General features: G+C 49.4%; 44 protein-coding genes (1 of these 44 running past the window's edge). 7 read left to right on the plus strand and 37 right to left on the minus strand.

Annotation, left to right across the window (positions count from 1 at the left end):
• Nucleotides 1–1572: glucokinase (locus E2I14_RS16625; RefSeq protein ID WP_133330599.1), on the minus strand; the 1572-nt coding region annotated here is incomplete at its 3' end.
• A gap of 18 nt (nt 1573–1590) precedes the next feature.
• Between E2I14_RS16625 and E2I14_RS19840 the strand changes: the two genes are divergently transcribed.
• Nucleotides 1591–1722: a hypothetical protein gene (locus tag E2I14_RS19840; protein ID WP_264757063.1), complete on the plus strand. Its 132-nt coding sequence runs from the start codon at nt 1591–1593 to the stop codon at nt 1720–1722.
• Nucleotides 1723–1732: 10 nt separating this feature from the next.
• Here E2I14_RS19840 and E2I14_RS16630 read toward each other — a convergent pair whose 3' ends face one another.
• The 9 genes from E2I14_RS16630 to E2I14_RS16670 form a co-directional block, all read right to left on the minus strand.
• Nucleotides 1733–2671 (minus strand): alpha/beta hydrolase, encoded by a 939-nt coding sequence (locus E2I14_RS16630; RefSeq protein ID WP_133330601.1) that lies wholly within the window; start codon nt 2669–2671, stop codon nt 1733–1735.
• Between the two features lie 46 nt (nt 2672–2717).
• Complete coding sequence (locus E2I14_RS16635; RefSeq protein WP_227544776.1) at nt 2718–5453, minus strand: alpha-1,6-glucosidase domain-containing protein; 2736 nt, start codon at nt 5451–5453, stop codon at nt 2718–2720.
• An 85-nt stretch (nt 5454–5538) separates the two neighbouring features.
• Nucleotides 5539–7221 carry an alpha-glucosidase gene (locus tag E2I14_RS16640; RefSeq protein ID WP_133330603.1) on the minus strand — a complete coding sequence of 561 codons (1683 nt, stop codon included), beginning with the start codon at nt 7219–7221 and terminating at the stop codon, nt 5539–5541.
• 91 nt (nt 7222–7312) lie between these two features.
• The gene (locus E2I14_RS16645; protein WP_133330744.1) at nt 7313–8323 is read right to left on the minus strand and encodes a substrate-binding domain-containing protein; all 1011 of its coding nucleotides are present in this window, start codon (nt 8321–8323) and stop codon (nt 7313–7315) included.
• An 18-nt stretch (nt 8324–8341) separates the two neighbouring features.
• Complete coding sequence (locus E2I14_RS16650; RefSeq protein ID WP_133330605.1) at nt 8342–10753, minus strand: glycoside hydrolase family 31 protein; 2412 nt, start codon at nt 10751–10753, stop codon at nt 8342–8344.
• 51 nt (nt 10754–10804) lie between these two features.
• Nucleotides 10805–12514, minus strand: a complete 1710-nt coding sequence (locus E2I14_RS16655) for an alpha-amylase family glycosyl hydrolase (RefSeq protein WP_133330607.1) — start codon at nt 12512–12514, stop codon at nt 10805–10807.
• Nucleotides 12515–12541: 27 nt separating this feature from the next.
• On the minus strand, nt 12542–13912 hold the full coding sequence (locus E2I14_RS16660) for an MFS transporter (protein WP_133330609.1): 1371 nt from the start codon (nt 13910–13912) through the stop codon (nt 12542–12544).
• A 178-nt stretch (nt 13913–14090) separates the two neighbouring features.
• Entirely contained in the window at nt 14091–16850 is a 2760-nt protein-coding gene (locus tag E2I14_RS16665; protein ID WP_227544772.1) for a TonB-dependent receptor, read from the minus strand.
• A gap of 426 nt (nt 16851–17276) precedes the next feature.
• On the minus strand, nt 17277–18209 hold the full coding sequence (locus tag E2I14_RS16670; RefSeq protein WP_133330611.1) for a LysR substrate-binding domain-containing protein: 933 nt from the start codon (nt 18207–18209) through the stop codon (nt 17277–17279).
• A 102-nt stretch (nt 18210–18311) separates the two neighbouring features.
• Between E2I14_RS16670 and yedA the strand changes: the two genes are divergently transcribed.
• Nucleotides 18312–19193 (plus strand): drug/metabolite exporter YedA, encoded by an 882-nt coding sequence (gene yedA, locus E2I14_RS16675; RefSeq protein ID WP_133330613.1) that lies wholly within the window; start codon nt 18312–18314, stop codon nt 19191–19193.
• Nucleotides 19194–19316: 123 nt separating this feature from the next.
• Nucleotides 19317–20930, plus strand: coding sequence for an amidase (locus E2I14_RS16680; RefSeq protein ID WP_133330615.1), 1614 nt, complete (start codon nt 19317–19319; stop codon nt 20928–20930).
• Nucleotides 20931–21009: 79 nt separating this feature from the next.
• On the opposite strand, the gene E2I14_RS16685 is transcribed toward E2I14_RS16680, so the two are convergent.
• The 20 genes from E2I14_RS16685 to E2I14_RS16780 all read right to left on the minus strand — a co-directional run bounded on the left by E2I14_RS16685 (nt 21010) and on the right by E2I14_RS16780 (nt 42536).
• Complete coding sequence (locus tag E2I14_RS16685) at nt 21010–21981, minus strand: DMT family transporter (protein WP_133330617.1); 972 nt, start codon at nt 21979–21981, stop codon at nt 21010–21012.
• A 15-nt stretch (nt 21982–21996) separates the two neighbouring features.
• On the minus strand, nt 21997–22593 hold the full coding sequence (locus E2I14_RS16690; RefSeq protein ID WP_133330619.1) for a DUF922 domain-containing Zn-dependent protease: 597 nt from the start codon (nt 22591–22593) through the stop codon (nt 21997–21999).
• Nucleotides 22594–22628: 35 nt separating this feature from the next.
• A complete protein-coding gene (locus tag E2I14_RS16695) occupies nt 22629–23558 on the minus strand; it encodes a hydroxymethylglutaryl-CoA lyase (RefSeq protein ID WP_133330621.1) in 930 nt (309 codons plus the stop codon).
• Between the two features lies 1 nt (nt 23559).
• Entirely contained in the window at nt 23560–24489 is a 930-nt protein-coding gene (locus E2I14_RS16700; protein WP_133330623.1) for a 2-hydroxyacid dehydrogenase, read from the minus strand.
• A 21-nt stretch (nt 24490–24510) separates the two neighbouring features.
• Nucleotides 24511–26511 (minus strand): acetyl/propionyl/methylcrotonyl-CoA carboxylase subunit alpha, encoded by a 2001-nt coding sequence (locus tag E2I14_RS16705; RefSeq protein WP_133330625.1) that lies wholly within the window; start codon nt 26509–26511, stop codon nt 24511–24513.
• A gap of 431 nt (nt 26512–26942) precedes the next feature.
• Nucleotides 26943–27989 carry a biotin synthase BioB gene (gene bioB, locus E2I14_RS16710; protein WP_133330627.1) on the minus strand — a complete coding sequence of 349 codons (1047 nt, stop codon included), beginning with the start codon at nt 27987–27989 and terminating at the stop codon, nt 26943–26945.
• A gap of 59 nt (nt 27990–28048) precedes the next feature.
• Nucleotides 28049–28750 carry a dethiobiotin synthase gene (bioD, locus tag E2I14_RS16715; protein WP_133330629.1) on the minus strand — a complete coding sequence of 234 codons (702 nt, stop codon included), beginning with the start codon at nt 28748–28750 and terminating at the stop codon, nt 28049–28051.
• A gap of 1 nt (nt 28751) precedes the next feature.
• Complete coding sequence (gene bioF / locus E2I14_RS16720) at nt 28752–29954, minus strand: 8-amino-7-oxononanoate synthase (protein WP_133330631.1); 1203 nt, start codon at nt 29952–29954, stop codon at nt 28752–28754.
• Nucleotides 29951–31270, minus strand: coding sequence for an adenosylmethionine--8-amino-7-oxononanoate transaminase (gene bioA, locus E2I14_RS16725; RefSeq protein WP_133330633.1), 1320 nt, complete (start codon nt 31268–31270; stop codon nt 29951–29953). The genes bioF and bioA overlap by 4 nt, the downstream gene beginning before the upstream one ends.
• 22 nt (nt 31271–31292) lie before the next feature.
• Complete coding sequence (locus E2I14_RS16730) at nt 31293–32087, minus strand: enoyl-CoA hydratase/isomerase family protein (RefSeq protein ID WP_133330635.1); 795 nt, start codon at nt 32085–32087, stop codon at nt 31293–31295.
• A gap of 36 nt (nt 32088–32123) precedes the next feature.
• Entirely contained in the window at nt 32124–33728 is a 1605-nt protein-coding gene (locus E2I14_RS16735; RefSeq protein WP_133330637.1) for a carboxyl transferase domain-containing protein, read from the minus strand.
• A gap of 37 nt (nt 33729–33765) precedes the next feature.
• Complete coding sequence (locus E2I14_RS16740; protein ID WP_133330639.1) at nt 33766–34161, minus strand: YchJ family protein; 396 nt, start codon at nt 34159–34161, stop codon at nt 33766–33768.
• Nucleotides 34148–34753, minus strand: coding sequence for a 2-hydroxychromene-2-carboxylate isomerase (locus E2I14_RS16745; RefSeq protein WP_133330641.1), 606 nt, complete (start codon nt 34751–34753; stop codon nt 34148–34150). Before E2I14_RS16745 ends, E2I14_RS16740 begins: the two co-directional genes overlap by 14 nt.
• A gap of 39 nt (nt 34754–34792) precedes the next feature.
• Nucleotides 34793–35926, minus strand: coding sequence for an acyl-CoA dehydrogenase family protein (locus E2I14_RS16750; protein WP_133330643.1), 1134 nt, complete (start codon nt 35924–35926; stop codon nt 34793–34795).
• Between the two features lie 441 nt (nt 35927–36367).
• Entirely contained in the window at nt 36368–37036 is a 669-nt protein-coding gene (locus tag E2I14_RS16755; protein ID WP_133330645.1) for an SDR family oxidoreductase, read from the minus strand.
• Nucleotides 37037–37045: 9 nt separating this feature from the next.
• Entirely contained in the window at nt 37046–37429 is a 384-nt protein-coding gene (locus E2I14_RS16760) for a RidA family protein (protein WP_133330647.1), read from the minus strand.
• A gap of 88 nt (nt 37430–37517) precedes the next feature.
• Complete coding sequence (locus E2I14_RS16765) at nt 37518–38711, minus strand: acetyl-CoA C-acetyltransferase (RefSeq protein WP_133330649.1); 1194 nt, start codon at nt 38709–38711, stop codon at nt 37518–37520.
• A gap of 22 nt (nt 38712–38733) precedes the next feature.
• On the minus strand, nt 38734–40563 hold the full coding sequence (gene aceK / locus E2I14_RS16770; protein WP_133330651.1) for a bifunctional isocitrate dehydrogenase kinase/phosphatase: 1830 nt from the start codon (nt 40561–40563) through the stop codon (nt 38734–38736).
• Between the two features lie 182 nt (nt 40564–40745).
• Nucleotides 40746–41930 carry an isovaleryl-CoA dehydrogenase gene (locus tag E2I14_RS16775; RefSeq protein WP_133330653.1) on the minus strand — a complete coding sequence of 395 codons (1185 nt, stop codon included), beginning with the start codon at nt 41928–41930 and terminating at the stop codon, nt 40746–40748.
• A gap of 165 nt (nt 41931–42095) precedes the next feature.
• Nucleotides 42096–42536, minus strand: coding sequence for a MerR family transcriptional regulator (locus E2I14_RS16780; RefSeq protein WP_133330655.1), 441 nt, complete (start codon nt 42534–42536; stop codon nt 42096–42098).
• 159 nt (nt 42537–42695) lie between these two features.
• Between E2I14_RS16780 and E2I14_RS16785 the strand changes: the two genes are divergently transcribed.
• Together E2I14_RS16785 and E2I14_RS16790 are read left to right on the plus strand one after the other, a co-directional pair.
• Nucleotides 42696–43739 (plus strand): MBL fold metallo-hydrolase, encoded by a 1044-nt coding sequence (locus E2I14_RS16785; protein WP_133330657.1) that lies wholly within the window; start codon nt 42696–42698, stop codon nt 43737–43739.
• Nucleotides 43740–43949: 210 nt separating this feature from the next.
• Entirely contained in the window at nt 43950–44216 is a 267-nt protein-coding gene (locus E2I14_RS16790; RefSeq protein ID WP_206105666.1) for a type 1 fimbrial protein, read from the plus strand.
• Here the strand turns inward: E2I14_RS16790 and E2I14_RS16795 are convergent.
• The 6 genes from E2I14_RS16795 to hemE form a co-directional block, all read right to left on the minus strand.
• On the minus strand, nt 44213–45283 hold the full coding sequence (locus E2I14_RS16795) for a fimbrial protein (protein ID WP_133330661.1): 1071 nt from the start codon (nt 45281–45283) through the stop codon (nt 44213–44215). The genes E2I14_RS16790 and E2I14_RS16795 overlap by 4 nt on opposite strands.
• The gene (locus E2I14_RS16800; protein ID WP_133330663.1) at nt 45280–48105 is read right to left on the minus strand and encodes a fimbria/pilus outer membrane usher protein; all 2826 of its coding nucleotides are present in this window, start codon (nt 48103–48105) and stop codon (nt 45280–45282) included. Before E2I14_RS16800 ends, E2I14_RS16795 begins: the two co-directional genes overlap by 4 nt.
• 30 nt (nt 48106–48135) lie before the next feature.
• Nucleotides 48136–48879: a fimbrial biogenesis chaperone gene (locus tag E2I14_RS16805; RefSeq protein WP_133330665.1), complete on the minus strand. Its 744-nt coding sequence runs from the start codon at nt 48877–48879 to the stop codon at nt 48136–48138.
• A gap of 105 nt (nt 48880–48984) precedes the next feature.
• The gene (locus E2I14_RS16810) at nt 48985–49527 is read right to left on the minus strand and encodes a fimbrial protein (RefSeq protein ID WP_133330667.1); all 543 of its coding nucleotides are present in this window, start codon (nt 49525–49527) and stop codon (nt 48985–48987) included.
• A 261-nt stretch (nt 49528–49788) separates the two neighbouring features.
• Nucleotides 49789–51813, minus strand: a complete 2025-nt coding sequence (locus tag E2I14_RS16815) for a primosomal protein N' (protein WP_406675718.1) — start codon at nt 51811–51813, stop codon at nt 49789–49791.
• A gap of 422 nt (nt 51814–52235) precedes the next feature.
• On the minus strand, nt 52236–53321 hold the full coding sequence (hemE, locus tag E2I14_RS16820; RefSeq protein ID WP_133330669.1) for a uroporphyrinogen decarboxylase: 1086 nt from the start codon (nt 53319–53321) through the stop codon (nt 52236–52238).
• A 1441-nt stretch (nt 53322–54762) separates the two neighbouring features.
• Here hemE and E2I14_RS16825 point away from each other — a divergent pair.
• Entirely contained in the window at nt 54763–55743 is a 981-nt protein-coding gene (locus E2I14_RS16825) for a LysR family transcriptional regulator (RefSeq protein ID WP_133330671.1), read from the plus strand.
• Nucleotides 55744–55809: 66 nt separating this feature from the next.
• On the opposite strand, the gene E2I14_RS16830 is transcribed toward E2I14_RS16825, so the two are convergent.
• A complete protein-coding gene (locus E2I14_RS16830; protein ID WP_133330673.1) occupies nt 55810–56268 on the minus strand; it encodes an Lrp/AsnC ligand binding domain-containing protein in 459 nt (152 codons plus the stop codon).
• Between the two features lie 417 nt (nt 56269–56685).
• On the opposite strand from E2I14_RS16830, the gene putA reads away from it, so the two are divergent.
• Nucleotides 56686–57671: the start of a trifunctional transcriptional regulator/proline dehydrogenase/L-glutamate gamma-semialdehyde dehydrogenase gene (putA, locus tag E2I14_RS16835; RefSeq protein WP_133330675.1), read on the plus strand. It continues 2644 nt past the right edge of the window; 986 of the gene's 3630 nt are visible here — the first part of the coding sequence; the start codon lies at nt 56686–56688; the stop codon falls past the right edge of the window.

The following is a 57671-nucleotide window of genomic DNA, read 5'->3' on the forward strand; positions in this document are numbered from 1 at the left end:
CTTTAACCGTCCATGGCTCTTGCATCCCCAGCAACGCCTGATACAAATCTTTGCTTTCCATCGCGCTCTCCGTTGGCTAAACCTGCGCGATAGCGTACTCTTAACCCACAGAAAAGTCTGAAGAACCAAAAATTTAAACTGCGCATCTTGCGCGATCACGCCGTAATGTCCCACCGCAAAAAACTCAACCCGGTCAGCATGATTGAGTAACTCAATCGCGCGATCGATGGTTTCGCGGTTGATTTGACTACGCACTTGCAGAATCGCCGACGCCGTATTACCCAACACTTTTGAACCGAGTTCTAAGGTTGAATCCTCTTGCGTTACTTGGGTATGCGTAAGCGGAACGGTGCCAGTCAAACCCGACGCCAAACGTAATTTAAAGTCGGACAAGCCTTCGCAGCCCAAGGAGCGGCAAAAGCGAATCACAGTTGGTTGGCTGACTTGCGCGGCTTTGGCGATGTCGGTGATCGGATCATTTAGCGCTGTGCGTGGATGCGCCAAAATGTATTCGGCCACGCGCAATTCAGCCGGCGACAAATCGCTACGCGCACGACGAATTTGACCAAGAATCGCTGAGCCGGGTGTCGCTTGAATGGTGCGTAATTGCGCTTCTAAGATTTCAGAAATACCGATGAAGGACGCTTGCTCCGCCGTGATGACAAACGTTGGAATCGCTTTCAGGTAACTCGTAAACCGGCCTTTTTCTTCAAAGCGGCGGCGGAACGACGACGATTCAAAATAGCTGCCCAAGCGCGGAATAATTCCACCGCCGATATAAATTCCACCCAACGCGCCCAACGTTACCGCCAAGTTAGCCGCCGCCGTTCCAAGCAGTGCGCAGAACACGTCCAACGTTTCTTCACAAATCGGATCGGTGGCATTTAAGGCGCGTTCGGTGATTTCGGGCGCGGTTAAATCTAAGCCAGGTTTGTTGGCGTAATCGGCCAAAGCGCGGTACATCAATTCCATGCCGGGGCCAGACAATAAGCGCTCGAAGGACACGTGTTCAAACGATTTCCAGGCATAACGCAACACGGCCACTTCGCGTTCATTGCGCGGCGAAAAGCTACTATGACCACCTTCGGAACCAAGCGAAATCCAACCGTCACCGGCTGGAATTAAACCGGACATTCCTAAACCGCTACCCGGGCCAATCACGCCCATCACGGTTTGCTTGCCGGTTTCGACTCCTGTCGCCTCGCCGATTTGATGTAAGTCACTCGGACTCAAGCGCGGTACCGCCATCGCTAGCGCGGTGAAATCGTTGACGATGACCAGCGTTTCCAAACCCAATTGCAAACGCATACTTTCGATCGAAAACTGCCAGTGATAATTGGTCATCACCACGCGGTCGCCCATGACTGGATTGGCCACTGCAATCGCGGCGTGCTCGACGTTTAACGGTTTGAGCTGCAGCAGATAACTATTAATAGCAGAGAAAAAGTCCGGATAATCGGCGCAGCGTAACGACGTAATTTGGGTAAATTCGCCCCGCGCGACTTCAAGTGCAAAGCGCGCATACGATGTGCCAATGTCGGCGATTAATCTTGGGCTATCGAAAGGAAGCATTATCAGAAGGTGTAATAAATGAACGGTTCTATTTTAACTGCCTGCGTCGTGGAATACGGCTATTGGGCGCACTGTTTTACTAATTTACTGGCTGCGATAGAAACTGCATCGACCCAAAATAGCAATATTGCTAATTTTTTAGCCATTTAATACGCTGAATTTACCTTTGCCCGCCGCCCAATAAAAATACCAACGGCACTTCTAACCTAGCCGACCAATCGCGCTCATTGTGATCAGCGCCGTCAATGACTATGCTTTTCATTTGGGCTTCGGTGTAGCCGCGCTCTTTAAAAATCGCGTCCACAAAACCTTGCGAGGGCGCATAAAACGCATCCAACCCGCGCGTGCCATGATCCATGTAGATGCGATGATTTTCGGGGCTAGCTAGATGCTGCTGCAAATAACTGAATGCAGCCAAAGGAAGTTCGGTATTGTTCACCGGACCGCCAATCCAGTGCGTGGAGAGTGCGGCTACGCCACCAAAGACGTCGGGATATTCACTGATAGCGTAAATCGATATCAAGCCGCCCATGCTCGACCCCATCATAAAAGTATGAGCGCGGTCAGGGTAGGTGCTGAAGTGCGTATCAATATACGGTTTTAATTCTTGTACTAGAAATTGCAAATAGCGATCCGATAACGGCGTACCAGCTAACTCAGCTTGTATGAATTGGTTGCGCTTTATCGGGGTTACAAACCCGAGATATTTTTGCGGAAAATATTCAGTGCGGCGAAATTTTCCGTTGTTCCAAACACCAACCACAATCGTGTCGCCGATGCGCCCTTGCTTGACCAATTTATCGATTGCTGTGTGCACGTTCCACGCTTGTTTATTCCACGTTGTGCTGGCGTCGAATAAGCCTTGGCCGTCGTGCATGTACAAGACATTGTAATGTTTGGCCGGGCTGTATCCGTCAGGCAGCCAGATGTCGACGTGGCGCGCATCGACAAATTTAGAGGGGAAGTTTTCTAGGCGTTGGACTTGGCCGACATTCACGGTTGGCATGATTTGAGCGTAAGAGTTAATCGGAACCCAAAGCATTAACGCTGCGCCAAACAGCTTACATCCCAATACCCGCAGGCGCTGTATGAGCGTCATTAAAGAGCAGCTAACAATGGCAGACATCATCAACATCCCAAGGTGGTTAGGGCTGAACAAATACCACAGCGCTCAATGCAGGAACCGTGAAGCTGCCCTGCGCCGCATCATAGCTCGCTTGCGCGGCTAAACGCTTGTCACCAGCCGCCGCGTTACTGAACACTGGATGCAATTGATAGGCCTGTCCAACCTCACTGGCAACGCGAATGGTCTGCGCGGTGTGGGCGACATTAATGAAAATCATCAGCGCTGAGTACTTCGCACCAGGATAATTTTTGCCATCTAAATGCGCGGCGATAACCGCACCGTTTTGACTCGGGCCAACATTATCGAAGCGCAAGCGTTGTTCGATTTCGGCGGCTGTACGAAGATGAAATAAGCTAGAACTAGCGCGAACTTTGAGCAAATCCCGAAACATATCGCGCGCTAAGGCGATCTCGGCTGCGCTTGGTTTGATGGAAGGGTTTTCCAGCAGCGGTTGCATCAAGGCGTAATTTTTTTCGTTATCTTTGGCTGGCGGCAATCCGGTCGCAAAATAATTATCGCGATAGCTCCAATCGATGCGATTAAACCAATCTCCGGAATTAAAACTATTGCTATCCATTGACTTAGAGCGCAAGACATCCAACCCCGCGTGGAAGTAGGCTACGCCCTGACTAAATGCGGTAATCGCAGCTCCCAGCATTTGTACCCGCACGCGATCGATCGGCGCGATGTCAGCAGGAAGTTTATAGACATTAATGTCGAACAGCGTTTGGTTATCGTGGTTCTCAACATAATTCACCACTTCGCTTGGATTAGCGACGTAGCCTGCCGGTTGCCCGTTGTAATCAATTTGCTGCAGCGACTTTACAACCCCGTCAAAGGTTTCAAAGCGATATTGACGCACCGAACCCGCCAATCCAACCCGCACCATATCGGCCGTTTTAAGCAGTTGCGGGGTTGACGTTCCTGCGTCGGCTAAACCATTAATAAATCCCTTGCGCGTCATTAAATCCGTGCCAGAATCGGAGGAACTACCACCGCGCACGGCATCGCGTGTACGGTCGTTAAATGTGCCAATGCCGGTTCCATTGAGTGACAATTGCGAGGCTTGTACGAAGCGCTTTCCATCGGCAATTTCACCGAAATTCCATCCTTCGCCAATCAGCTCAATATCGCGTCCGGTGGCAGCCTTTAACTCTTTTTGCAAACGCTCCATGACAGCGCGCGGTTGATGTGCCATTAAGTCAAAACGGAACGAATCAATGCGGTAATTTTTTGCCCAAGATACGACAGAATCGATCAGCAATTTTCCCATCATGGTGTTCTCGGTGGCGGTGTTATCACAGCAGCTCGACTGCTCAACGTCGCCATCCGCATTTAGTCGGTGGTAATAGCCGGGAACGATACGATCTAATACCGACTTGGCCACTTGGCCGGATGCAAACGTGTGGTTATAGACCACGTCCATCCCAACGCGCAATCCGGTTTGATGCAACGCCATAATCATTTGGCGGAATTCGCGCATGCGTGTCGCACCATCCTCAGAATTGCTTGCGTAGCTGCCTTCAGGAGCGCTGTAATGGAACGGGTCGTAGCCCCAGTTAAAGCAATCCTGTGCGGCATTGGCGCTGGCGATGGTTTGCGGCGCTAAACTCGCAGCGCCTGTTGCCGTAATGATGGGGTTAACGCAACCAACTTCTGGCACGCTGGCAAAATCAAATACCGGCAATAAATGAATGTCGGTCATGCCAGCCTTAGCCAAGGCCGACAAGTGTTGCATACCGTTAGAGGTGGAATCCGTGAAAGCTAAATATTTGCCGCGATGTTCAGGCTTGACGGTCGGATCGTTGATCGAAAAATCACGCACATGCATTTCGTAAATCGACATATCCGGCGACGCTGCAACGGTTTTTGGTGCTGCATGGTCGCTCCAACCAAGCGGTACCGTTTTGGTCGCATTTGCTTGCGTGATATAGCTGCGCTTAGAGTCGGTAGTTAAACTTAGCGAATACGGATCAGTAACGCGATTGCGCATTAAACCGACGTTGGGCACGACTACGTCAACGATGTATTGGTAATAGTGATCGCTTAAATCCGTCGGCATCAGAAGCGACCAAATTCCAGTAGCATCATCACGCTGCATTGGTGCAATGCTTTGCGCCGCGCTGGTACCAGTTTTATAAACGCACAAGGCAAGCTTTTGCGCGGTTGGCGCCCACAGTTTAAATTGGGTCGCGGACGTATTCGCTGCGCGCACAATACTTGCGCCTAAATCGCTGGTTTGCTCGGCCTTGCCATACAAATCATCGATGGCACCGGCAATCTGGATTCGGGTGGTTTCTAATTGGTCGCCATGTTCGTTTTCATGCACCAAGATGGCAAATAGGCGCAACGCTTGGGGAATTTTTCTAGCGTCTTCCGGCTTTATTTTCAGAATCACGCCGTCTGGGACAAATTGAAAGCGGGTAGCCAATTGAGGCGGCAAGCTCGATGTAGAAATCGACAAATCCACCACATTGCCAGCCGCATGGCCTTTGGGATGCGCCGTATACATTTCAGTGCCAAGCGCATCCGAAAAATACAAACGGAACCGTCCGCTAGCAGCAACCGCTGGCCATTTAATTAATTCACGATTAAGCCAATAGGCGTGGGCTTTTTGCGTTCCAGGCAGCGGCTGCAAGACAGTCTGAAAATCAGATTGATTGCAATCGGCCAGACTTGGAGACATTGCTGCAGCGGGCGCGGCTACCGATACATTGGCCATCATGCTAATGGTTAGCGCGCCTGCCAAACCCATCACTGAGGATACTCGACGTGCTAACGTTCGAGCAGATTTAAAACCCTGTAACCAAGCAAATCGTCTCGTCACGTTAGCTATCCAGTTAACTGTTGTTGATACCAAACCAAGCGCCGTAAGCTGGCAAACTGATGCGTCCGCCGGAAGCGGAACCGTGCAGCCCATGGCCGGACAAATCGTGATATTCGGCGCTGACTGGCAAATCGAATTCAACGTCATTGCTGCTCAAGTTAAGCACAACTAACACGCTTGGATAGCCAGCTAAATCGCGGCGCAGCGCCAATACTGAGTCGGGCGCATCGTAGAAGAAAATATCGCCGCGTGTGAGTTGCGCGATTTTTTTACGCCAAGGAATAAAGTGCCGAGCAAAGTTCAAGGCAGATTCGGGTTGCTGTAATTGTTGTGCCACCGACTGAGCAGCATGTTCGGCGGGCACCGGCAACCACGGCTTACCAGCACTAAAACCGGCATTGGCTTGCGTTGCATCCCACGGGATTGGCGTGCGACAGCCGTCGCGACCTTTCATCTCTGGCCAGAACGTAAGTCCAACCGGATCTTGCAGTGCTTCGTAGGGCAAATCGGCTTCGGTCAGCGCTAACTCATCGCCTTGATACAGGCAAGGTGTTCCCTTTAAACTAAGCTGCATGGCCAACAACACCTTGGCAAATTCAGGCGTCGCGTTCGCGCCGCCCCAGCGCGTCATGACCCGATTAACATCGTGATTGCCAACCGACCACGAAGCCCATCCGGCCTTATTGGACGCCGCCGCGAGTTGCTCAAAGGCTTCAACTTCAGCGCGGATATGTTGGGTGGAATTGTCGCTAGTGAGCAAATTAAAACTGTAGGCCATGTTTAATTTGTCGCCATCTGCGGTGTACTCGGCCATTACTTTTAAGGCTTCGTCCGAACCAATTTCACCAATCGATACAGCGTTGTATTGATCCAATAACAGACGCACTTTTTTAAAGAACTCTAAATTTTCAGGACGCGTATTGTCGTAAATATGGGCTTGCAATCCGTAGGGATTCGACTCAGCCACGCTGACGGTGTTTTGTTTTTTGGCCGGTGGATTATTGCGTAACTGGGCGTCGTGAAAATGGAAGATACAGGCATCGACTCGGAAACCATCGACGCCACGATCGAGCCAGAATTTCATGTTATCCAAATGCGCTTGTTGTACTTGGGGTTGATGGAAATTCAAATCCGGTTGGCTGGTTAAAAAATTATGCAAATAATATTGCCGACGGCGACTATCCCATTGCCATGCAGAGCCGCCAAAAATAGATAACCAATTATTCGGCGGCGTGCCATCTGGTTGCGGGTCGCTCCAGACATACCAATCGGCTTTGGGATTGGTACGGCTTTGGCGACTTTCAACAAACCAAGGATGGACATCGGAGCTGTGTGAGAGCACTTGGTCGATCATGATTTTGAGGCCCAGTTGGTGGGCACGAGCGATCAATGCATCAAAATCAGCCAAAGTTCCGAATAGCGGATCGACATCGCAATAGTTGCTAACGTCATAGCCAAAATCGCGCATTGGCGAGGTAAAAAATGGCGAAATCCAAACAATATCAACACCTAGATCAGCGATGTAATCGAGCTTGCTAGTGATACCAGCTAAGTCACCAACACCGTCGCCGTTGGTATCAAGAAAACTGCGCGGGTAGACCTGATAGATGACCGACTCGCGCCACCATTCAACAGGGGAATTGGTGGCTTGATGAGTTGCCGCAGCAGTTGGGATTGGGTTATTTAAATCGGCCATAACAAACATCTTCTTTCTGATTGAAATCTACTTTTCGCTTCTATTTTTTGCTGCTGCTTTTTGCTGCTGGTTCGGTGCTACTGTTCCGCTACTATTGCTGATTGCTCGCCACTGTTTCGCCCGCAATCAAAATTGGCTGCCATAATTCTTGCAATTCAGATGGTGGCGTACCGTTCTGCAAGGCCAACAACATTTCCACCATTTTGGCGCCGGCTTTATCGGGGTTAGGTTGTTCTATTGTGGTGACGTTGTAACCAGCTAGAGAATCTTCCATGCGGCCCCAAACGATGATCGACATGTCTTTACCGATCGTGATATTGGCATCTAACAGCGCGCGTACCGCACCAACTCCGGACATGTGATTATCAACAATGACGGCTGTTGGCTTGGCAGCGCACGCCAATAATTTTTGCATACCCAAATAGCCGCTACGACGATCATTGGCGCCGTCGATCAAATAATCAGGATCAATGGCAAGTCCAGCCGATTGCATACGCAACTTAAAACTATCAAAACGTTGGCGCGCAAAATTCATGTCCAGAGGCGCGCTGATTAAGCCTATGCGTTGATGATTGTGGGCTAATAAATGCTCAACGGCGGTATGCATGCCCGCTTCATTGTCGTAGTCAAACCATGCGTGCGGTTCATTGACTCGAGTTCGCCCGTGCGCCACAAAAGGCAAGCCCTGCTTGGCGAGATACGCCACCCGTTCGTCGTACAACCGGGTACGCCCCACAATCAAACCATCCACCCGACGCGCTTGCACCATGTGTTGGTAGGAACGTAGCTCATTGTCGCTTGAGACCGGTGCGATAATTAAATCCATCTGACGCGCCTCCAAGGCTTGCGTCATGCCATCCACGATCTGCATAAACATCGGATCGCCCAGATCATTAGGCAGTAGGGGATGAATAATACCAACCACGTTTGTGCGACCTGACGCCAAACTGCGCGCCATGGGATTAGGTCGGTAACCCGCCAATGCCGCTGCTTCCAAGACTCGTTTGCGCGTGCGCTCGCTCACTTCTGGGTAGCCGTTAAGCGCGCGGCTCACCGTGGTTTCAGAAATACCTAAGGTTTTGGCGAGATCTTTTAGATTCATTGACACGATAACGTCATCCTATGAAGCGTTGATGCCAGCGAGTTGGACACTGACTCGAACCGGTGTGGATTGGTTAATAGGAACACGAACGGACACGACTTTTTTGATCGCATCCCACTCAAATTCGACTGGTTTGCGTTGTACTAAAATCTTGCTTGGTTTTTTCATCAGGTGATGAATACTTAACGCCACGACTCGATCTAGCGCTGGGTGATTTGCCCCGTTAGTAACGCCTATATCAATGGCTAACTGTTGCTGCTTGAGTGTGCTTTTAAAATCAATTAGCGCAAATTTTCCTTGCTCAATAGCGTTAGGATTGGTTCCATCGTCGTCATACATATGCCCGTTGCTCGCGGTGACCGCCGCGTCAAAGTAGTAATGCAGATTGATTTTCTGAGTGCTGTATTGGCTCGTGTTTTGAATCACATCGATCATCGGAATGAACGCACCAGCTCGGACAAAAACTGGGATATGGTCGCTGGTCAAGGCTACCGTTTGGGTAGTGCCTGCTTGGTAGATTTGATCGGTATAAAAATCAAACCAATTATTGCGGGCTGGGAAATAAATTTGCGCTTCTTTTAATCCGGCCTGCAAAACAGGATGGACCAGCAAATCACGTCCCCATAAGTATTCGTTCGACGCTCCTAACAACGCTTTATTGTTTGGCTCATCAAAAAATAACGGGCGCATCAACGGTGTGCCGCGTTGATTATTGTCGTAGGCTAAGGTGTAGTTATAAGGCAGCAATTGATAGCGTAATTGGATGGCTGCTTTGGCTAAATCTTTGGCGGTTTGCGAACGCAAAATCGGCTCGGCTGGCACTTCTTCTTGAGCGTGCGGACGGAAAATCGGTTGGAACACGCCGTACTGCAACCAGCGTGCATACAATTCATCGTCTAAATTTGCCCCAGCAAACCCGCCCAAATCGGAGTGCATGTAGGCCATACCCTGCATGCCCATTTGCAAGGCAATTTCGGGTTGCGACTGCAAGCCGCCCCACGTCCGATTAACATCGCCCGACCAAGGGATCATGCCAAAGCGTTGCGAGCCAGAAGAGCCGGAGCGCATCAAGATAAAAGGACGTTGAGTTGGGAAATTAGCCTTATAACCGTCGGCAATCAGCTTGGCCCAATTGTGACCGTAAATATTGTGCAATTCGTCCGCCGAACCAGTGGCATGTTGCAAATCGCTAGGATGCACTTCCGGCTCGCCCAAATCGCCCCACCAACCGGCGACGCCCATCGAGGCTAAATTTTTATAAATATCCCAAAACCACGTCCTTGCGGAAGGATTAAAAATATCAATTAATCCTGTGTGACCAAAGTAAAAATCGTAGGTGTAGGGTTGCTGATTCTTATCGGTCGCCAGAATATGTTTTTGAACCGCTTCATCCCATTTAGCCGAACTGGTCAAAATAAACGGTTCGGTGATCAACACCGTCTTCACGCCTTTGGCAGCAAAGTCATCGATCATCGCTTTTGGATGCGGGAAATTGTCGCGATCAAATTCTAAATTTCCCATCGTGCCTTTGATATCTTTACCAAACCAGTACAGATCAAAAATGATGGCATCGAGCGGAATTTGTTGGCGGATAAATTCATCCACAATATGCCGCGCTTCGGATTCCGAGTGATAACCAAAACGGCTGGCAAAATTACCAAAAGCCCAGCGCGGTGGTAATGGCTGGCGACCCGTGAGTGAGCTGTAATTGGCGATGATGTTTTCCCAGCTCGTACCGGCAATCACCTGATACGTTTTGCGCCCGCTGATGGTTTCGTAGCTCAGCACATTGTCTTTTTTGCTGTCCAGATCGAGCGTGCCAATCGGCGCGTTATCAAAATGGATGCCGTACATTTTCGACGAAAATACTAGCGGAATCGAAAAATTCATCTGAGTAGAATGATCTTCGTAACCGTAATGCGCCTTGTTATATAACGGCAAGCGATTGCCTCGGCGATTCATCCCTAATGCACGCGCGCCGGTGCCGTACAGGGCCTCATTAGTATCGAGATTGAAGCTGATACTTTCGGCGGTATCGGATTTTTGGTAGCCCGCTTGTTCCGAAGTCAGTGGCTTGCCGTGATAGCTGTAACTGATTTGAAACGGTACCTTGGTAATGTGAACGACAATTCCGGCAGTACGATATTCAATCGCTGTCGCGGTCTGGCGCACACTCGTTTTGACGATCGCGGGCGCGAGTACAACGGCGTGCGAGACAGGATTAAAAGCTTGGCCGTTGGGTACAAATGTGGTCTCAACAATGTCGGTGGAATACGGTTTAATGACGTACTGACCATCGTTAGTCTGCACTTCTAATGCATGACCTGCATCGTGAATTGCTACGACGCGTCGATTGATGTTTTGAGCAGTGGCAGCCTGTGCGCACAACATCAATGTAGCGAGAGCTAACGTGGAATAGGTAATTTTCATTGCTTAATGTTGACCTTATTGACCTTGTTGACTTTATTGTGGGGGCTCAATTTACTTATTCGTTGAGGCTTCTTGACCAATCAAGACAATCGAATTGCGGCTGTTGAAGTTCACTTTACCGTCGATGACGACTGCGCTTGCTCCGGAATAATAATCTTTCACAATCTGTCCCTCTGCGAACACGCCGTATACCGGAATGGAAGAGGATTCACTCATCGGCAAATCGAGCGCCACAAGCACTTGATCGGTAAAACCATGTTTGTTTAAGGTGCGTTTGAATATATAAGGCTTGTCGGACAATTGCTCATGCACGCCAGCCCCGACGGCGGGATGCGCGTGGCGGAATTGCCCCAACTTGCTCCAATGCTGGTGCACCTCGGCGATGTTGTAACCCTGCCGACTGCTGCGCTGCGCCAACTCATCCCAATTCATCGGTGAACGTAAATTAGCGTCACCAGTGGCGCCTTCGATGACCAAGGGACGCGCGATTTCGTCGCCATAATATATTTGGGCAGCGCCGGGGCTCAATAACAATTTGGTTCCAGCCTCAAAAGGGCGCTGACGTACCAGGTCAAAGGGCTGCAAATCGTCGTGCGAGCTGACATAGTTCAATACCGAATAGGATTGTAGAACACCATTAAGTTGGGCCGAATATTGGCTAAACAGCTTCTCGTAATCTTGCTTCGCGTCGGATTTAAAGGCGAAGTTAATCAAGCTGTTAAAACCGTTGGCATAGAAGTTAATATGGCTGCCGCCATCCATCACAAAATCAAGGCCAGAATAAATCCCGTAGTTAAACACTTCTCCGGTCATAAAAAACGGTTGGTCGCCGATTTTTTTAGCTGGATTGCGAAGTTTCCATTCTGTGAAAGCGATCTCGGCTTGCTCATGTAACTCTTTCCAAACTAGCGGCTCCACATGTTTGGCGGTATCGCAACGGAAACCATCAATGCCGTATTTCCGGATCCAATCGGTTTGCCATTTCATCAAATAATAGCGCGGTGCGCGGGGGTAGCCAGTGCGTTTAAAGAAGGCGTCAAGTTCGGCGACTTCGTTTGCATAGCGGCCTTCTGACTTCCATTTTTTAACCAGTTCGGGTGGCAAATCGACGTTGGCGTTGCTATCGGTTCGCACGTCTGGCAAGTTATGCACTAAGGTGCAACTTACCGTGCTGGCGAGATCTTGATAAGTGCAATCGGGACCAAACCGCACCCAGCTGGCTGGCCATGCCGGATCAATTTTGGTGACGGGGCCGGTATGGTTCATCACAACGTCGAGCAAAATGCGAATCCCGTGCGCATGCGCGGTATCAACCAGTTCCTGCATATCGCGCGCATTACCTAAACTCGCATCCACATTGGTCCAATCGCGCGCCCAATAACCGTGAAATGCATACGAGCGACCAGAGCCCTCGTCCGTGCTGCCGTGGATTTGCTCAACAGGCGGGGTAATCCAGATCGCATCTACACCTAGCTGAGTGAAGTACCCTTGCTTAATTTTTTCAGTAACGCCCGCTAGATTCCCGCCCATGTATGCTCGCATTGGCGCTGCATCACTGCGCCGTCCATAGGCATGTTTATTTGATGGTTGAGCTTGATGAAAGCGGTCTGTGAGCAAAAAATAGACCGTCGCATTTTCCCAAATAAAAGGGCGGGTGGACGAAGATGCCTGGGCTTCGCTATGAATGGATTCGGTATTGCTGACGGCTGCATGAGTATGCAAGCTACTAAGCAATAGCAAGAGTAAGGCGAATGGCTTCATCAGGATTACCCGTTTAAACGGCTGCGGTTAGACAGCACCAGAAGTTGCCGCAGCAGAGTCAGAAGCCTGCTTGGACTGCGCTACAACGGCATCGTCTTTGACTAACAAGGTCAACAAGCCCGCCACCACCATGCAAGCTCCGCCCAGCGCAATAATGCCAACGGCTTGATTGTTGAAGAAGTTTTTCAATAAACCGCCCAACACAACGCCCGCAATGGCTTGTGGAATCACGACGAAGAAATTAAACAAACCCATGTAGTAGCCCATTTTATTGGCAGGAAGTGCGCCAGCTAAAATCGCATAGGGCATGGTTAAGATACTGGCCCAAGCAATGCCAACGCCTACCATCGGCAGCAAAATAATGGTTTTTGAGGTGATCATCAAAAAGCTGATTAAACTGATTCCACCGATCGCCAAGCAAGCCATGTGAACCACTTTGCGGCTGGTAAACCGCGCAAAAATCGGCAAGATAAAGGCCGCTAACGCTGACACGCCGCCATACAAGGCAAACATAACGCCAACCCAATTGCCGCCCTCTTGAAACGCCGCTGACTGAGCGTCGTTGCTGTGAAAAACTATGCTAGCCACTGCTGGGGTGGTGTACACCCACATAGCGTACAAGGAAAACCAAGTAAAAAATTGCACCACCGCGAGTTGCACCATGGTTTTTGGCATCTTGGTAAAGCCGCCGATAATCTCAACAAACGCCTTGGTCCAACCTTTATTTTGTTGGCGTTCTTTTTTAAATTGCTCCAAATTTTCAGGCGGATTTTCGCTACTAAAGAATACGGTCCACATCACCGCAATCAGATAAATCGTGCCGCCCACATAGTAGGCGTAACGCACGGTGTCCGGAATGGCGCCATTAACGGGCGTATTGGAAATGCCGAGGTAGTCGGTAAATAGTGTCGGAAGCAGTCCGGCGATGACACCGCCGCATCCAATAAAAAAGGTTTGCATGGCAAAGCCAGCGGTCTGCTGCTCGACCGATAATTTGTCGCCGACGAAAGCGCGGAAAGGCTCCATCGAAATATTGATGGCCGAATCCATCAACCACAGCACCAGTACCGCCATCCACAGTGCGCTGGAGTTAGGCATCAGAAAGAGAGTGATCGCGGCCAAAATCGCGCCAAGAAAGAAAAACGGGCGACGGCGGCCCCAATAAGCGTGCCACGTATTGTCGCTAAGGTAACCAATAATGGGTTGAACCAATAATCCGGTGAGTGGCGCGGCTAACCAAAAGAGGGCGAGATCGTCCGGATTAGCGCCTAAGGTTGAAAAAATACGGCTGGTGTTGGTGTTCTGCAGAGTGAAGCCAAACTGAATCCCAAAAAAACCAAAGCTCATGTTCCATAGCTGCCAGAAGCCTAGTTTTGGCTTACTCAAATGCGTACTCATTGTTCTGTCTCCAGCTTATTTTTAAATTATTTTTATTTTCTACTACTCAATTTTGGAAGTAAATTAGTTTTTACTTTCCAGCACTACTTTGTATTGCGCTTTACCGATCAAGTCCTGATACGAAAATCCTTCGTTCGCCGAGCTGACGAACGAAGGATTTTTTAACACCAACTGCTAATTACATCTTGTACGTCAAACCGAACAAGAAAGAACGTCCGAATTTTTCGTATTCCAAAACGCGGTCTTTGGAATTTTGGTAAGTTTGATAAGCAGAGTTATTCAAGTTGTTGACTTGGAATAACACACTTAAACCTTTGTACGTACCAGTTTCAAACGCATAACCGATTTGCGCATCGACCACGTTTTCACCAACGACATAACGTAAGTTACGGTCACCAGCGAAGTTACCGATTTCACCGATGAAGTCAGAACGACGACGATCGCTGATACGGGCTTCAAAACCGTTCTTTTCGTAGTACGCAGTCAAGTTAGACACGTTCTTCGACATACCTGGCAATGGGATATTCGTACCGACAGCAAACGTTGCCGATGGAATAGTGATCGAGCTGTTGGTAATGGTTGTACTAGCTTGAACACCAAAACCATCCAATACTGGAGTCAACATGCTCAGTGGCAAAGAAGCGGATAATTCAGCACCTTGGATTGAGCCGCCTTGACCGTTATACATACTTGTATAACCACCGATGTTCGATACCGCTGTCAAACCAGATGGTGAAGTCGCTGTCGCTGTCTCGGCTGAAAAATCGTAAGGCTTAGTTTGCGAGTAGATGTAGCTAGTCAATTTTTTGTAATAACCAGCAACTGCTACATACGCTTTCTTACCAAAATACTTTTCATACGAAACGTCTAAGGCGTTAGCTTTCCATGGATCCAACTTAGGATTACCACCGTTAGCGCTTGGCAGACGTGTAACGTTGTCGATCGAGAAGCTATAGGACGCACGCATGTCATCGACACGAGCACGAGCTAATTGCTTGGCTAAGCCAACACGGATCGTGTCGTCATTACCCATATCAAAAGCCAAATTCATGCTTGGCAATACGTCGGTGTATTTCGCGCCAACATCAACTGGTGTCAATGTGCTTGAACCGCCAACGCTGTATACCGATGAAGAGGATTGATCTGTATTGACGATTTGTACGCCGACGTTACCTTTCATTGGAACTGAACCAACTGTGCTGTCTAAGTTAGCTTTAACGAAGGTAGTAACGACATCTTCTTTGACATCCCAAGCACGTTGTACCGCACCTGGATCGATTGGTGACGGATTCCATGGTTGGTAGTATTTAGCGATTACGCCAGGAACATTGAATGATGGGATTGTTCCGCTACCTGCAAAGCCGAGGTTGACTGGCGCATACAGCAAATCTGGAGAGATCACTGCATTGGTCGTCAACAGATTTTCGGATGCTTCTGGTTGACGTTTTTTCTTAGTACGACCGGTGTAATTTACGCCAACATCGATGTCGCTAACAAAACCTTGGATCAACTCTGGAGCGTCAAATGTTGCGACCAATTTGCCGCCGCTTAATTTATCTTCTACGTGTGGCTTACGGCCATAACCCGAACCGTAAATCGTGTTACGCAGATTCAATTGACTTGCATTACTATAGTTTTGCAGACCAGACAACGTTGGGAAACCACCTGTTGCCCAGTTAACTGTCATCGTATCCAACACGGCTGTACCACCTGGAGTCAACAATTGGGTGTTGATTTCTTGGTAGGTTTCATCGCGTTTAGCAGCTGAGTAGTTCAAATCAGCCAAAACTTTGACATGTTCGAATTTGAACGTATTGGCCCAACCAGCAGAGTGAATCGAATCTTGACAATCGTTGTACTCACCGCGCACTAATGGGTAGATACCTGACGCGACACCACCAGTGACGGTGTTGTTGCTATTAACAGTGATCGAATTCCAGTTCAAGCCTGGTGTATTGCCACCGTTGTAGTTCCCCAAGTTGAATTCAAATTGGTTGGCTGTTTCTACATCGGAAAACTTAGAGGCAAATACATCTAATTTGCTGGTCCAGTTTTTGGATGGTTTAAATTCGAGCACGCCCAAGAAACCATCGCGCTTGATAGTTCCGCTAGTGGCTAAGGACTTGATACCGTCCATGTAGTACGCACCAGTTGGAACACCTGGTTGCGATTGAATTTGCCATGGCTCATACAGACCAACTTCGTTATCCAAACGTGGTGTTTCTAAGTGAGCGAAACCCAATGCGATACCGACGGTGCGGTCAGCGAATTGATCGATGTAGCTTACACTTGCGCGGTTACCGGTTGCTTTGGTGTTAGCGATCGAGCCCAGTGAATTTTTTTCACCGCGCACATTCATTGAAATAGTGCGTGCTGGGAAATTTAATGGTGAAACGGTTTGCATATCGATCGTGCCGGACAAACCTTGACCAACTAAACCTGCATCCGGCGTTTTGTAGATAACAACACCACTCATCAATTCTGATGGGTATTGATCAAATTCAACACTACGATTGTCACCAGTACTAACTTGTTCACGACCATTCATTAATGTCGTTGCAAAGTCAGGCGACAAACCACGCACGCTGAGCGCTTGAGCACGGCCAGCTACACGCTGAGCGGCTACGCCTGGCAAACGAGCAATCGATTCAGCAATACTTTGGTCAGGCAATTTACCGATATCTTCCGCTGAAATAGCTTCAACGATAGAGGAAGAATTTTTCTTGATCGAAATCGCGTCTTCAATACCTTTACGAATACCAGTAACAAAAACGGTGTTAGTTGCGCCGTCTTGTGTTACCGCGGTATCTGCCTGTTGGGCGTATGCCATGCCAGTTGTTGTTGAGAGCAAAACCACGCAGCCAGCGGCTATCGGGGTCAGCTTCAACATCATGCTATTCAGGGCCAGCCCCTGATGCTTTCTTTCAAACATTTTCATGCTCGTCTCCTGTTAATTATTATCGTGATCATTCAGGCAAGTTCGGACTGAATTTTGTTGCCCGAAGCAATCTTGTACTAAAACTAAACGCTCAGTCAATTGAGATTTTCGAAAAAATCGCTTTTTTTCTAAAAATAAAACGATTTTCCGCTATGAGCGTTGTTTATTTACGCCAAATTGACGTTTTTCTTTATGTAGTTAAACTACTTAAAATATGTTTACTATCGTATTTTTATCCATTTTTTTCAAAGCGCTTTCAAAGTTATTTGGTCAAAATCCAAAGCGCTTTAAATAAATTCGAGGAAAACAAGTTGAAAGAAACTTAACGTTATCGAGCAATGTACTCGCCGGACGATAAATCGTTCTCGATCGTCGGTTGGCGGCAGAAAATCAAGCCAGAGAAGTTGAGTTGGATAATTCGGCGGCTCACATCAAGCTGCTGGTGCCTAGCCATTTTTCGCTGGCACAAAGCGTTTGCGCTACTTCCAAGACCAACTTTTCGACCGCGTGGGCGGCATTGGTGAGGGGGATGTTTTTAGACGCGCACAATACCACTGTGCGCGAGATGACATGATCGGAAATCGGTAGCGCGACCATATCGCCGCGCTCGATCTCTGCCATTAACGGGGCAACCGGCAAAATAGTCGCTCCCATATCGGCCAGCAAAGCCGACTTTAAAATAGCGACCGAATTAATATCGATCACATCGTTAATCGACAAGCCGGCACTGCGCATCAAGCCCTCGATACGTGGGCGAACACCATGTTGAAAGCCAGGCAAAATCAGCGGCGCCTGAGTAGCTTGCTCTAAGCGTATGCTTTTACCTTTATGCGCAAACTGCGATTTGGCGCGCGTGATGTACATCATTTGTTCTTCGATCATGGGCTTAACCGCGAACGAGCTAAGTTGGCCGTCGTCGAACAAGACGGCCAAATTGATGCGCCCCGATTTAAGCTGCTCGATCAAGTTGCCCGATAACTCTTCGGTGAGTTGCAGAGAAATCTCGGGATATTTTTCGCGTACTGCCATTAATAACGGCAAAGCCAGCGCGCCGGAGACACTTTGCGGGATGCCGAGGGCAACCGTTCCAGTAGGGCGCAGTGCTGATTGGGTAACCGCCGATTTCGCATCGCCAACTTGCTTCAAAATCGCCTGCGCGTGTTCGTAAAAAATCTTGCCGGCATCGGTGGCCAACATGCCTTGGGCCGAGCGATGTAATAACTGCACGTCTAGTTCTTGTTCTAACAACTGCAATTGTTGCGTCAAGGCGGGCTGAACAATATGCAGCACGCGCGCGGCGCGGGACAGCGAACCGTGATCGACGATGGCGACAAAATAGCGGAGTTGGCGTAGTTCCATAAATCTGTTTGAGCGAAATAGTGTAAATTACATGCCTATTGGCAACGCCATGTTAACGCAGTTTCTGCGCCTCATCCCTCACCGCCTCATTAATTTATCGTTATGTTTGCCTTACCCAGCTTAGTTGTTGCCGCTTTACTTACTGTGTACCTCGTTTGGGGTTCCACCTACTTCGCCATCCACATTGCGCTGGATGCTTTTCCTCCCTTTATGTTGATGGGCAGCCGCTTTGTGGCTGCGGGCGGAATGCTGTTTGCTTTTTTAAAAATCCGAGGTGGAACGGCCCCAACACTAAAACAATGGCGCGACGCTGGTTTGGTCGGCAGTTTGATCTTGGGCGGCGGAATGGGATTGACCTCGTATGCGCAGCAATACATTTCATCGGGACTGACCGCCGTATTTATCGCTTGCTCGCCGTTTGTGCTGACCTTATGCGTGGGTATGTATGGCGAGTGGCCGAATCGGCGCGAATGGGTCGGAATTTTAGTGGGCTTTGGCGGTGCGATTTTGTTAGCCAGTGGCAGTGATTTTTCGGCCAAGCCGATTGGAATTATTGCGTTGTTGAGCGCGATTATTTGCTGGGATTTGGGTTCGGTGCTATCGCAGCGTAAATTCTCTCTGGCGCCAGGCGCGATGGGATTCGCTAGTCAGATGTTGGCAGGAGGTGTTTTTTTGGTGGCTGTAAGTTGGATGACGGGCGAGCATTTTACTAAGGCGATTACTCCTGCGGCATGGGCGGCTTGGAGCTATTTGGTCGTGGCCGGCTCGCTTGGAGCATTTACCGCTTACATGTATTTGATCGCAACCGTCCCGCCCGCTTTGGCGTCGAGCTATAGCTATGTAAATCCAGTGATTGCGGTCACGCTAGGTGTGTTGTTTGCGGATGAAAAAATTGGGGTGAGGGAAGTGGTGGCGATGGTGGTGATTTTGAGTAGTGTTTTGTTGGTTTCTACGGCGCGAAAAGGTGTCGCCAAAAATCGCTAATCGAACAGCGCGACCACGTTATGTTGGAAGCCCTGAAAAATGACAGCGCATTAAGATCAACACCCACAAATTAAATGCAGTACGGCTGTAAAACAAATAGCGAATAAATAAAAAGGGGATGGTATGAAAAGACGGAATTTTGTGAAGCTTGGTTTGTTGTTTGGTGCTGGTGGAATTATTGACGCTAATGCTGCTGGGGCTGAAGCTAGTGTAGATCATTCGTCCTCGCACTCGTCGGTGGTTGAAGCAGATGTGACTGCATTGCAAGCACAAATGGCGGCGGGGAAGTTGACTGCGGTAGCGTTGACCGAGCGCTATTTAGAACGCATTAAAGCGATTGATAAATCGGGGCCTAAGCTCAACGCGATTATTGAATTAAATCCCGATGCCATTGCCATTGCGCGGGCATTAGATGTGGAGCGCAAAACCAAGGGTGCGCGCGGGCCGTTGCATGGAATTCCGGTGCTGATTAAAGACAATATTGCTACCGCTGACAAGATGCAGACCACGGCTGGATCGTTGGCCTTGGTTGGGGCAAAAGCGCCGCGGGATGCGTTTTTGGTGACGCAATTGCGGGCGGCTGGCGCGGTAATTTTGGGTAAAACTAATTTAAGCGAATGGGCCAATATGCGCTCTTCGCGTTCAACTTCGGGCTGGAGCGGTCGCGGCGGTCAAACTAAAAATCCGTATGCGTTGGATCGCAATTGCAGCGGTTCTAGCTCCGGTTCAGGTGCTGCGGTAGCGGCGAGTTTGGCGGCGGTCGCGGTTGGCTCTGAGACCGACGGGTCAATCGTGTCGCCGTCATCTTTGTGCGGCTTAGTCGGACTCAAGCCGACGTTGGGATTAATCAGCCGTGATGGCATCGTGCCGATTTCGCACTCGCAAGATACGGCAGGGCCAATGACGCGCACGGTTACTGATGCAGCGATTTTGCTCACTGCTTTAGCGGGTGAGGATAGCCGCGATGCGGCAACTGCTGGCACCAAACAACACGCTACCGACTACACCAAATTCTTGGATAAAAACGGCCTCAAAGGCGCGCGCATTGGTGTGGTGCGCAATGCGATGTCGAGCAATATGCGTCAGCAAGCCATTGTTGATGCGGCGCTCGACGTGCTCAAGCAACAAGGTGCGGTGCTAATCGATGTCGAAGTGCCCAATATGGATAAATACGGCAATACCGAAACCGACGTTTTGCTCTATGAACTCAAAGCGGATTTAAACAGCTACTTAGCTGAATTCGGCAAAGGCTCTGCCGCTACTTCGCTGGCTGCGGTGATCGAATTTAATCAAAAAAATCGCGCTAAAGAAATGCCGTATTTTGATCAAGAGCTCATGGTCAAAGCGCAAGAAAAAGGGGATTTAAGTAGCCCAGAATATCTGGCTGCGCTGAAAAACAATCACCAATATTCGCGTACCGAAGGTATTGATCAAGTGATGAAGGAACACCAGCTCGACGCTTTATTCGCCTCGACTGGCGGTCCAGCTTTCATCACCGATTATGTCAACGGCGACCACACCATTGACGGCTTCTCATCGCCCGCAGCGGTTGCCGGTTACCCGCACATCACGGTTCCGGCAGGATTGTTCGCGGGCTTGCCAGTCGGTGTGTCGTTCGTTGCGGGTGCTTATGCCGAAGGCACAATTATCAAGTTGGCGTATGCCTATGAACAGGCTAGCAAAAAACGCTCAGCGCCGAAGTATTTAGCGCATAGTTTGGAAGGCATTGCGACTTGAAATAAGTAGACGTGAGTAGATGCCGCGTAGCTTGGACGAGGTGTTTGCGCCAAGCTACGTCTTTTTCTCACATCAAGTTTTACGAATGGATAGTCACGCCAAGCGCTTTAAATTCAGGCTTAATTCGCACCGCCCAAATTACGCCGAGCAGCAATAAACCTATCCCCAAAAACGTTAGCATCGAGGGTAACTGGGCGCGCAGTATGTAGGTGTAACAAAGGGCCGCCAACGTTTCGAACACGATTAATTGACCCACCATCGCCGTCGGCAATCGCTGACTCGCCGCATTCCAACACATGGTCGCCACTAGCGAAGCAAATACTGCAATCGTGACGACCACGCCGATAAAAACTAAGGGACGCGGGCCAAACGGCATCGCAAATTCTCGCCCCGTGGCAGCCGACCAGATCCAAAAGCTGGCATAACCTACGGCTGCCAACGGCAACGTCGCCAGACCCTGTGCAGTCGCCCAAGAACGCGGATTTCGATCAGCATGACTGCGCATCCATTGCGCGTTACGGATGGGATACCAAGTCCAACAACACACCGCCGCCACTCCCAGCACAATGCCTGTGCCATAGCGATACACATTGCTACGCTGAACCGCGGTAATCGACGACAGCTCCACATGATTGACGCACGCGATTCCAGCCAACACAATCCCGATGGGAATGATCAACTTAGCCCAAGGCAAATAGCCATCGCGTTCGTGATTAACGATGTTAGAGAAAATGGTAATGGTGACCGGCAAAGTACCAATCAACATGGTCGGCACCGGCCCACCCGCCATTTGAATTGAACATGCCAAACAGAGGTAATAAATTACATTACCAATTGCCGATAACTCCAGCGCCAACAACCAATCCTTACGCGTCAATTTACGCAATTCAACCCGGTCTAACCAGCCGAGTGGTAGAGCAATCAAACCAAAGGCCAAATACCGACCAAACGATTGCATCGCCGCTGGATATTCGGGCAACAACAATGGTCCGATAAACACGATACCCCAAATCATCCCGGCGGCTAGGGCGAACAACATTCCTACCAACATCAAACCTTCTCCAATTTATCGATCAAGCCAAGCACCTTGCGTTTTGCCGTGCTCGGTTTCCGCATCATAGCGAATTTCTCTGGCTTGATAATCACTTAACATCCGATTCCCAACGTCGTTTGCTGCCGCGCCTAAGCTGCTGCAACTCGCCATTTCGGGCAAATTGAAGATGGCTTGATCGATGGCATAGGCAGCACTTTTTCCCACATTGACATGGCCCAATTCGTGGGTACGCAGCGCCGCTACATAGGTGTTGAATTGATTTTGCTGCGCTATCGTGGCGCTTATTAGCTGTGGCAAACCGATGGTGCTGGTGAACTCCACGCTCACGCGCTTGATGGAACATCGGCCGTCTGGTCGCTCATCCCACCAAAAATGCCAACTGATGTGCCAATCGGTGTGTCCGTGAAAAATGCGTCCGTTAGATTTAAAGGGTGAGGCTGCATTGAGCGCTTTTCTTAACGAACTAGCCGAATCAACATTCACCTGGTAATACGTGTAGGCTAGATTTTCGTTGACGGTGGCAAGCGCAGATTTGCTTAGGCCAACAAACGCAGCAAAGCACATCAACCAAGGCAAAATTGAATTTAGTTTTAACGTTGGTCGATTCAATTTGCCCTCGCAAAAAGCAATAGGATTTTAGGACACTAGGCGCTCAAGCTACCTTTCTTTGCAGCGTATGCATTCCCCGCCCGACTCGCTGCTTTGCGACCTAAGTGTTGCGAAATGAATTGTCCCGCATCGACGGTTTTATCCAAATCAATTCCGGTGTGAATTCCCAAGCCTTGCATTAAAAACAGAACATCTTCGGTCGCAACATTTCCGGTTGCGCCTTTGGCATACGGGCAGCCGCCCAAGCCCGAAACGGACGAATGAAAAATGCTCACGCCGACTTCCAAGCTGGCATAAATATTGGCCAAGGCTTGGCCATAAGTGTCATGGAAATGACCGGACAAACCAGCGAGGTTAAATTCTTTGCTAACGCGCTCAAACACGGTTTGCACATGGCGCGCGGTGCCCACGCCTATGGTGTCGGCGATATCAATTTCGTCGCAACCTAAGTCACGCAAACGTGCCACCACATCGGCCACGGATTGAGGACTAACTTCGCCTTGATACGGGCAACCGAACGAGCAACTGATGCTGCCGCGCAAGCGCTTGTTATGCGCTTTGGCGGCAGCGGCAACTTCGCGGAAGCGCTCTATCGATTCGGCAATGGAGCAATTAATATTCTTTTGCGAAAACGCTTCCGAGGCCGAACCGAAGATGACGACTTCATCCGCACCCGCGGCTAGGGCAGCGTCGAAGCCTTTCATGTTCGGGGTCAATGCTGAATAAATCACGCCAGCTTTGCGCTGGATGCCGGCCATAACTTCGGTTGAAGTCGCCATTTGCGGAACCCATTTGGGCGAGACGAAAGAAGCGGATTCGATGTTGACAAATCCGGCGTCGGTTAAGCAATTAACCAATTCAATTTTGACTTCGGCGCTAATCGTTTGCGCTTCGTTTTGCAAGCCATCGCGTGGGCCGACTTCAACGATTTTGACGGACTTAGGGAGTTGGGAATGTGCGCTCAATTTAATATCCTTTGTGACGGTCAACGATGCCGGTAATGGGCAAACCTTGTTCAATGCGTTGAATTTTTTGGGCTAACTGTGCTTGTGCTTGCTCAACGATGGTGAGCGCAGAAACATGCGGGGTGATGGTGATGTTTGGTTCTTGCCAAAATGGGTGATCAGCGGCTAACGGTTCGGTGTGAAATACATCCAAGGTTGCGCCAGCCAAATGACCATTTCGAATTAATTCTACTAAATCTGCTTCAACCACTTGCGCACCGCGGCCTACGTTAACTAGGTATGCGCCGCGCGGTAAATGGCTTAGCGTGGTGCGATTAAGTAGTCGATTGGTTTCTGCGGTCAAGGGCAGGATCGCAACAGCCACTTGCGCTTGCGCTAAACAGTCTGCCAAGCCTTGTTCCCCCGAAAAATTAGGCAAGCCCAATTCCGCTTTAACCGAACGACTCCAACCCAACACGGGAAAGCCAAGCTGCTGCAAACGTTGGGCAATCGCTTTTCCCAACACCCCTAAACCCAACACGGCAATCGGAAATTGGCTTTTAGTTCTTGGTGCGAGCGGCTGCCATTGAGCGCAATTGGCAAACTTTTCGTACTCATCCATACGACGGAAATAACGCAGCACCGCATACGAAACATAGTCCGCCATTTGCTCAGCCATGCCCGCATCTTCAAGTCGCACAATCGGCACGTTGGCGGGCAGATGTTCTTGGATGCGCAACAAAGCATCGACCCCAGCACCCAAACTAATAATGGCTTTTAAGTCCGAACGACCGGCCAACATTTCTGCTGGCGGCTTCCAGACCAATGCATAATCAGCAGGCGCTTGGTCGCCCGGCAACCATTGGCGAATATTCGCTTGTGGCAGACTCTTGCGATAGGCGTTGAGGCCGTCTTCACTTGCGTCAGAGCCGTTGTAATAAATAATATGCATCGTATTTGCGCGGCTACCGCTTTATTCGAACGTGAGCAATTGCGCGCCGTCGGACACTTGGTCGCCAATCAAATACATCATCTCTTTTACGATGCCATCTTTAGGTGCGGCGATGGTGTGCTCCATTTTCATGGCTTCCATAATCAAAAGCGGCTCGCCTTTTTTAACGCTTTGTCCTGCGCCAACCAGCAGCGCGACGATTTTGCCAGGCATTGGTGCCGTTAAACGACCGGCTTCGGCTTCCGATTCACCGGCATGCAACAGCGGATCGGCGTAGCTCAATTCGATATGTTGACCTTGGCTAAATACGTGAATATGTTCACCGTGGCGCACCACCGTGCCATGGACTGTTTGTGCGCCAAATTGAATGGTCAAACTTTGTTCATCGGCATTGACACCAACTAAACGCACAGTCGCTTGTTCAGCACCGTTGATAATCGTCCAACCGTGAGCCGAGTAGCGCAAAGTAAGGTCGTACTTTTGGCCTTCGTGCTCAAAACTTAGGCTACGCAGCAAGCTGCTATTCATGCGCCAACCGTGGCTGGAAGTCCACGGATTTTGTCCATCATTGTGATCTTCGGCTTGCACCAAACACAGCGCGGCCAAGGCCAATATCGATAAAGGTATCGGTACTGCAGCGGGGAATAATTCGGCCTGGTTTCGCTCGATTAAACCAGTATCCAAATCCGCGTTAGAAAACGCTGTGCTATGAATTAAACGCTGTAAAAATCCGATATTGGACGACAAGCCAACGATTTGATATTGCGCTAAGGCTTGCGCCATGCGGGCTAGAGCTTCATTGCGGTCTTTGCCCCAAACAATCATCTTGGCAATCATCGGATCGTAAAACGGCGAAATCGTATCGCCTTCGCGCACACCGCTATCGATACGGAAGCTGGCTGGATTTGCTTGAGCGCCCAATTCAAAATTCACCGCTTGCGGCGTGCGGGCGTGCACCAATGTACCGATGGAAGGTAAGAAACCTTTCTCAGGATTTTCGGCATAAACCCGCGCTTCAATTGCGTGACCGTGAATCTGCAATTGGCTTTGTTGCAGCGGTAAAGGCTCACCACTAGCAACGCGCAACTGCCATTCCACCAAATCGGTTCCGGTAATCATTTCGGTGACGGGGTGTTCCACTTGCAGGCGCGTGTTCATCTCCATGAAGTAGAACGAACCGTCTTGGTTGGCGATAAATTCCACCGTACCTGCGCCCACATAACCGACCGCCTTAGCCGCCGCCACTGCCGCTTCACCCATCGCCGTGCGACGCTCGACCGTCATACCGGGAGCCGGCGCTTCTTCTAACACTTTTTGATGCCGACGCTGCACCGAGCAATCGCGCTCAAATAAATACACGCAGTTGCCCAAGGTATCGGCAAACACTTGAATCTCAATATGTCGCGGACGCTGGAGATATTTCTCCGCCAAGACTTTATCGTCCCCAAACGAGGAGATCGCTTCGCGCTTACAGGACGCCAACGCCGCTTTAAAATCAGCACTAGCTTCAATCACGCGCATGCCCTTGCCGCCGCCACCAGCCGATGCTTTGAGCAACACCGGATAGCCAATTCGATCCGCTTGTGCGTGCAAGAAATCAGCATCTTGGTTCTCACCGTGATAACCCGGCACAAGCGGCACCTGCGCTTGCTCCATCAAGGTCTTCGCCGCCGATTTGCTACCCATCGCCCGAATCGCCGAAGCTGGCGGTCCAATAAACACCAAACCCGCCGCCGCGCAAGCATCGGCAAATTCACTGTTCTCAGACAAAAACCCATACCCCGGATGAATCGCCTGCGCGCCGGTCGCTAAGGCCACAGCAATAATTTTATCGCCCAGCAAATAACTTTCTTTAGCCGGAGCCGGCCCAATCAGCACCGCCTCATCACACGCCGCTACATGCTTAGCCAACGCGTCCGCTTCCGAATACACAGCAACCGTTTTAATGCCCAAGCGACGCGCGGTAGCGGCCACCCGACAAGCGATTTCACCACGGTTAGCGATGAGAATTTTTGTAAACATGGTTGTTCCTTGTTCTTTTAAAGTTAGGACTTACGGAAAACAGCTTTGTAAGCGTCGCCCTGTCCGCGCCGTACGATAAATCCATGCCGATGAGTAAAGCAAATCGGCACTGTTGCAGTTGCTTTTGAAGTTGCCGTTGGGGTTGCCGTTGTTGTTGAAGTTGCAGTTGTTTTTGAAGTTAATCCACTCTATTTTGGCTGAAAAATTAGGGTTAAAAATGGATCAGAAAGGAGTGCTGTCTGAGCGCAGCGAGTTTCACTCCTTTCCCATTTTTGAGCCTCATTTTTCAGGGTTTCCAAAAGAGCGTGGTCGCCTTTTTTGGGTTACCTTTTTTGGCGAGACAAAAAAGGTGACTAGCAGTCGGGCTACCCCCGACCAACGCCCCTCAAAACCACTTCCGCTGGCATATAAAAACAAACAACCCCAACAGACTACTTACAACCCCCACTCTCCACTTTAGCCCTAGTCCTCAACCCCAATTTCTCCAACAAAACTCGATCATCCGAAGCCTCAGGATTATCAGTGGTCAACAACTTATCTCCATAAAAAATCGAATTAGCCCCAGCCAAGAAACACATTGCCTGCACTGGTTCTCCCATCTGTTGACGCCCGGCCGACAAACGGACCCGCGCTTTTGGCATCGTGATGCGTGCCACCGCAATCGTGCGCACAAACTCCAATGGGTCGAGCTTTTCGGTGCCATACAACGGCGTACCTTCGACCTGCACCAAATGATTCACCGGAACCGATTCGGGATACGGATTCAAATTAGCCAATTGCGCGATCAAGCCAGCGCGTTGCAGGCGCGATTCGCCCATCCCAACAATCCCGCCACAACATACTTTTAAACCCGCGTTACGCACGTGGCCCAAGGTATCTAAACGATCTTGATAATCGCGAGTAGAAATCACGTTGTCGTAAAATTCTGGTGCGGTATCCAAGTTGTGGTTGTAGTAATCCAAGCCCGCATTTTTTAAACGCTCAGCCTGTTCTTCTTTCAACATACCCAACGTGGCGCAGGTTTCTAAACCCAAGGCTTTGACTTCGCGCACCATTTCTTCGACTTTATCCATGTCGCGGTCTTTGGGTGAGCGCCATGCCGCACCCATGCAGAAACGGGTTGCGCCATTGTCTTTGGCCGAACGCGCCGCATTCAAGACTTCATCAATACCGAGAATTTTTTTGGCTTCAACGCCAGTGTCGTAACGCGCCGCTTGTGGGCAATAACCGCAATCTTCCTCGCAGCCGCCAGTTTTAATCGACAACAAGGTCGCTAACTCAACATCGCCATCAGGGAACTCACGACGATGCACTTCTTGCGCGCGAAATAGCAATTCGTTGAACGGTAATTCAAACAAGGCTAGCACATCGGCTACTGGCCAAGTTTCGGCCACAATTGGTGCAACTGGCTTTGGTGTTGGATGAAAGGTGACGCCCTTGCTAGGGGCTTCGTTAGTTTGATTCGTCTTGCTTTCCATTGTGCTATCCATAATTCCCTCTGTAGTAATTCTTTACTTGTTTCAACTAATCGGTGTACTCAATCGACCAAAATTTTATTCACGTCCAAATAGTGCGCGGCAGCAGCAGCACTGGGTTGCGCTAGGTTGGGAATACAACCTAATAACGGCGCTTTAATACGTTCCTGCAATGCACTCAAATTCTCTTGTAAATAGGCCATTTCATGCTGCGCCGAGTTCGCTACCCACCCTGCCAAATTCAAGCCGCGGGCGGCGATTGCTTCGGCGGTTAAGAGCGCGTGATTAATGCAGCCTAAACGCATTCCAACCACCAAAATCACCGGCAAATTTAACCGCTGCGCCATTTGTGCACTGTCTTCGGTCGCGTTAAAAGGCACGTTAAAACCACCAACGCCTTCGACAATAATTGCCTCAACTTGGCTAGCCAATTGCTGATAACAATCCACGATCACGCTCAAGGCGATTTGCCGACCTTCTTGTTGAGCCGCGATATGCGGCGCGGCTGGCAGCTTAAACAAATACGGGTTAATCAACCGGTCACGCTCGCTCGACGCAGCTAAATTGCTACTCGCTTTCAGCGACATCACGTCTTCATTGACCCACATGCCGTCGTCTAACAACGCGCCCGCGGCAACTGGTTTCATGCCAACGGCTATTAACCCTTGCTGCGCGAAACTATGCACTAGCGCGCTCGATACTAAGGTTTTCCCGATCTCAGTATCCGTTCCTGCGACAAAAAATGCTTTCTTTGTTTGACTCACTTCACGCTACCTTTTTTTGCAAACTACTTAATTCATCTAATAATCGTGTTACCTGTGCGCTGTTATGCGCAGCTGACAAGGTGATGCGCAAACGCGCTGTTCCCGCTGGCACGGTAGGCGGGCGAATTGCTGGCACCCAGATGCCGCGCTCGTACAATTGGGCCGCGATTTGCAGTGCTGCGTGATTGTCTCCCACGATCAAAGGCTGGATTTGGGTGTTCGACTCCATCAAGCTCATGCCTGCGATTGCCGTGCCAACCGCGGTTTTAAATTGCGTCGTTAAAGCGTGTAAATGCGCACGTCGTTGAGCGCCTTCTGCACCGCTAATAATCTCCAAGCTAGTCAATAACGCATGCGCTAACGCCGGTGCGGACGCCGTAGTGTAGATGTAGGGACGGGAGCGGTTAATCAACCATTCGACCACGCTGGCATGCGCGGCGACAAATGCACCAGAGACGCCGGCGGCTTTGCCCAAAGTACCCATGTACACCAAGTTCGCGCTGCGTAACTTAAGATGCTCTAGCACGCCTGCACCAGTCGCGCCTAATACACCAAAACCATGCGCGTCATCCACCACTAACCAAGCATCGTAGCGTTCACAGATGGCTAAAATTTCGGTCAATGGCGCGATCACGCCGTCCATACTAAAGACGCTGTCGGTAACCACGATTTTGTTTTCTGCGGTCGAATCTTGCAGCAGTTTTTCTAACGCCACTACATCGGCGTGTGGGTACACTTTCACTTTGCTGCGCGCCAGTTTTGCACCGTCGATCAACGAAGCGTGATTTAGATTTTCAGAAAAAATCTCGGTCTGTTCCAAGGAAATCGCCGCCAAGCCTGACAACATCGCCAAATTTGCCATATAGCCAGTGCTGAAATACAGCGCACGCGCTTGAACTAAATAGGGCGCTTGCATCGCAGCTAAGCGTTGTTCTAATTGTTCGTGCGCGAGACTGTGTCCGCTAATTAAATGCGACGCGCCGCTGCCAGCGCCATACAAATCCACGCCTTCTTTGAACGCTGCACGGATATCGGGATGTGCAGATAAACCTAAATAGTCATTACTGCAAAAGGTCAACATACTGCGGCCATCGACCGTCATGACCGCATCCGATGGTGTTGAAGTGACGCGCCGGCGACGACGCAAATTGTGTTGATCTAAACCCGATAAACCTTGCTCAATCCGATCAATTAATTTACTCATACCATCACCTGCTCAAATACCGACAACGTGTTGTGCGCCAAATGAGCGATCTCTTCGTCGCTCAAAATATAGGGCGGCATGAGATACACGGTGTTGCCTATCGGACGTAATAACAATTCTTGTTTTAACGCTTGGGTAAAAAAGCGCGACGAAAAACCGGCCTTCGCATCGACCGCATCAAATGCCCAAATCATGCCGCGCTGGCGGAAGTTTTTCACCTTTTCGTGCTGCGCCAATGGTGCTAAAGCCGCATTAATTTTGGCGGCGCGGGCGCAATTGGTCGCCAGCACGCTGTCTTCTTGGAAGATTTCTAGGGTTGCCAATGCAGCGCGGCAAGCGAGTGGATTGCCGGTATAGGAATGCGAATGCAAAAAGCCGCGACGTATGTCTTGGTGATAAAACGATTGATAAACCTTATCGGTTGTCATCACTAACGATAACGGCAAATAGCCACCGCTAATGCCTTTGGACAGGCACATAAAGTCCGGCCAAATCGACGCTTGCTCACAAGCGAAAAAACTTCCCGTTCGGCCGCAACCAACGGCGATTTCATCGGCGATTAAATGCACTTGATATTTGTCGCACAGCGCGCGCAGCAATGTCAAATACAGCGCATCATACATCGCAAATCCGATAGCGCATTGAATCAGCGGCTCAACGATAATCGCTGCGATCTTATCACTACGTTGCTCGAATAATTTTTCCACTTCGGCAATCGCGCGACGCGCGACATCTTGCGCAGTTTCACCTTCCAACGCTTGGCGCGCATCGGGCGAGATCACTACATGCGCCGAATTAATCAACGGTCCATAGGCATCGCGGAAAATCGCCACGTCGGTGACTGCCAGCGCGCCGATTGTTTCCCCGTGGTAGCTGCCTTGCAAACAGACAAATTCTTTTTTGTCCGGCAAGCCAGAATTGCTCCAACTATGAAAACTCATCTTCAACGCGATCTCAACCGCGGAAGCGCCATCGGACGCGAAGAAGCAATGTCCTAGTTGATGTTGCGTTTTTTCGGCTAATTTTTCGGACAAACTAATCACTGGCTCGTGGGTAAATCCGGCCAACATAACGTGTTCTAATTTATCCAACTGATCTTTTAACGCGGCGTTAATACGCGAATTGGCATGACCAAATAAATTCACCCACCACGAACTAATTCCATCCAAATAACGCTTACCGTCGGCATCAAATAACCACGCACCACGGCCGTGACTAATCGGCACCAATGGCATGGTTTCGTGATGTTGCATTTGGGTGCATGGATGCCACACGTTTTGCAAGCTGCGGCTAATCCATAGACTGTTTGATTTCAACTGACTTCCCTTTTTTACTAATTTAATTCAAGTGCAATAACCAATTCGGCTTGCGCTTTTCTAAGAATGAAGCGACGCCTTCTTTGCCTTCGGGCGAGGAACGAATATCGGCTATGCATTCCGCGGTGTAGGTGAGCAAATCTTCTTCGATTTCTGCGCCGGTCACGTCTTCTACCAACCATTTCGCAGCGATTACAGCGTTAGGGCCGTTATTGACGATCGCGTTGACGATTTGCGCCACCGTTTGATCGAGATTTTCTGCTGGCACCGATTCATGCACAAAGCCGATACGGTGTGCTTCTTGGGCCGAAAAACGCTCAGCAGTAATAAAATAACGACGCGCTGCATTAGGGCCCATCGCTTTAATCACATAGGGTGAAATAGTCGCGGGAATCAGACCGAGCTTGACTTCGCTCAAGCAAAAATTGGCGCTATCAACCGTCACAGCAATATCACAAGCTGCCACCAAACCCATGCCGCCGGCATAGCAATCGCCTTGCACTTTCGCGATCACGGGCTTGGCGCAAGAATAAATTTGGTACAGCATTTCAGCCAATTGCTGCGCGTCTTCCAAATTCTGTTCTGGCGTGTAGTTCGCCATTTTTTTCATCCAGTTTAAATCGGCACCGGCGCAAAAAGCGGGGCCATTGGCAGCCAACACAATGGCGCGAACTTGCTCGTCTTGGCCCAGTTCAAGAAACACATTGTTCAATTCCGCAATCACCGTTTCGTTAAAGGCATTGCGCACATCGGGGCGATTTAATGTCACGGTCGCGGCACCGTGGGCGATTTCTAGTTGCAATGTTTGGTAAGTCATTACGCTTTTTCCTTAGGTTAGCTTTGCTGACATCACTTACATTCTAAACAGGCCAAATTTGGTCTCTGGAATCGGTGCATTTAACGCTGCCGATAAACCTAAGGCCAACACCATGCGCGTATCCGCCGGATCAATCACGCCGTCATCCCATAAACGGGCGCTGGCGAAATATGGGTGACCTTGATGTTCGTATTGGTCTTTGATCGGTTGTTTAAATTCTGCTTCTTGCTCTGCCGACCATGTGCCACCTTTGGCCTCAATACCATCGCGTTTGACCGTTGCCAACACGCTCGCTGCTTGTTCGCCGCCCATGACAGAAATCCGAGCATTCGGCCACATCCATAAAAAGCGCGGGGAAAAGGCGCGGCCGCACATGCCGTAATTACCGGCACCAAAACTACCGCCAATGATGACGGTGAATTTCGGCACCGCCGCCGTTGCGACAGCCGTTACCATCTTCGCGCCATTGCGCGCAATGCCCTCATTTTCGTATTTACGACCAACCATAAAGCCGGTGATGTTTTGCAAAAACACCAGTGGGATTTTGCGTTGGCAGCATAGCTCGATGAAATGCGTGCCTTTCAATGCGGACTCGGAAAACAATATCCCGTTATTGGCGATAATACCGACGGGCATGCCGTGAATATGAGCAAATCCGCAGACCAAGGTCGTGCCATAACGCGCTTTGAATTCATCAAACACGCTGCCATCGACTACCCGCGCAATGACTTCACGCACATCAAACGGTTTGCGCGTATCGACGGGAATCACGCCGTACAATTCTTCGGCTGGGTAGGCGGGCTCAACGACTTCTTTCAACACTAACTGGTTGGGCTTTTGGCGATTCAGATTCGACACGATCGTGCGCGCCAAGGACAAAGCGTGCATATCGTTTTGCGCTAAATGATCGACCACGCCGGATAAGCGCGTGTGCACATCGCCACCGCCCAAATCTTCGGCGCTCACTACTTCACCTGTGGCGGCTTTGACTAACGGTGGACCGCCCAAGAAAATCGTTCCTTGGTTCTTAACGATAATCGATTCGTCGCTCATCGCTGGCACATAAGCGCCACCCGCGGTACAAGAACCCATCACGACAGCGATTTGGGGAATGCCTTGCGCGGACAAATTAGCTTGGTTAAAAAAGATACGACCGAAGTGATCGCGGTCTGGAAAGACGTCATCTTGATTCGGCAAATTCGCGCCGCCGCTATCCACCAAATAAACGCAAGGTAAATGATTTTGCTCTGCGATTTCTTGCGCGCGAATATGCTTTTTGACCGTGAGTGGATAATAGGTGCCGCCTTTGACGGTGGCATCATTGCACACGATGACGCATTCTTGTCCCGAGATGCGCCCCACGCCAGTAATCACGCCAGCACACGGTGCGTCGTTGTTGTACATATCGTAGGCCGCGAGTTGCGAGAATTCTAAAAACGGGGTACCAGGATCAAGCAGCATTTGCACCCGATCACGCGGAAGCAATTTGCCACGCGCTAAATGTTTTTTACGCGCTTCGTCACCGCCGCCCAACATGATTTTTTCAATCTTATCTTTCAGATCGTCCACCACCGCTTGCATCGCAGCGACGTTGGCTTTGAAATCTTCCGAGCGTGGGGCGAGTTTGGATTCTAGTTTCATAGTGATGTCTGTTTTTATTTATCTATTAGTCTGTTTTTTATTGATCGGGGAAGACGCCATCAACATACAACCAAGCACCGTCTTCCAGAACAAAATTACTTTTTTCATGCAAACGCTGGGCGCGTCCATTCACTTTATATTTGGCGATAAATTCCACCGTGCCGTGCTGCGCGTCTTGCTGCTGCGCGACTATCGTTAATCCCAGCCACTTGCACGATTCCTGCTGATCCAATTGCACAGCAGGGCGCGTGCTGGCGTGCCACGTTTTTTGCAAATACGCTTGGTCTTCCATGACATAAGCCGTGTAACGCGAGCGCATTAGGGCTAGTGCGTTGGGCGCCAACTCTTGGCCCGACAAATACACGCCGCAGCATTGTTCAAACTTCTTCCCCGTGCCGCAAGGGCAGTCAAGCGCTTGATTAGATTTTGCCATTTTTCAGCGTAGCTTCAATCTGATCAAACCGGTCAAAACCCCAAAACGGTTCGCCATCAACAATCACGAAAGGCGAACCAAACACGCCAGCTTTAATGGCATCATCGATTTCCATCTTGAGTTGATCTTTGACTTCCGCCGTTGCAATTCCCTGCTCCAAGGCCGCCGCATCTAAACCGAACTGGCGGCCAATTTCAATCACTTGTTCCGCGCCGCTGATGTTAATTTGATCGACAAAAAATGCGCGATATAAGGCTTTGGCAAACGCAACCGAACGATCGCGTCCCTTTGTGTTTGCCACCCACAATACTGCGCGCGCTGCATGCTGACTGGAAATCGGAAATACGGTTGGCATCACAAAGGGAATGTCATGAAAGCGAGCCGTGCGTGCAAAATCGTGTTCGGAATATTTACCCTTCATCGGCACTTGGGTTAGCGGCAAGCAGGCGGTGATTTTAAAAATCACGCCCAACAATACCGGATGCCATTCCACGTCGCGTCCATACTTTGCGGCTAATTCATCAATCTTCATCGCGGCTAAATAACCGTAAGGTGAAGAAAAATCGAAATAAAATTGCACAGGTGATTTCATGGTTATCTCGCTTTGGTCGAGTAAAAAATCTGGCTTGGCTTACGACGCCAATGCGCGTCCGATAATAATTTTTTGTATGTCAGACGTGCCTTCATAAATCTGACAAACCCGCACATCGCGGTAAATACGTTCAACCGGGAAGTCGCTTACATAGCCATAGCCACCGTGAATTTGAATCGCGTCGGAACAAATTTTCTCGGCCATTTCAGAAGCGAATAACTTGGCCATCGCAGCTTCTTTCAGGCAAGGCAATCCAGCGTCTTTCATGCTGGCAGCATGCCAAATCAGTTGCCGCGCTGCTTCAATTTGAGTCGCCATATCAGCTAATTTAAACTGCACCGCTTGGTGTTCAAAAATCGGCTTGCCGAAGCTTTCGCGGTCTTTGGCATAACTCAACGCCGCGTCAAACGCCGCGCGCGCCATGCCCACCGATTGCGATGCAATGCCGATGCGTCCACCTTCTAAACCGGATAAGGCGATCTTGTAGCCTTGGCCTTCTTCGCCAATTAAATTGGCGGCTGGGATGCGGCAGTTTTCAAATAAAATTTGCGCGGTGTCGGATGAATGCTGACCCAACTTATCTTCTAATCGCGCCACGATATAACCGGGCGTGTTGGTCGGAACCCAAAATGCGCTAATACCTTTTTTGCCAGCGGCTTTGTCGGTTACCGCCATCACAATCGCCACGTCCGCGTATTTACCGCTGGTGATAAATTGCTTCACGCCGTTAATCACGTATTCGTCGCCTTCTTTCACCGCTGTGGTGCGCAACGCGCCGGCATCGCTGCCAACGTGCGGCTCGGTTAAACAAAACGCGCCTAACATTTTGCCTTGCGCTAGCGGACGCAGCCATTGCTGCTTTTGCGCGTCGTTCGCATAGCTCATCGCAATCGAGCAGACTGGGCAATTATTGACGGAAATAATGGTGGACGTGCCACCATCGCCTGCGGCGATTTCTTCTAATACCAAGGCCAGCGATAAGTAATCTAAACCAGCGCCGCCCCATTGCTCAGGCACCGCAACGCCGTAAGCGCCGAGTTCCGCTAATTGGCTTAATTCTTCTTTTGGAAAATGATGTTCTTTGTCCCAACGCGCTGCATTGGGCGCAAGACGTTCTTGCGAAAATTCACGCAAAGCGTCGCGGATCATTTGGTGTTCTGGGGTGAGTATCATAATTTTTATTAAGCTAATTTACGCTGCCGGCTGAGGTTGCTAGCTAACGTAGTTGGATCAGTGCGCGGCGGGTTAATACCACACAGGTTTTTTAACGAATTCGCTTTGTGGGCGAAGCCGTTTGTGCTGCTAGTTATCTATTTTTCGGCGTTTATTTTTGGTGCTTATTTTCAGTGCTTAGTTTGCACGCATGCATTTATTTAGCCAGCGCATCCACGCCACATACGCCGACACCATTTTTAATCTCAGCAACGTTTTGCAGTCGGATAACACAGCAAAACGTCAGCTTCCCTAAATTTCATTATCGCCAACAAGTGGCATCGTTGCGTCTCTTGTCGGCACCTGCGCCTATCAAGCAAAGGCATCCACGTGGGATGCGCCTACAACATCCATTCTTCGCACGTCATTGGTTCTAATTTGCCAATCACGGGCGGATTTTAGTTACCAACTCAACGGCGTGCCGTCGTAATTAAAAAACTTACCGTTATCGCGCGGCGTTCGGGCGGCAATCGTTGCGCGGATTCCGGCAGTACTTTGTTCTACCGACAAGGGCGCTTGGTCAGTTCCCATCGCGGTGCGCACCCAACCTGGATGCAGCGCAATGCTGGTCATGCCGGAATAGGTATGCGCTATATCGAGCAACACGGAATTGAGTGCGGCTTTGCTGGCGCGGTACAACCAAGCGTGCGTACCGCTGCGCAGGGATAACGAGCCCATCTCGGACGAAATCACGGCCAATGTACCTTGGGCGCTTTGCACCATGGGCGCAATGATGGGCAAGATACGCATCGCCGCTAATACATTAGTTTGCATCACGAGATTAAATTCCTCGGCGCTTGGGGTATCCAATTTTTCCGTACGCGTGCCGATAACACCGGCGTTTAAAATCGCGACATCAATTTTTTCGTCGTCCAACAACCAACCTAATCCAGCGCAATCGTTTAAATCGTTGACGTCGAGTTGCAAGGACTTGGCGCCAATGGCGGTGAGCTTGTCCAAGTCATCGGCTTGACGAGCGGTACCAATGACGCGCCAACCGGCGGCGCGATATTCTTGCGCTAGGCCGAAGCCAATTCCTCGCGATGCTCCGATAATTAAAACTGTAGGCATAGTGGGATCTCAGGTTGGAATACGAGCGGTCACTTCAATTTCAATCTTCATGCGCGGGTCAACCAAGCCCACGACCAACGCTGTCGCGGCCGGTCTAGCGTTGGCAAAATACTGTCCGAAAATAGGCGCGACTTCGGAAAAATACGATGCGTCGGTGATTAGATAATGCACCCGAACCACATCGTCTAAGGATGCGCCGGCTTGTTGCAAAGCGGCTTGGATATTCTTAAACGTTTGATGCGTTTGTGCGGCTAAGTCGTCTTGAATCGACATGGTCGCATAGTCAAATCCGGTGGTGCCAGAAACATGGACTAAACCGTTCTCAATAACAGCGCGACTATATCCGGCTAGCTTCTCAAAATCCGAGCCTGACGATATCCATTTCTTCGACATTTTTGTCCTTTGCAATAACAGCAAATGGGCCGTAGCCCACTTGCTGTTTTTTACTAATTTTTACTGATTTATTTACTAATGAAGCCGATTAAGCCAATTCAATCGCCATCGCTGTACCTTCACCACCACCGATACACAAGGTCGCAACGCCACGTTTTTTGCCGTGTTTTTGCAACGCGCCGATCAGGGTACAAATGATACGCGCGCCAGATGCGCCGATTGGGTGACCTAAGGCACATGCGCCGCCGTGTACGTTGACTTTGCTGTGTGGAATATCGAATTCGCGCATCGCCGCCATTGGCACGGTGGCAAACGCCTCATTGATTTCGAACAGGTCAACGTCTTTGACTGTCCAGCCAGTTTTCTTGAACAGTTTTTCCATCGCGCCAACGGGTGCGGTGGTGAACCAATTTGGTTCTTGCGCGTGAGTGGAATGGCCGACGATGCGGGCGATAATTTTTAAGCCTAATTTTTTGGCTGTTTCTTCGCTCATCAACACCAACGCTGCTGCGCCGTCATTGATCGAAGAAGAAGATGCCGCAGTGATGGTGCCGTCTTTTTTGAACGCAGCGCGTAGGCTAGGGATTTTGTCGATCTTGGCTTTGAGCGGGCCTTCGTCTTTATCGATGACTACATCACCAGCGCGACCTTTGACGGTGACCGGTGCGATTTCCCATGCAAAGGAACCATCGGCGGTAGCGGCTTGTGCGCGCTTAACGGATTCGATCGCGAACGCATCTTGATCTTCGCGGCTGAAGTTATATTTGGCTGAGCATTCTTCTGCAAAAGTCCCCATTGAACGACCGCCGCCCGTTTTTTCGTCACGGCTGTAGGCGTCTTCCAAACCATCCAACATCATGTGATCCATGATTTGGCCGTGGCCAATGCGATAGCCACCACGTGCTTTCGGAATCAGGTAAGGCGCGTTGGTCATCGATTCCATGCCGCCAGCAACGACGATTTGGTTCGAACCAGCCAAGATGGAATCGTAAGCCATCATTGTGGCTTTCATCGCGGAGCCGCACATTTTGGACAGAGTTACTGCACCCACCGAAATCGGCAAACCTGCTGCCAACGTCGCTTGACGCGCTGGAGCTTGACCTTGGCCAGCCATTAAGCAGTTACCGAACAACACTTCATCGACTAATTCTGGTTTAACACCGGCGCGTTCGATAGCGGCCTTGATGGCGACCGCACCTAATTGGCTTGCTGTTACTGAAGAAAAATCACCTTGAAAGGCACCCATTGGTGTGCGAGCTACGCCAACGATAACGATATTCATACTAATCTCCAAATGATGCAGCCTATGCTGCCGGTTTAAAGTCAGCTTCAGTAGTTTGCTTGGCACCGGTTGGCGCTTCGCGAACGGCTGATTGATGACAAAATCTTATGTCTTGCGGGTAGGGGAAAACATCTTCAACATGGCCTGCCATTATGCGCTCTTTGCAGGCTTGCCAATAGTCAGGTGTGAGCAAATCGGCATGATATTTCATGAAATAATCGCGAACTTTGATATTACCCAACAGGAATGGGGCAAATTGCTCTGGAAAAACGTCATTCTTAGCAACGTGATACCACGGTTCGGACGCCATTTCGTCTTCCTCATTGCGCGGGGCGGGAATGCGGCGGAAGTTACAATCGACGATGTATTCGATCTCGTCGTAATCATAAAAAACCACGCGGCCTAAACGGGTCACACCAAAGTTTTTATACAACATGTCGCCAGGGAAAATATTGGCGGCGACGAGTTCTTTAATCGCGTTGCCGTATTCGCGCACACCGTGTTCAATCGCGGGCAAATTGTTGGCTTTCTCTGCGTCGGATAACCAGATGTTGAGCGGAATCATTCGGCGCTCAATATACAAATGCTTGATCACAACTTCATCGTCCGAGACTTCTAATACGGAAGGTGCGTAGTGTTGAATTTCCGCCAGCAATTCTTCGGTGATACGGCTGCGCGGAAAGGCGACATCGGAGTATTCCAAGGTATCCGCCATGCGTCCAACGCGGTCGTGGTTTTTGACCAGTTGGTACTTTTCCTTAATCAATTCTTTGGTGGTTTCTTTTGGCGGCGGGAAACTGTCTTTGATCACCTTAAATACATACGGAAAGGACGGCAGCGCGAATACCAACATCACCAAACCGCGAATACCGGGCGCGACTTGAATCTGATCGGACGAGTAACGCAGGTGATGCAAGAAATCGCGGTAGAACAGATTCTTGCCATGCTTTTGCAAACCCAATACCGTGTAAATTTCGCTGCGCGGCTTACGCGGCATGATGCTGCGTAAAAATTGTACGTAGGCCGATGGGACTTCCATATCGACCATGAAATATGCGCGCGTAAACGAGAACAACACCGTGATCAACATCGGATCGAGCAGCACGGTGTCGAGAATTAGTTGGTTGTGGCGATTGTGCAAAATCGGCACGACAAACGGGTATTCGCGATTGCCGTTAATGCCTTTGCCAACGATGTAGGCACCTTTATTGCGGAAGAATAAATTCGAGAGCACTTGAATCTGATGATTCGGTTCAATCGGCTCGTTACCAAAGGCTTCTTTTAAACGCGCTGCAATGGCTGCGATATCGCGATCTAAATCCGCGAATGGCGTGGACAATTGGAAATTGGTGACGATGCGTTTGAGCGAATAATTTAAGCCATCATTGGCCGGGTAATACACGCGATAGGTTGGCAACACATCGCTTTCGATGTAGTCGGTGGCAACAGCGGGCCGGACGAAAATAAAATCGTTGTGATAATAATTTCGGTGCAGCATTTTGGTACACACCGAATTGTAAAAAGTCTCGGCCAATTCGGGTTGCAAATGGTCGATTAACAATCCCATGTAATGCAGTTTGACCTCACGCCACACTTCGTCGGTTAAGTCTGCTTCATCGTATTCGTCTTCCAATACGGTGGCGCACTCAACCACGCGCTTGTCGTAGTAAGAAATCCGCTCACGGGCATTTTTTTGTGCGGCTTTCCATTCGCCTAATTCGAAGTGTTTTTTGGCTTGCTGACTAACGGCGCGAAATAGGCGGTAATGTTTGTTGAAGCCATCCAAAATCGTGCGCGCGATATCGAACGCAATTTGCGAAGAAAGTAATTTTGGAAAGGCGACTTGTGACATATTTTTTTCGCTTAACGTTGAATTAGTGGCATGACGCGGGCGTTAATTTAACCACATTCACTTAGGATGCGCCAAAAGCGATTGCGACGCGGAAGAAAAATTTTTTTGCACATTTCACAAAATAGTTCGCCAGTGAAACTTTGTGTCGCGCTGGCGAAACTATTTTAGCGTTTCAACTGGCTTTATTTCGTTTCGGCAAACAATTCGCGACCAATTAACATACGACGAATTTCGCTCGTGCCTGCGCCGATTTCATACAACTTAGCATCGCGCCACAAACGACCAACTGGGTATTCGTTGATGTACCCATTACCGCCCAAAATCTGAATCGCTTCGCCCGCCATCCATGTAGCTTTTTCGGCGGAGTACAAAATCGCACCGGCAGCATCTTTGCGTAATGCGCGGATTGCTTCTGGATTTTTGGCGCGATCGCAGGCTTGGCCGACTGCATAAACATAGGCCTTGCAGGCCATCATAGTGGAATACATATCAGCGATTTTGCCTTGCATTAATTGGAATTCACCAATCGGCTGGCCGAACTGTTTGCGTTCGTGAATATACGGCACAACCACGTCCATACACGCTTGCATAATCCCGAGCGGGCCGCCAGACAACACAGCGCGTTCAAAGTCCAAACCAGACATCAATACGTTGACACCTTTGCCTAAACCGCCCAAGACGTTTTCGGCGGGCACTTCGCAATCTTGGAACACTAATTCGCCCGTGTGTGAGCCGCGCATACCGAGTTTGTCGAGCTTCTGTGCAATCGAAAAGCCTTTGAAATTTTTCTCAATCAAAAACGCTGTCATGCCACGTGGGCCGGCCTCTAAATCGTTCTTCGCGTACACCACCAAAACATCCGCATCTGGGCCATTGGTGATCCACATTTTGGTGCCGTTTAATACCCAACGATCGCCTTTGAAATCAGCGCGCAGCTTCATGCTGACCACATCTGATCCGGCGTTTGGTTCGGACATGGCTAAGGCGCCAATGTGTTCGCCTGAAATCAACTTCGGCAGGTATTTTGCTTTTTGTTCTGGCGTACCGTTGCGGTTGATTTGGTTGACGCACAAGTTGGAATGGGCGCCGTAGGATAAGCCGACCGAAGCAGACGCGCGCGAGATTTCTTCCATCGCGATAATGTGCGCCAAGTAGCCCATATCAATGCCGCCGTCTTGCTCTTTTACGGTCACGCCTAGCACACCCAAATCACCCAGCTTTTTCCACAAGTCCATCGGGAACTGATCGGTTTTATCGATTTCGGCAGCACGCGGTGCGATTTCTTTGGCGGCGAATTGGGCAATGGATTCACGCAGGGCGGCGATGTCTTCGCCGTGATCAAAAGTTAAACCGGGTAGATGTAACATGGGTTCCTCGTTTGCTTGGGGTTGGTCGGTCTGGCGTTCTGAACTTGTGGTTCAGATTTTTTGGCGTTATTGGTTGGTCAACCTAGGTATCCACAAGGGATGCCTTTATATTTTTTGATCTGAAATCATAACCGCAATTGACGTTAACGTAAACGTCAATTCGATTTATTGTTTTTTACCTACTGGCTTCGGTTTTGCTTCGGCTTTCAACATGCGCTGGCATTCTTTTTCGTGCGCGCTAATTTCGGTTAGTAGCACTTCGATATCTTCGCGCTGCTGCTCAAGTGCGGCGCGGTGTTGTGCCAGCACGGCGGCAAAGCGCTGCAATTGGGCTTCGGTGTCTTTGGGCGAGGTGTACATATCGACCAAACTTTTTATGTCCGACAACGACAAACCCAAGCGTTTGCCGCGCAGGGTTAGCTTTAAATGTGTTCGTTCGCGCGCGGTATAAACGCGATTTCGGCCTCCGGGACCTTCACGGTTGGGGCTTAACAGACCTTGATCTTCGTAAAAACGAATCGCGCGCGGCGTAATGTCGAACTCACGAGATAGTTCGGTGATTGTGAAGGTCGTTGCGGATTTATTGGTTTTTTGGGCTGGCGACACGGTATTTTCTGCTATCAAGGTGGACGAAAGGTGAATGCATTAAGAAAGACAACGCAGCGTCTGCTACTTTTTAAGCGCAATTGACGTTAACGTAAGGTATATTGTAGGTCAAATCTGCACCGAATTTGTCATTCCCGAACCACATTTTTGAAAGCCGTCATGAACTTATTGGAATCTCAACTCGACTATCCTTTTGCTGACACGATGCCCGCGGCAGGCGAAGTGCTGCAAGTTTGTGATGGTGTTTTTTGGCTAAGAATGGGATTGCCATTCGCCTTAAATCATATCAATTTATGGTTGCTGGACGATGGCGCTAGCTGGACGGTGATTGACTGCGGCATTGCGAGCGACCCAACCCGCGCCAACTGGGAACAGATTTTTGCGCAGCATTTGCAGGGCAAACCGATCTCGCGCGTAATCGCCACGCATTGCCATCCTGACCACTTAGGCTTGGCCGATTGGATTTGCCAGCGTTGGCAAGCGCCGCTTTGGATGAGTGCGGGCGAATATAGTTTTGGGCGCATGATGCAAGCCGGATTGAGTGGGGTAGAAGGCTCCTCAACCGTACCGCATTTCCAACGTCATGGCGTCACTAGCCCGGATTTGATCGAGCAACTCATGGGGCGGAAAAATTATTATCCAAGCTTGGTGCCCAGCATTCCGCCTGCGTTTATCCGCTTACAAGAACATCAGCTGGTTGCGATTGGAAAATACACTTGGCGTGTCATCACAGGCTTTGGCCATTCGCCAGAGCACGTGTCCTTATATTGCGAGCAAATTAACTGCTTAATTTCTGGCGACATGTTATTGCCACGCATTTCAACCAATGTATCGGTTTGGGCGATTGAACCTGAGGCCAATCCGGTGCAGCAGTTTTTGGATTCGTTAAATAACTATTTGCCACTGCCGGCGAATACCTTGGTGTTGCCTTCGCATGGAAAGCCGTTCAAGGGGATTCAAATTCGTGTTCAACAATTAATCGATCATCATCATGCGCGTTTAGCCGAGGTATTTGACGCTTGCGCCACGCCTAAAAGTGCTAACGATATTGTGCCTATCATGTTCACGCGCGCCTTGGACACGCATCAACTTACTTTTGCATTGGGCGAAGCGTTAGCGCATTTGCATTTATTGTGGTTTGCGGGGAAATTGCTTCGCCATGAAGATGCCGATGGAATTATCCGCTTTACGCAAAAAACTTAATCAAAAATGCGGGGCAGGACTGAAAACCATCTCGCCGTAGTCCAAGCACCGTCCAAATTCAAGGACAAAATTGCCCCCTAAGGCAAAATAAATATCTCTAATTCCGCTAAACACTGCCCTTCCGAGCGCCGATAACTACATAGGTAATTCGGCATTTGCATCGGAAGGGTGGGGATTGTGATCACTAAGTCACGATTGTTTTTTTGTCTGTTGAGTTTAAGCACGGCGCTAGCTAATTCAAGCTACGCGACCGATGGCACGATCACATTTACAGGTCGCATCGTTGAGCCGACTTGTTCGATTCAACTCGATAATCCCAGCACTGCCAAACTCGCGCAATGCGCTGCCAAATCAGCAAAAGTAACCAGCCAAGTGGTCGCTCCGCAACCGCATATGTTGGTCTGGCGCGCCAATCAAACCCAGCAAAAAGACCTTCCCGTCAATCAATGGAAAGTCATTCAAATCACCTACCTCTAGTTGTACGCCATCGTAAACGTCGCTGACGTTTTAGCCGATCCCGCAACCACCGTGCCCGTTCGAATAAAGTAAGCCGTAAAGGGGAAGGTGTAAGTTCCGTTAGCATTGTTCGCTTGCAGCAGAAATTGATTGGTGTTGCCAATCACGTTCGAGTCAGGGCCGAACTTTTGTACCGTGCCGTTATATTGAATTTGCACGCCCAATCCTGCGGCGGTTGAGGTTGCGCTCAGCGGCAAAATATTGGACGTGTTTCCTGCGCCCACACCAACGCCGCTGTTATCCGTTAAGGTCGCGTAAATCGAAGTCGAACTTCCATTGGGCCCTTGCTGACAAGTGACTTGAATTGAAAACGGAATCGGTGAAGAAGTCGACCCCACCGACGGAAAATGCGAAATCGGAAAAGCGCCCAAGGCCACTGCAATCGGCGACGACGAGGTCACCGCGCAACTAGGCTGAGTAAAGTTGACGACCAGCGGCGTCTGCAAATTAATATTGAACAGCACAAAGTTGCCTTGCTGCGGCAAAACCAAACTACCAACGTTTACGGGTAAGGTGCCACTGGCAGTGATTGGTCCAGTTTTTACAAGTTGCAATTGCACCGGTAACGATGCTTGAGCAGTAAATGTCGTAGCAGCGCCTTGGGTAATAGTGATTGGCCACAGCCCGGTGTTGCCGCTGGTGTTACTGAGTTGCATACCGATACCGGGAATATTGGTTGGGTAGGTGTTGCTGGTAGCAACGCCCACGCCCTGATACACCAATTGAGTAAAGCTGGTCGTGCAAGTGACCGTGAATGTGCCAGAGTTACCGGTGAAGGTGCCGGTGTACAGCACCGAGCCAACCGCGACGTAAGGATTAATCATGATGCTAGGCGGAGAAGAAATTGTTTTCACCACCGTTGTTGGATTTAAGGTGCAACTGGCAAAACTTTTCCACGGCATCAGTAACAGCACCAACATCAGCAAAGTCGTCGCCAACGCGGATAAGCGCGCGCTCGGGTTGTGCTGTGATGGCGTTCGATTCATGGATGAAATCATCTGTGTTTGGCATTCATGTAAGGTGCTCATTTTGTGACCAATTCCTGTTGCGGCGTCGCGCACGTTAGCGTTAATTGCTGATACGGTTGATCCGTTTGCTTCTCCGTTTCAGGTGGAATGGTGTACGACGTGGTGCACTGTTGGTCGCTTTCGCTACCCCATTTAATCGTCAAACTTCCGTGTTCTGCCAAGGTGCGATTAAAGAAGCGGCCCCCTTGCGCCAACATGCCGATGTCTTTACCTTTTTCATCCAACACTGTTGCGCCTAGCGGCAAGGCTTGTCCATCGTTGCGCAGTATCGTCATCAGCACTGCACGGCCTATCGTGGTAGAGAATTTTAGTAATACGATGGCACCAGCGCGGGGCGCGATTTGTTTTGAGGTAGTTTCTAACTCAACGTTGATCGAACTTCCTTTAGGATCAAGCACGACTTCATTCGTAATGTAGGGCGTCAAGAACGGCACGATCGCATAACCATTTGAGCCAACTTTATTTGAATACGAACTATTGACCGTTGCGCCCTCAGCACCCGGCGCATACACGATACCCACTGTCTCACCTAAGCTTGGCGACAACAACACGCCGCCTGAATGCACAATAAGCGCGCCGCTGGCATTGACCGATGTTTGGGTTGATTTGCCGGTGCTGTACGAGCCGCCAATTTGACCGAACTGCCCTGAATATTGCATTCCAGCGCCGACGTTGTTGGTGCTGGCATTAGAAAACTCACTGGCTCCGGCGTAGTTGTCGTAGAGGTTGTAGCTGGTGCGCGAGTTTTCACCGAGCGTTCCATTGAGCGCAACTTGGGTTGAGGTTTGGTGGTCGCCGTAAGTAGTGGTCGTGTTCAAAGTCGGATGACGAATACTGCCTTGGTCGCCAATCGGGAAGTTCAATCCGACGGTCCATAAATTATGGTAAATCCCAAACGCGTCGATAGTGCGGCCGATCGACACACCTAGATTTCCCCAACTAAATCCATTGGTGTATCCCGCCTGATAATTGACGGCGCTGGGCTGTCCGTCCCAATAGCGCTGTGCGGTTCCGCTGGCGTATAAGGTTCCCAATCCGTCCGCTAATGGTTGATTGAGTGAGAGCTGAAAGGTACTGCGCGGGACAAGGCGTTGCGATGTGCCTGCGGAATCGCTAGGTTGTGTATTGAGAATCGCCGCGTCGCTCAAGGTCATAAAGTCACTGGTCGAATAGCGATATGCCGCCATACTAAAATTAGTCTTTGTTTGCTCAACGATCTTGCTGTAACTCAAGCGCCAGCTGTGTCCTAAAATCGAATTGTCGCGCGGAAGTTGTTTAGTGAGCGAGCGCGTTAAGTCTAACGAAATGGCGCCATACGAGGTATTTAACGCTTCGCCAACTTGGAATGAATCGTAATACGACGAGGCGATAATTCCAGCGTAAGCAGTAATACCTTTTAGGAAGCCGCGTTGATAAGTGAACTCACCAAACAAAGGCGCATCGTGCTGCACCACGTTCATCAATTTACCGACCACCGCGCTGTAACGTGAAGCGTCGGGACGCAGCAATAACACGCCGGCGGAATAGGGCACGACGTACTGTTTTTGTCGGCCATCCGCTTCGCTAATTTGCACCACAAAGTCACCGGCAAAACTGCTGTTGTACATATCCTCAATTTTGAATTCCCCCGGTGGCACGGTGGTTTCATAGACGATGTTTCCGCCTTGGCGAATCGTAACTTTGGCGTTGGTTTCGGCCACGCCGCGAATCACCGGTGCGTATCCGCGTTGGGATTCTGGCAGCATGCGATCATCACTTGCTAACATCGCACCGCGAAACGCCACGCTGTTAAAAAGATCGCCATTGCTGTAAGCGTCACCCAAGGTTAATTGAGATTTGAGGCTGGTGACATCGTGCTGAGCATATGCGTTAATTGTTTGCCAGCGCGAAGATTGCTGCACGCTGCCATCAACGCTGATTCCGTTGCTCGACGCCGCTTGGTTGGTACCCAACGTCGTGCCGATGTTGGTAACACCGGTAAGTCCTGCAGCGGTGCCGATATTGGTTGTGGTGAGGCCAGAATTGGGATTGCTGCTAACGACAGAATTAGTGCTGTTGGATTGGCCGCCACTTTGGCTATTGTTGTAGCTGGTGTTGTAACGCAGACGCCAACCTTCTAAATTGATGCCTAAATTCATTCCGGCATAAACCTGCTCGGTTGAGCCTAGCAACGAGTTGCGATAGGAGTTTACGTTGTAACTCAAAAAGCCCGCGTTAATGCCTTCTTCCCATTCCTCGGGCGACACATAGCCGCGTGAAATGCGGGTTAAATATAATTGCGGAATACTCACCACCAACTTCAAATCACCGGAATCAAAATCGACCGTGGCGGCGGGAATCTTAGCGACGACATCGACACACGCGTCATTTTTCAACTCAGCAAATTCCACCGCATCCGGCAGACTTTTAACGTTGACACCAAGCTGCTCTAACAGGCCCTTGGTCACGCAAGGTTGCGTGCGGTCGGTGCCGGGAATGGCTTTGACTTCGATATCGCGTCGACCTAACCATTGTTTGTTGATATAAACATCGACCCGGTAATTGCCGGGTTGTACCACGTTGCCTAAGGTGTAGCGCGTGACATCGATGTTGTCACTTGCACCGGACAACATCGCTGGATTAAATCCGCTGTACTCAAAGATAGGCGTGCGCGGGGCACCGTTGATATTCGCACCAACATTGCCGCTGGCGTTGGCGGCAGGCTCGGCGGCGGCAGCGGCTAAATTGGCGGGCGTGGTGGCATGCGCTTTTCCCAACATGACAACAGACAGCGACAGCAGCGCAATCTGTTTAATCCAAGTGTTGGGGCGCGAACGGTTCATGAATTTCTACTTCGCCAAACGATACATTTGCTAGGGCGTTAAGCTGTTAGTGTGCTTTACTGCCGAACCAAAATCATTGATGGTGACGTACTCCAATTGACTTGCTTGGGTGGGGATTTGCTTTAAGTCGCGCACCACAAATTCGGCGCTCGATTTGGGGGCAATCATGCTGGTAACTACTTCGTAGGTTTTGTCGCTAATTACGATTTTTGCGGAGTCCATCGATACGTTAAAAACGCTATCGTTTTTGCCTTGCAACACAACACCATCTGCATTTTGATGCAAAGTCCATTGCACTTTATCGGCAGCAGCAAAGGACGAACCGGGTAAGCCAGTTGGGCGATAGAACAATTTCATGCGGCTGCGAATCGCAAGCTGCATATAGTTCGCGTCATCGGCACTTTTGGTCACCGGCATCGGCGGCACATCCAAAATATTGAGCCAAAATACCGATTCGCGGTCCGTTGGCAACGGGTCTCGAGCGTAGATAATCCGCACTGTTTGACCTTTGTTGGGATCGACGCGGAAGATCGGTGGCGTCGCGAAGAACGGCGATTTGCCAGTTTCTGGCGTGGACTTAGCGTCACCGGAATCCAACCACACTTGCACTAACGATGGCGTGGTCGAATCATTGTTGATACGCAGCGTGGCTTCTTTATCTTCAGCGTTATAAATAACGCGTGTTCCGTTAATGATTACGCCAGCATTGGCTGACAATCCTGCTAATGATGCTAGGCACCAAGTCAACAATACGAGTGAGTGACGTAATTTCATATTTTGTGTTTCTGACAAGCAACATTATAAAAAAGAGGCCATCGAAATGGCCGCTGTTTGATGAGCAAACGCGGTTTGCTCATCCCTACTAATTGTCTTGCTGGATTAGTTGTAGACCAAGGCGTATGTCACGTTAGTCGATACGGCACCAGAGCCCGCTGCGCCAGTGGCGTAGTATTGAGCGTAGTAATTCAAAGTCAACGCGCCAGCTGCTGAAGTCGTGCCGCCTGAACCTGCGCCATTGTTCGCGCCAGTGGCGATGTTGATTGGGTTCAACGCTGAGTTAAGAATTTGAACTTCTACGTTTGCTGCTGGACCAGTAGCGGCTAAGTTTTTCAACGCGCCAGTCGCTGAATCCAAGCTAGTGTTGTTCACTTCGAACAAAGCGTGTACTGCTGTTGATGCTGGGCAACCAGTCAACACTAATGGGAACAATGTTGGAGCAGCGATGTTACCGGCAGCAGCCAACGCGTTTTTATCTACTGGTGGCAACGCGACGGTAAAACTTGCGCCAGAACCGCCGATTACGCAAGAAGTTGCTACAACTGTGCCAGTAAATGTGATCGTACCGTCAGAAGCTTGTGCAGCATTCACACCGGTAACGCCAAGCGCCGCAACAAGAGCGCTGATAAGTAATTTAGCTTTCATGAAAATCTCCAGGGACTAATTTGTGTAATTGTTTAACGTTTAAAAAGTGAATAAAGCTGACAATCAACATTAAGTTAGCGGCGAAAATGAATGCTTTTAATCATGATTGTTGGGCGGATTATAACTGTACAAAGTTTCTTAAAGAAAACTTTTTCCGGTTTTAATTGTGAAATATCGTGTAATTCGCACAAAAGAGACAGTTAACATTTGGCATTGTCGTTTTTATTAGTTAGTTGACGTTTCAACTAACTTCTAGCGGGCTTAAATATCGACCGGATCGACTTCCAGTGACCAATTAATTCTTGGTTTGATTTGGCGAAGTTGGTGTAACCACTCTTTTAAAAATGCTTGCAAACCGGGGCGGGAGTGCGATTCGATCAGCAATTGCGCTCGCTCCGAATTGGCCATTTTCATCAATGTCATCGGGATCGGGTCGTGCATCGTGATGTGTTCAGGCACGTTTAATTCGGCGGCTTGTTTTAGGAATGCAATCGCAATCGACAACTCTTTAGCTTCGGCGCGCAGCAAAGCTTGGTAAATAAATGGCGGCAATGCCGCTTGTTGCCGTTCAAGCAGACATTCTTTGGCGAAGCGCGGGTAATCGTGTTTTTTGAGCGCTTGGTACAGCGCGTGTTGCGGGTAACGTGTTTGAATCAAGACTTCGCTCGCGCTGCCGCCTTCTTTCTGAGCCGCCCGCCCTGCGCGACCAGAGACTTGCATTAATTGTGCAAATAAGCGTTCACCGGCGCGATAATCTTGCGAAAAAAGCGCTGTATCCGGATTAATCACACCGACTAAGGTCAAGTTTTTGAAATCATGGCCTTTGGCAACCATTTGGGTGCCGATCAAAATATCGACTTCACCGCGATGCACCGTATCGAAGGCGGCTTGGGCGCTGCCTTTTAAGCGAGTGGAATCGGCATCAATCCGCCTAATTCTGGCATCCGGAAAAATCGTTTGCAGATGTTCTTCAATCCGCTGGGTTCCCCGGCCCAATGGTTGGATATCCACATTGCCGCAGGTCGGACAAGATTTAGGAATCCGAATCTCTAAACTGCAATGATGGCAGCGCAGTTTGTGCTCGTTTTTATGCAGGACTAAAAACGCACTACAGCGGGTGCAATTGCTCATCCAGCCGCAAGCATCACAAGCAATCACGGGCGCATAACCGCGACGATTTAAATAGAGTAGTGATTGCTCACCTTTCTCCAAGCGCTCTTTTAACGCGGAGATCAAAGAAAAGGTTAATCCTTCTTGCGGCTTATCTTTGGCTAAATCAATCAAGCGCATCGTCGGCAACACCGCCGCATCCACCGCGCGATTGGGCAAGCTTAATTTGGTGTAGCGGCCAGAAATCGTGTGTTGCCAGCTTTCTAATGACGGCGTGGCCGAGCCCAGCACGACTGGGATATTTAACTGGCGGGCGCGCCAAATCGCTAAATCGCGGGCTGAATAACGCAAGCCTTCTTGTTGCTTGTAAGAAGGATCGTGCTCTTCATCGACGATGATTAATTTCAATTGCGGCAAAGAAGCCAAAATCGCCAAGCGCGTCCCCAAAATCAAACTAGCTTTGCCGCTATGCGCCGCCAACCAATGCAAAGTACGTTCGCCTTCAGCCATGCCGCTGTGCAATGTTGCCACGAACAAATCCGGAAAACGCGCTTGCAGGTGACCTTGTAATTGGGGAGTTAGATTGATTTCAGGCACCAAAATCAAAATTTGCGGCGCAGGCGCACTCGGCACGGCGCGGGCCAAAATTTGCGCGGCGGCTTGCAAATAGACTTCGGTTTTGCCACTTCCGGTTACGCCGTACAGCAAACTGGTATCAAATCCTTGGGCGGCGACGATGTGATCAACCGCGGTTTGTTGCTCAGGGTTCAGTGGCGGCGGATTGCTGGCTTCGCCCGCCTTGATTGGCACGCTTAGTTTTTTTAGCGCTTTGTCCAACGCTGTGGTTTTGGCAGCGCGGATATTTTTGGGAACGGACGGCAGCGCGACTTCGCCCAACGGACGTTGATAATAGTCGGCGGCAAAGGCGCACAAGGCGATCCATTCAGGGGAAACTTCGGTGAGCTGAGAACGAACGGCAATAACGGGTTTAAGTTTATCCAGCGGGACGTCCGAATCTTGCTTAATTGCAACGATTAAGCCGACCATTTCACGCCGACCGAATTCCACCGAGGCAAATTGCCCCAGCCGAGGAATTTCGTCCCCGCTCCATCGGTAATCAAAAACGCGATCCAACGGCGTATCTAACGCAATTTGAAGAATTCGCTCGATCTGCAACTTAATGTACTTCCTTAAGAAGTTAGCCAATCAATGGGAAATTAAACGGTTTTTTGCTAGACAACCCTGTGGACAACTTTGTGGAAAAAGCGATGCGGATTGAATTAATTCTGCAGAGCAACAATTATTTCACAAGGTAAAATTTTCTGCTAAACACATAAACTCTATTTAAATCAATGACTTAAAAAATAGTTTTGGTTTTCTAAAAAAACTATTGACAGCAATTAGAAATTAATTTTTTTGTGCATAACTTAGTAGGATTTCCAACTAAGCACCTTTGTTAAGTTTCTGATTCGCAAGCCTAACAAAGGCTTTTATCGCCGCAAGCCGCATGAAATAACACTGTTGCGGCGCACAACCCTGTTCGCGATTATCTTGCGGCTCGGCTTATTGGTTTGTAGGTAGCAGATTTACCGTTTTGTTTAAGTGGTGCGTATCTTTTTGCTGAATTCGTGCACCGCGTCAACTAACACTTCGACCGATTGCGGCGCAGTAAATTGAGAGATACCGTGACCCAAATTAAAGACATGACCGCTGTCGGCAGACGGTTTGCCAAAGCTTTCAATCAATTGTTGCACCTGCGCACGGATTTGATCGGGATTGGCAAACAGCGCCATCGGATCGAGATTGCCTTGTAGGGCCACTTTATGACCAATTTGAGCGCGTGCCTGACCTAAATTGACTGTCCAGTCCAACCCAACGGCATCGGCGCCTATATCGGCGATTTGATCAATCCACAATCCACCGCCTTTGGTAAAGACGATCGACGGAATGGAAACGCCATTTTTTTCTTTTTTCACTAAACGCACCACTTCGCGCATGTAATTCAAGGAAAACTCTTGATAAGCACCGTCGGCCAAGACGCCGCCCCAGGAATCAAAAATCATGACCGCTTGCGCGCCCGCATCGATTTGGGCGTTTAAATACGTTGCGACCGCTTGCGCGTTCACACGCAAAATGTGATGCATCAAATCTGGACGGTTGTACAACATCGTCTTAATTGTGCGGTAGTCTTTCGAGCCGCCGCCTTTGACCATGTAACAGGCCAAAGTCCACGGGCTGCCGGAAAAACCGATCAGCGGAACACGGCCATTTAACGTATTCCGAATTTGCGTAACCGCATCGAATACGTAGTTCAACTTGTTCATATCTGGCACTTGCAACGCCAAAATATCTTTTTCGTCCTGCAACGGGCGCTCAAACTTAGGGCCTTCGCCGTCTTCAAAATACAAGCCCAATCCCATCGCGTCTGGGACAGTCAAAATGTCCGAAAACAGGATCGCCGCATCTAACTTGAATCGGTCTAAAGGTTGAATCGTGACTTCGGTTGCGTAGTCTGGATTCTTGGCCAGCCCCATGAACGAACCCGCTTTTTGTCTTACAGCACGATATTCAGGCAAATAACGGCCCGCTTGACGCATTAACCAGACCGGCGTGTGCTCGGTAGGCTGACGGCGCAAGGCGCGCAGGAAAGTATCGTTCTTTAATGGGACGTCGTTAAATGCCATGGCAATCTTTCTTCAATGCTATAAATTCAGACCGACATTATCGCTTAAATTGCCTTTAGTTAAAGCTGTTTTAAATCAATGCCTATTAATTGGCTGGATAAATTCACAGTGAAGTTCTTCTGTGGATAACTTTGTGAATAGATTTCAAAACTAAGTCAATATCTTTTTTCCAAATGCTTGATTGAAAGCATCATGTAAGTCGCAAAAATGGATTTATCTCAATTCAATCAATCAGTTACAGAGTTTTCTTAATTTAGAGTTTTACCTGTTCACAGTTTCTAACCATTTGCCGATTTTTGTGCATAACAATTGCTGGCTGGACTTCTTGCAAGCCTATATTTCATGCTCGTTGCAAGGCTGTTTTGACCTGAAAGCGTGAATATACGTAGAAATACGTAGCAGCTCGTTGAATTGATCGACATTAGCCGACGATTCCAATTTGGGGACTTTGTCCTACAAGCATCTCTTGGCCCAACGTAAGATTTTGTCTGACAAAAAAAATGCCCAACTAGTCGCTGGGCATGAATCCTTTATAACAACAAGGAGGAGGAGACGTTCGGTGCAATGTATTTATTTGTTGTTACTTCTTCGATACAGAGCAATATATATTCTTTGTGAAATAAATCTATACCCTATTTAGGGCATTTTACAAAAATTAAAAGAGCTGTTTTTCACTCGAGTAATTTTTATCTCACGTAGTTATCTTAATGGCCTTGTGTTTCCTGCTCATGACGTAACGATTAAATTGACGCTACTTTTTAACAAATAATGGCAGTTTCTTAAGCAATTGGGTTGCCACAAAGCACAACGGAAACAATATCGCCCAAGAAACTAACCAAACCTCTAACTTAGCCGTTATTAACACCCAGTTAGAAATCATCATTATTTGTGTCAAGGCACTCAGCAGCAGTCCAACGATTCCGCTGGCAATCAATGCGGGTAGCAGTGAGACCAAAATGTTGGATTCAGCCAATACTTGCTTTAAGCTGGGTTGCAATGAATTAACAATCTGCATTGTTATGATGAGGTAACTTTTGAGGGATATAGTGCTGAGACAGAATTACTGAAATTGTGCGCGATTGGGGCTTGCGCTTTAATTCTGACGTTGTTGATGACTGATTTGCTTTAAATAAAGTCGCGATGCGCGCCAGATTCCCAGCAGCATCGGCTTAAACATAACGATTACTACGCTAACTGCCGTTAAAACGAGGAGAACACTCGTCATTTTCATTAGCGTTGGTACGGCTGCTAATAGTGGCTGGATGAAGTTAGCTAGGGACATTTTTTTCTCAAAAACAATAATAAACAGGGAATGACGCCACTATATTGCAGCGCAATATATAATTCAAATTCCGATTTATCATACCTGTTATGGTTTTTGTGAATGACCACGTGGCGATTTATTACTTAACCTTGCCCAGCGTTAGCGCAAAAGGCTTATATGAACTTTCTTACTTTAGATCTCAATTTATTGCGCGTCTTTGATGCCGTCATGATCGAGCAAAATCTGACGCGCGCCGCCGATAAATTGGCGATGACGCAGCCAGCAGTCTCGAACGCGTTAAAACGTTTGCGCCACGCATTCAATGATGAATTATTAATTCGCACAGCCTACGGCGTAAAACCAACTCCACGCGCCGAAAGCGTTTGGCCTGCGATTCGTGAAGCGTTAAGTAAGCTCGAAGCAGCGATCGCGCCGCCCACGTTTGATCCGTCAACGGCAATTGCCTCGTTCAGAATGGCGATGGCCGATTCAACCGCGGCTTACTGGATGCCATATCTCGTGCGCGAAATTGAGAAAACTGCGCCCGGCATCAATGCGCGCATGGTGCCGCTAACAACCCGCGATCCGCGCAATATGCTGCTGCACGGCGACATTGATATTGCGGTGGGATTTTTCCCAGGCGTAGTGTCGCAAATGACCGGAGGACAAAGTTCGACCAATAACGCGATTCGCCACGCCAGCTTGTATACAGGTCGCTATGTATGTGTGATGCGTAAAGATCATCCTTTGGCCAATGAACCGCTGACCTTGGACAACTATTGCAACGCGCATCATTTATTGGTGAGTTTCTCAGGCAGAGCGCACGGCTTAATTGACGAGATTTTGAACGGCATTAACCGCCAACGTCATATTTTGCTAACCGTAAATCAATTTTTTACGGCAGGTCGGGTCGTTGCTAGCTCGGATTTATTGACCGTGTTGCCGCACCATTTGATTTCGTCCACCGGTGTGCAAAATCAATTGATCTGGAAAGAATTGCCAATCGCAACGCCAGCGGTCAATGTGGATATGTTGTGGCACGAGCGCGAGGCGCGCAATCCAGCGCATCGTTGGCTAAGAGAGAATTTAATGAGCTTGGTGGAAATGACCTTAAATTCGGAAAATCCCCAAATCGAACATCAACATGCGCTGATTTAAGCGCGAATCCACCAATGCAAAAAGGGCGTTATCTTTTCTGATAACGCCCTTTTTAATTTGATCAATTTACTTGATCGGCAAATGGGTGGTGTTTTTAACTTCTTCCATCACCGCATAGGTATGGGTTTCGCGCACGCCGCCAAGTTGCAGCAGCGATTTGCCTAAGAAATCGCGGTAAGCATTCATGTCTTTTACCCGCGCTTTGACAAGGTAATCGAAGCCGCCGGCGACCATATGACATTCCAACACTTCAGGAATCGCTTGCACGCCGCGCTTGAACGCATCAAACACGTCTGGCGTGGTGCGATCTAAGACGACTTCAATAAATACCAATAAAGCGACATCTAACAATTGCGGATTTAATTGGGCGGTATATCCTAGGATATATCCTGTCTCTTGTAACTTGCGAACGCGCTCTAAACACGCTGCGGGTGAGAGATTAACGCGGGTGGCTAACTCTACATTGCTGATGCGGCCATCATTTTGTAATTCCGCAAGAATTCTTTTACTGATTTTGTCGAGCATAAGAAAGTCTCATGTGTAAATTATATTCGGTTGAATTTTCTCACAAAATAGAAAATTTTGCTATTAAGCGGAATTTCCAGAATTAATCATTGGTAATTCCTTATAAAATCGTTGCACTATTAATGGCTGAAAATACCGAATAAATAGTTCTTAATCGTTATTTGATTATTATTTTTTATTGCCGTTAGTCACTGCTTTTACTGCCTCAATTTCATCGAAATTACACTTTAGTAAGCGAAATTTATCTTTTAGCCAGCCTATGAGTTGATTTCAGGCAAAAAGTTTCTTTGCATAACTTTATAGTTTCAAATTAAGCCTAGGCGATCACGGTTTGCACTAACAACAGCGCGCGTTGTTTCCGGCAACTTGCACACCGCGATTAACTAGACACTTATTCACCACTAGAACACAGACAAAATGACTCAACCATTCGCCTTTCTCCACACAGAAGTCCTAACTCATCCCAGCGCTTTGCGATTGGCCATTACCGAGGCTTATCGCCGCAATGAATCGCAGGCGGTGCACTATTTATTAGAGCAACTGCCTAGGTTCGATCACGCGCCGATTCAAAGCTTAGCGAAAAAGTTGGTCAAAGACGTGCGCGAACAGCGTACTCGCGCCTCGGGTGTGGATGCGTTGATGCATGAGTTCTCGCTCTCGTCGGAAGAAGGCGTTGCGTTGATGTGTTTGGCCGAGGCGTTATTGCGCATTCCCGATCATCAAACAGTGGACCGTTTAATTGCCGACAAAATCAGCAAAGGCGATTGGCGCAAACATTTAGGCGAATCGCCCTCGATGTTTGTTAACGCCGCAACGTGGGGCTTATTGGTGACCGGAAAACTCGTTTCGACCAATAGCGAACAAGGTTTAACGTCGGCGCTCACCAAATTAATTTCCAAAGGTGGTGAGCCGCTCATCCGTAAGGGCGTTGATTTAGCAATGCGTATGTTGGGCAATCAATTCGTCACCGGACAAACGATAGAAGAAGCGCTCAATAACAGTAAAGATAACGAAAAACGCGGTTACCGCTATTCCTACGATATGCTCGGCGAAGCGGCCTTGACTGCCAAAGACGCCGCGTTTTATTACGCTGCATATGAAACAGCGATACACGCCATCGGTACAGCATCGGCGGGTCGCGGCATTAAAAATGGGCCGGGAATTTCGGTCAAATTATCCGCCTTGCATCCACGCTATTCGCGCGCGCAGCACGAGCGGGTGATGGATGAATTGCTGCCTAGTTTGAAAAAATTGCTCCTGTTAGCGAAGCATTACAACATTGGTTTTAACATCGATGCGGAAGAAGCGGATCGCTTAGAACTGTCGTTGGATTTGGTCGAAGCCTTAGCATTTGATGCTGACTTAAACGGCTTTGAAGGTTTAGGCATTGTGGTGCAAGCGTA

Source organism: Sapientia aquatica, assembly GCF_004358105.1.
GTDB classification, from domain to species: domain Bacteria; phylum Pseudomonadota; class Gammaproteobacteria; order Burkholderiales; family Burkholderiaceae_D; genus Solimicrobium; species Solimicrobium aquaticum.

Coding starts and splice junctions, on each gene's coding strand:
- E2I14_RS19840 (WP_264757063.1), top strand. CDS start 1,591: ATGAACGGTTCTATTTTAACTGCCTGCGTCGTGGAATACGGCTATTGG.
- E2I14_RS16630 (WP_133330601.1), bottom strand. CDS start 2,671: ATGACGCTCATACAGCGCCTGCGGGTATTGGGATGTAAGCTGTTTGGC.
- E2I14_RS16635 (WP_227544776.1), bottom strand. CDS start 5,453: ATGGGTTTGGCAGGCGCGCTAACCATTAGCATGATGGCCAATGTATCG.
- E2I14_RS16640 (WP_133330603.1), bottom strand. CDS start 7,221: ATGGCCGATTTAAATAACCCAATCCCAACTGCTGCGGCAACTCATCAA.
- E2I14_RS16645 (WP_133330744.1), bottom strand. CDS start 8,323: ATGAATCTAAAAGATCTCGCCAAAACCTTAGGTATTTCTGAAACCACG.
- E2I14_RS16650 (WP_133330605.1), bottom strand. CDS start 10,753: ATGAAAATTACCTATTCCACGTTAGCTCTCGCTACATTGATGTTGTGC.
- E2I14_RS16655 (WP_133330607.1), bottom strand. CDS start 12,514: ATGAAGCCATTCGCCTTACTCTTGCTATTGCTTAGTAGCTTGCATACT.
- E2I14_RS16660 (WP_133330609.1), bottom strand. CDS start 13,912: ATGAGTACGCATTTGAGTAAGCCAAAACTAGGCTTCTGGCAGCTATGG.
- E2I14_RS16665 (WP_227544772.1), bottom strand. CDS start 16,850: ATGAAAATGTTTGAAAGAAAGCATCAGGGGCTGGCCCTGAATAGCATG.
- E2I14_RS16670 (WP_133330611.1), bottom strand. CDS start 18,209: ATGGAACTACGCCAACTCCGCTATTTTGTCGCCATCGTCGATCACGGT.
- yedA (WP_133330613.1), top strand. CDS start 18,312: ATGTTTGCCTTACCCAGCTTAGTTGTTGCCGCTTTACTTACTGTGTAC.
- E2I14_RS16680 (WP_133330615.1), top strand. CDS start 19,317: ATGAAAAGACGGAATTTTGTGAAGCTTGGTTTGTTGTTTGGTGCTGGT.
- E2I14_RS16685 (WP_133330617.1), bottom strand. CDS start 21,981: ATGTTGGTAGGAATGTTGTTCGCCCTAGCCGCCGGGATGATTTGGGGT.
- E2I14_RS16700 (WP_133330623.1), bottom strand. CDS start 24,489: ATGCATATTATTTATTACAACGGCTCTGACGCAAGTGAAGACGGCCTC.
- E2I14_RS16705 (WP_133330625.1), bottom strand. CDS start 26,511: ATGTTTACAAAAATTCTCATCGCTAACCGTGGTGAAATCGCTTGTCGG.
- bioB (WP_133330627.1), bottom strand. CDS start 27,989: ATGGAAAGCAAGACGAATCAAACTAACGAAGCCCCTAGCAAGGGCGTC.
- bioF (WP_133330631.1), bottom strand. CDS start 29,954: ATGAGTAAATTAATTGATCGGATTGAGCAAGGTTTATCGGGTTTAGAT.
- E2I14_RS16730 (WP_133330635.1), bottom strand. CDS start 32,087: ATGACTTACCAAACATTGCAACTAGAAATCGCCCACGGTGCCGCGACC.
- E2I14_RS16735 (WP_133330637.1), bottom strand. CDS start 33,728: ATGAAACTAGAATCCAAACTCGCCCCACGCTCGGAAGATTTCAAAGCC.
- E2I14_RS16740 (WP_133330639.1), bottom strand. CDS start 34,161: ATGGCAAAATCTAATCAAGCGCTTGACTGCCCTTGCGGCACGGGGAAG.
- E2I14_RS16745 (WP_133330641.1), bottom strand. CDS start 34,753: ATGAAATCACCTGTGCAATTTTATTTCGATTTTTCTTCACCTTACGGT.
- E2I14_RS16750 (WP_133330643.1), bottom strand. CDS start 35,926: ATGATACTCACCCCAGAACACCAAATGATCCGCGACGCTTTGCGTGAA.
- E2I14_RS16755 (WP_133330645.1), bottom strand. CDS start 37,036: ATGCCTACAGTTTTAATTATCGGAGCATCGCGAGGAATTGGCTTCGGC.
- E2I14_RS16760 (WP_133330647.1), bottom strand. CDS start 37,429: ATGTCGAAGAAATGGATATCGTCAGGCTCGGATTTTGAGAAGCTAGCC.
- E2I14_RS16765 (WP_133330649.1), bottom strand. CDS start 38,711: ATGAATATCGTTATCGTTGGCGTAGCTCGCACACCAATGGGTGCCTTT.
- aceK (WP_133330651.1), bottom strand. CDS start 40,563: ATGTCACAAGTCGCCTTTCCAAAATTACTTTCTTCGCAAATTGCGTTC.
- E2I14_RS16775 (WP_133330653.1), bottom strand. CDS start 41,930: ATGTTACATCTACCCGGTTTAACTTTTGATCACGGCGAAGACATCGCC.
- E2I14_RS16785 (WP_133330657.1), top strand. CDS start 42,696: ATGAACTTATTGGAATCTCAACTCGACTATCCTTTTGCTGACACGATG.
- E2I14_RS16795 (WP_133330661.1), bottom strand. CDS start 45,283: ATGAGCACCTTACATGAATGCCAAACACAGATGATTTCATCCATGAAT.
- E2I14_RS16800 (WP_133330663.1), bottom strand. CDS start 48,105: ATGAACCGTTCGCGCCCCAACACTTGGATTAAACAGATTGCGCTGCTG.
- E2I14_RS16805 (WP_133330665.1), bottom strand. CDS start 48,879: ATGAAATTACGTCACTCACTCGTATTGTTGACTTGGTGCCTAGCATCA.
- E2I14_RS16810 (WP_133330667.1), bottom strand. CDS start 49,527: ATGAAAGCTAAATTACTTATCAGCGCTCTTGTTGCGGCGCTTGGCGTT.
- hemE (WP_133330669.1), bottom strand. CDS start 53,321: ATGGCATTTAACGACGTCCCATTAAAGAACGATACTTTCCTGCGCGCC.
- E2I14_RS16825 (WP_133330671.1), top strand. CDS start 54,763: ATGAACTTTCTTACTTTAGATCTCAATTTATTGCGCGTCTTTGATGCC.
- E2I14_RS16830 (WP_133330673.1), bottom strand. CDS start 56,268: ATGCTCGACAAAATCAGTAAAAGAATTCTTGCGGAATTACAAAATGAT.